Origin of the sequence: Myxococcus sp. MxC21-1 (assembly GCF_032612255.1) — a bacterium.
Lineage (GTDB): Bacteria > Myxococcota > Myxococcia > Myxococcales > Myxococcaceae > Myxococcus > Myxococcus virescens.
This window is the reverse complement of the sequence record NZ_CP123278.1, coordinates 288358-344498: the sequence shown is the minus strand read 5'-3', so window position 1 is coordinate 344498 and position 56141 is coordinate 288358. Positions and strand designations below refer to the sequence as shown.

Below are 56141 nucleotides of genomic sequence, written 5' to 3'. Positions count from 1 at the left end.
AGGCGCGCCGCACCACCGCGCTGCCCAACATGGGCCTGGGCGTGTCCATGGGCGACACCCTGCGCTTCGGCAACAGCCGGCTGGGCTACCTGGCCAGCGCCAACTACGGTCACCGCGACGGCGTGCAGGAGGGCACCTTCGCCCGTGTCGACCGCGACGAGACGGGCGCGCTCAACGCCCGCGACGCGGCCCGCAGCACGCAGGGCTTCGAGACGGCCAGCCTCAGCGGCCTGGGCAGCGTCGGCTTCCAGTTGGACCGCGACAACGAGCTGACCTGGTTCGGCCTCTACACCCGCGGCACCGACACCCGCACGTTCACCGCGCGCGGCAGCAACATCGTCCGCGGTGAGAGCTACGAGAGCACGCGCCTGCAGTTCGTCAGCCGGCAGCTCTTCTTCAACCAGCTCCGAGGCTTCCACCGCCTGGGTCTGCTGGGAGACGCGGAGCTGGATTGGCAGGCCAACCTGTCCCGCGTGGACCGCGACGAGCCCGACACCCGCGACACCCTCTACAGCGACAACCTCTCCGCGCCGTCGGGCACGCCCACCTTCCCCAACCAGCCCAACAGCGGCGAGCGCTTCTTCGCCGAGCTGGGCGAGACGTCCACGGGCGGCAGCGTCAACGTCACCGTTCCCCTCTCCGCCGTCCGGCTGAAGGTGGGCGGGCTCACCCAGGTGTCCTTCCGTGACTTCGGTGCGCGCCGCTTCCGCTACCTGCTGGGCACCACGCCGGTGGACCGCACGCTCCCCCCCGAGCAGCTCTTCGCCCCGGAGAACCTGGGCACCGGCATCCGCGTGCGCGAGAACACCCGGCCGGACGATGCCTATGACGCGTACCTGGGCATCTTCGCCGGCTATGCGTCCGCGGACGTCCAGCCGACGGACGCCCTCCGCCTGGTGGGCGGCCTGCGCGTGGAGTCCTCCACCCAGCAGCTCACGCTGAAGGACCCGTTCACCGGCGCCTCCGGCGCGGAGAACCGCTCCGAGTACATGAACCTGCTGCCGGCCTTCAACGCCATCTACGCGCTGACGCCCACTGTGAACGTGCGCGCCGGCTACAGCTACACGCTGGCGCGGCCCACCTTCCGCGAGCTGGCACCGTTCATCTACTTCGACTTCGTGCGCCGCCGGAACGTGTCCGGCAACCCGGACCTGCTCCAGACGCGCATCCACAACATCGACGCGCGCGTCGAATGGTTCGCGGGTGAGAACGAGGTCCTGGCCGCCAGCGCCTTCTACAAGCGCTTCCAGGACCCCATCGAGCGCGTCATCCGCAACCCCGAGTCGGGGGACCTCAGCTTCGAGAACGCCGCGGGCGCCAACACCTACGGCCTGGAGCTGGAGGCGCGCGCGTCGCTGGCCCGCCTCACGGAGACGCTGAAGGCCGTGCGCGTGGGCGCCAACCTCACGCTCATCCAGTCCGACGTGGACCTGGGTGACCCCAACGTGGTGGGCGCGCAGACGAACCGGAACCGTCCCCTCCAGGGCCAGTCCCCGTACGTCATCAACCTCAACGTCGGCTACTCGCGCCCCGAAAGCGGCACCGAGCTGACCGTTCTCTACAACGTGTATGGCCGCCGCATCAGCGAAGTGGGCGTCCAGGGCCTGCCGGACATCTACGAAGTGCCCTTCCACCGCGTGGACATCTCGCTGACCCAGCAGCTCGGCTCGGCGCAGCTCAAGCTCACCGCGGCCAACCTCCTCAACTCGAGCGTCACCCTCCGCCAGGAGTCGGTGGACGTGCAGACGTACAAACCCGGCGTCGCCTTCAGCGCGTCGCTGGGCTGGTCCCTCTAACCCGCAGAAGGAAGCACACCCATGAAGCGCCTCTTTGCCTCCCTCCTGACGCTCTCCGCCCTCTCCCTGACGTCTGCCTGCGGCGACGACGACAACACGCCCAACAACCCCAACCCGCCGCCGACGGACACCACCGAGAGCGTGTCCGCCAACATCACCCAGGACACCACCTGGAAGGCGGGCGTCACGTACACGCTGAAGAACTACATCTTCGTGGAGAGCGGCACGCTCACCATCGAGCCGGGTACCCGCATCCTGGGCGACCAGGGCAGCGCGCTCATCATCACCCGCAACGCGAAGATTCACGCGGTGGGCACGGCGCAGGCCCCCATCGTCTTCACCAGCTCGCGGCCCGAGGGCAGCCGCGAGCCCGGTAACTGGGGCGGCGTGGTGCTGCTCGGCAAGGGCCGCATCAACGTGGCGGGCGGCGAGAACACGGTGGAGGGCTTCTTCGCCTCCGGCAACAACCCGCTGACCCAGTACGGTGGCGGCGCCAACCCGGACGACGCGCACGACTGCGGCAAGCTGAACTACGCGCGCATCGAGTTCGCTGGCTTCGAGCTGTCCGAGGACAACGAGCTCAACGGCCTCACCGTGGCCGGCTGCGGCTCGGACACCGACCTGGACTACATCCAGGTCCACATGGGCGCGGATGATGGCGTGGAGTTCTTCGGCGGCTCGGCCAACCTGAAGCACGCCGTCGTCACCCAGACGGACGATGACTCGCTGGACTACGACCTGGGCTACAACGGGAAGATTCAGTTCTTCATCGCGCAGCAGAACGCGGTGGTGGGCAACTTCGGCATCGAGGCCTCCGGCAACAAGAACGACAACGCGGCCACGCCGCGGTCCGCGCCGGAAATCTGGAACGCGACCTTCATTGGCTCCGGCCGTCCGGCGGGCACCAGCCCCGCGCAGTCGGGCATGGTGTTCAACACCGGCGCGGGCGGGAAGCTGAACAACGTCATCGTGGCCCACTTCGCCGACCTGGCGGTGGACGTGAGCGGCACGGCCTCCGCGGCCCTGTGGAACGCGGCCACGCCGGAGCTGTACCTGCGCAACACGTTCTTCTGGAACAACCGCGGCGACACCGTCTCCATCCCCGCGGCGCCGAACCCGACCGTGGACGCTGGCGGCAACATCACCAACCCGGACGTGTCCAACTTCAACGAGCCCGAGCGCGTGCTCGCCTCCGCGCTGAACAACCGCGTGGTGGATCCGCAGCTCACCGACGCGACCCATCTGACGGCGCCGAACTTCATGCCGGTGGCCGGCTCGCCCGCGCTCAACCCGGACTCCGCCGCCACGCCGCCGGCGGGCTTCGACACCTCCGCGCGCTTCGTCGGCGCGGTGGGCACCACCAACTGGCTGGCCGGCTGGACGGCCTTCCCGCAGGACTGACGTCCCCACGCAGAGCTGAGCCGGGCCCCTCCACCGAACGCGGGTGGGGAGCCCGGTCCCATGGCCCGGTCGAGTGCAGCGCGCGGAGGGGGCTCCGGCGACGGCACCCGGCCGGGCCGTGGCCTTTGCAGGGCCTGGAGCCTGCTGGCGGCCCTGGGCCCCTCACCCCGCGCGGCACGCGCCCACGGGGTTGTCATCCCCGGTGGCTCCCCCAACGTTTCCGGTGGCGGGCTCGACTCCTGCCTGCCCAGGAGGAGCCACCGCGATGCGTGACACGATTCAGCAGCCAGGAGCCCGCTTTCCCGCCATGTCTCCACGTGGCGGACGCCTCGGAAGCCAGCGATGGGGACGGCCCGACCGCGGCCTCCAGCGCACATCGGAGGAGCGCCTCCCGCAGCTCGTCTCCGCGCTCGCGGGCGGCGCCCTGCTCACGCTGGGCCTCCGGCGAGGCAAGCTGGGCGGCGTGGCCATGGCCCTGGCCGGTGGCGGCCTGCTCTTCCGCGGCACCCGGACCGAGCAGGAACCCTACGTCCACAAGCACGGCGTCATCGTCCGGAAGCTCCGCCGGCAACGTGGCCGGGACGCCACCGTCGAACTGACGGTGCTCCAGCGCTCCATCACCATCCAAGGCACGCCGGAGGCGCTGTATCGCCGCTGGTGCGACGCGGAGACGCTCAACCAGGTGATGGGACACTTCGCCGACGTCACGTCCTCCGGCGAGGGCCTGCAGCACTGGAAGGTGCCGGGCGTGCTCGGCGCGAAGCTCGAATGGGACGCGGAGGTGGTGGAGGAGAACCCGGGTGAGCTGCTGCGCTGGCAATCCGTGGGGGACACGGCCCTGCCCAACGAAGGCTGGGTGCGCTTCCGCCCCGCGCCGCGGGACTGGGGCACGGAAGTGACGCTCCGCTTCGTCTTCGACCCGCCGGGCGGCGTCGTGGGCGAGAAGGCCGTGCAGCTGCTCGGCGCCGTGCCCGCCGCGCTCGCGCTCAAGGCCCTCAAACGATTCAAGAGCCTCGTCGAGACCGGCGAGATTCCCACCACCCGGCCCAACCCCGCCGCTCGCGAGGGCGGCTACTCCTTCTGAGGAACCTGTCCATGCGCGCACTCTGCTGGAACGGCATCAACGACCTGGGCGTGGAGACGGTGGGGGACCCTCGCATCGTCAACCCGCACGACGTCATCCTCCAGGTGAGGATGTCCACCACCTGCGGCTCCGACCTCCACTTCATCGACGGCTACATCCCGACGATGCGCAAGGGAGACGTCATCGGCCACGAGTTCATGGGCACCGTCGTGGAGAAGGGCCCCGCGGTGAAGAAGGTCCAGGTGGGTGACCGCGTCGTCGTCCCGTCCTTCATTGGCTGCGGCAGCTGCTGGTACTGCCAGCACGACCTCTGGTCCCTCTGCGACAACACCAATCCCAAGGGCGAATTGCAGGAGCCGCTGTTCGGCTATCAGACGGCAGGCATCTACGGCTACACCCACGCCTTCGGCGGCTACGCGGGCGCGCATGCACAGTTCGTCCGCGTCCCTCACGCGGACAACGACTGCTTCCGGGTGCCCGAAGGCGTGACGGATGAACAGGCGCTGTTCCTCTCCGACGCCGTGCCCACCGGCTACATGGGCGCGGACTTCTGCGACATCCAACCCGGCCAGACGGTGGCCGTGTGGGGCTGCGGCGGCGTGGGGCTGATGGCACAGAAGGCCGCGTTCCTCCTCGGCGCCGAGCGGGTGATTGGCATCGACCGCTTCCCCGAAAGACTGAAGCTGGCGCGGGAGAAGGTGGGCGCGGAGACCATCAGCTACGAAGAGGTGGACAGCGTCCTCGACGTGCTGAAGGAGCTCACCGGCGGCCGAGGCCCCGACGCCTGCATCGACGCGGTGGGCATGGAGGCCCACGGTACGGGCGTGGGCGCCGCGTATGACCGCGCGAAACAGGCGATGCGGCTCCAAACGGACCGGGGGCAGGCGCTGCGGCAGGCCATCCTCGCGTGCCGCAAGGGCGGCATCCTGTCCGTGGTGGGCGTCTACGGCTTCATGGACGCGTTCCCCCTGGGCGCCATCATGAACAAGGGCCTCACGGTCCGCGCCGCCCAGCAGCACGGACAGAAGTACCTGCCGCGCCTGCTGGAGCACGTGGTGAAGGGCGAGCTGGACCCGTCCTTCCTCGCCACCCACCGGTTCTCCCTGGAGGACGCGCCGAAGGGGTACGAGCTCTTCAAGAAGAAGCAGGACGGCTGCGTCCGGGCGGTGTTCCTGCCCAACTGACGCGCCAGTCCTCGCGAGGCCGTCCGGTGGCCGCGACACACCGGGCGGCTTCGTTTATCCGCGGCCCGCTCAGGCCTCGGACAACATGCCGTTGCCGGTGTGGTGCGCCGCGGCGGCGAGCGCCTCCGGCGAGGACCCATCCGCGAACAGGGACGCACCCGCGGCGGCGCGGGCCTTGGGAGGGCGGCCCCGGCGGCGGGGCGCGTTCTCATCGTTGCCCTGCGCCGCGCTCGCGGAGTCCACCGCCCCGCCGTCAGCCCGGGCGCCCTTGCGCGCCGCGCGCGGCAGATGGATGCCGTCCAGCCGCGCGCTCAGCTCCACGTTCTCCTCGGAGAAGACCCGCGCGTACGCCAGCGCCCGCTGGCCCTTCTGGAGCAACGCCTCCTGGCTTTCGTGCAGCGCCTGCCGCGCGGACTCCAGCGCCGCCTGCGCGCGCGCCACGGCCTCCGCCTGCGCCCGCACCTGTTCGGCCGCGGCGTCCAGCACCTCGCCGTTCATGTCCGGGAAGCGGACCTCCGCCAGCTCCGTGGTGAACAGCTCGAGCAGCGCACGCAGCGCCGGGGAAATGGGGTCGTTCTCGTTCGAGTCGAACATGCGCGGGCCTCCTGGCTCCTTGCGGGAAGGTGGCCCCTATCTGCCCAGATGTTCAGTGTCAGATCAAGAGGGTAGGCTAAAACAGCACCCCTGCGGATCAATCCACGCGCACCAGCGCCGCCTGCTGCAAGCCGTCGTCCGCGCTCACATCCACGGACAGGTAGTGCCGGCCCACCCCGTCGAATGTCTCCGGAATGGCGCCGCCGCCGCCGGAGATGAAGGCGGGGATGCCCGCGTTGGCGAACGAATAGTAGGAGTGGATGTGCCCATAGAGCGTGAGGTCCACGCCCGCGCGCGCCATCTTCCCCACCAGGCCCGCGGCTTCGCCCCGGTTGGCGAAGCCGCCGCCGCGCAGGCCCACCGGGTCCTGCGGCGGCACGTGCATGGCCACCACGTGCGTGCCGTCCCGCGAGGCCGCCAGCCACCCCTCCAATTGCTCCTCCACGCCGGGGTCCAACGTGCCGTTGCTGGAGTCCACCACCGAGAAGCGCACCCCTTGAAGACGAAGCTCTGGCTGCCGCGCCCCACCAGCGCGTGGTACTCGGCCGCGTCGCGGGTGAACGTCTCGTGGTTGCCCAGGGTGGCGTACAGCGGGATGCGCGAGCCCGCCTCCAGCCGCTCCTGGAACTCCGTCAACTCATCGCGCGTGCCTGACTCCGTGAGGTCGCCCGCGAAGAGGATGAAGCGCGCCGCGTCGTCCCGCCGCATGCGCGCGTAGATATCCCCGACGCGCGGCAGGGCCTCCTGCACGTCCGCCAGCGCGAGGAAGCGGAAGGGCTCGCGCGACTCGGAATCCGGCGGCGCCACGGACAGCCGCGCCGTCGTCCCCGCGCGCAGCGCCACGCGCCACACCTTCACGGTGGGCAGCGCCTGCGGGAGCGCCTCCTGCGCCAGCGGCGCGCCCTTCCTCCTCGGCCACCAGCACCGCGTCCGGCATCGCGTTGCGCACCGTCACCAGCCAGTCGGACGGCGCCTGGGCGCCCACGTCGATGCGGGCGGTGAAGGCCGGCGCGTTGCCCCACAGCACCAGCGTACCCGGCGCCAATTCGCGCACCGTCGCCAGCCCGTCCGCCACCGACAGCGTCACCCCGCCCTGCTGCGCCTGGCCCACCTTGGAATCCGCAATCGCGCGGTTCTCCGCGGGCCGCATGCCGCACCCCGCCACCACCAGCGCCGCCATCACTCCCACACGCATCACCGCTCACCTCCCAGGGCACGAATCAACGACAGCCGGCCCACGAGCGCGCCGCCCCCTGCACCTCGGCGGCGACACCCCAGTCATCCGTCAGCAGCGCCCGGCCCCTCAGGCCAAAGGCGCCCACGATTCCGCCGCCGCGAGAGCGGATGCCGCCCGCGAACGAGTCCTTGCGGTGGTCGTAATAGAGCATCGCCTCGCCCCGGAACGGCCCGCCCCGGCCCAGCCACACGCCGTAGCCGAAGGTGAAGAGCAGCTGCTCGTGCAGGTTCCCGTCGCTCACCGCGCCGGGGTACGTATAGGCCTCCGCCGACGTGCCCACGCTGACCTCCGCGAAGGAGCCCGCCATGGCCGGGCTGATGCGCGACATGGCCAGCCGGCCCCGAAGCGCCACCTCTCCGCTGATGAGCGCGAAGCCCTCGGTGGGGTAGCGGTGGAACTGGCCAAAGGCCTCCACGTCCAGCGCGCTGCCATCCGTGCCCGACAGCGCGCGCTCCGGCGCGCCCAACAGCCGCCACGCCCCGCCCAGGCGCACCTGGGTGTTGCCCTCGGAAGGGTCCACCCGCACGGAGCCCAGCAGGCGCAGCGAGTCGAAGCGGGCCTGCGCTCCCACCGTGAGGAAGTGGCGGTAGTCGAACGCAGCGTCATTCACATACTGATAGCCCACCTCCAACTCCAGCGGAGGAAGCAGGGGCGGCGCGACGCCCGCGTCGAACGCCGGCGCCGTCACCGCATACAGGTTGGCCAGCGCGGAGATGCCCAGCACGCTGAAGCCCGCCAGCGTCACCGCGTACAGCGGGGCAATGGTGCGCCGCGAGGCGCCCGTGAGGGCAATGGGCACCCCGCCCAGCGCGATGAGCCCCAGGCCCGCGCCCTCCAACGCGAAGAGCCGCTTCGCCGTGTGACGGTCCCCCGCGACCAGGGGCCCCAGCCCATGGAAGAGCAACCCCGGCACCACCGCCACCGCCACCGCGAGCGGCTTGAAATCGGGGCGCTCCAGGGGCGGCGGGGGCACCTGCGCCAACGACTGCTGGGAAAGCCCCACCTGCGCCTGGAGGGGCGCATCCACCGGGACCTCCGGGCGCCCGTCCCCAGCGCGGGCCGTGCCCGGCGTCGAGAACAGCAGCACTCCACTCAGACACACGGCGCCCCACCGCGAGCGAAGGGGGAGCTCGGACACCATCGGCGACGCCTCTTTCTCAGCGAGGGGCCGGCCGCCCCCGCCCGCCGGCAAGCGCAGGCAGGTCCGCTAGATAACCGCGCCAGGGCGGCCCACGGCAGGCGCCCCGCGTGAAGAAATGTGAAGCCTCACACCTTGGTAACCCTGAAAAACTTCGCACAGAGCGCAATCCGGAACCGGGACTTTCCCAGGAAGGAAGGTATGCTCCTACCCCGTGGCGGAAAACAGCCCTCAGCAATTCGGCAAATACGTCCTCCTCTCGAAGATCGCCGCGGGGGGGATGGCCGTCACCTACCGCGCGCGGATGACGGGGGCGGCGGGCGTCACCAAGCCCTGCGTCATCAAGCAGATCCTCCCGCACTTCGTCGACGATGCGGACTTCGTCGAGATGTTCGTCGGCGAGGCGCGCGTGGTGGCCAGCATGAGCCACAGCAACATCGCGCAGATTTTCGACTTCGGTGAGGTGGACGGGCAGTACTTCATCGCCATGGAGCTGGTGCAGGGCCAGCCCTTGTCCAAGGTGCTGCGCCGCGCCCAGCGGATGGGCATGGCATCCTTCCCGGAGCCGCTGGCGCTCCATGTGGCCAGCAAGCTGTGTGACGGCCTGGACTACGCGCACCGGCACGTGGGCGAGGACGGGCAGGCGCTGGGCCTGGTGCACCGCGACGTGTCCCCGGACAACGTCCTCATCTCCTATGAGGGCGAGGTCAAGGTCATCGACTTCGGCATCGCCAAGGTGACGAGCGCGGTGGAGGCGAAGACGTCTCCCGGCACCCTCAAGGGCAAGTACCCGTACTTCTCCCCGGAGCAGGCCCAGGGCCGGCAGGACCTGGACGCGCGCACCGACGTGTACGCCGCGGGGGTCGTCCTCTACGAGATGGTGTGCGGCAAGCGTCCCTATGAAGGGGAGTTCGTCACCGTCCTGCCCCGCATCCTCATGGGCGACCGCCTGCCGCCGTCCGCGCTCAACCCCACCGTCAGCGAGGACGTGGAGACGGTCATCTCCCACGCCATGGCGCTGGACCGTGAGGCGCGCTACCCGACGGCGAAGGACTTGAGCGAGTCGCTGGTGGAGCTGCTCTACCGCGACAACCCGCGCTTCACCCCCACCCTGCTGTCGCAGCTCATGGCGCACCTCTTCCCGGAGGAACTGGCCGCCGAGGGCCGCCGGGTGGAGGTGTCCCCCGCCTTCCAGGAGCAGCTCGCCGCCTGGCAGACGGGCGTCACCGAAACGGCGTCCCAGGGACGCGCGCGGCCCCCGTCCAGCAACGCCTCGCGGGGCTCCAGCCCCGGCGTGCGCAGCCGCCCGGGCAGTGACGGAGGCCGCCCTGGCAGCGACAGCGGACGGCCCGGCAGCGAAGGAGGCCGTCGCCCCGCTGCGAGCACCCCGGGAGCACGCCGCCCCACGAGCAGCGGCGTGCGGCGGGTGACCCAGTCCCAGCTCCCCCGCTCCGAGGGTGGCGTCCGCAGGACATACACCTCCGAGCGCCCCGGGCCCCCGTGCCGGCGTTGGACGAAGAGCCCAGCACTGACGCGGGTGATGCGCCCGCCCCCACCCAGGCCGCGCCGCACGACACGCCCATCGAAGTGCCCGCCGCCAAGGGCAAGGCGCCCACCACCGAGGCGCATCCGGTGGGCACCTGGACGGGCAAGGGCTACCGCACCTCCGTGGACGACGCCCGGGACACGCTGGCGCGCGAAGAAGCCGCGCGCGTGGCGAAGGGGAAGGAGAAGGCGCGCGTCGTGACGATGTCCGTCATCTACGCCACCGCCGCGCTGTTCCTCGTCGGTGTGTTCTACAAGCTCGTCATCGCGCGCGAGTCCACGTTCGACGACGTGTACGCATCCACCACCACCCTGTGGCTCGCCTCCAAGCCCGCGGGCGCCACGGTGCGGCTCAACGACCAGGTGATCAAGGGCGTCACGCCGCTGATGGTGGAGGTCAAGATTGGCGAGGCCAACACGCTGGCCCTCTCACTGCCCGGTCACCTGCCCTGGACGAAGCGCTTCACGCCCACGTCGAACCTGGTGGAGCCGCTGACGGCGGAGCTGAAGCCCATCGCCGCGCCCCCGCCGCCCGTCGAAGTGGCCGTGGCGGCGCCAGGGGACGCGAGCGCCGCGGTGGTGGCGGAAGGCGCCGCCACACCGGAGGACGGGGGCCCCAGCGCGCCGGTGGACGCGGGCGCCCGCACGGAGGTGGCGGTCGCACAGGACGGGCCCGTGGAGGAGGACACGCCGCAGCGGACGATGCACGAGGTGGACTACCCCACCCGCGTGCTGGTGCTGCGCCCCCAGTACAACGCCGTCCCCCTGCCCGAATACAACACCGCCAGCATCGAGCTGAACCCCGGCACGACGTACTCGGTGTGGACGCAGGGCAGCGCGTCCCTGGCCGAAGGCCGGGGCACCGCCTCCGGCACGCTGGCCTACTTCATCGAAGGCGACGGGCCGGTGGACAGCAGCTTCGGCCTGCTCGGCACGTCAACGCGCACCATCAAGGGCGCTCGGAAGCTCCACGTCTTCGCGCTGGATGACGGCGGACTGGACGACAACAGCGGCGCCATCCGCGTCAACGTCCGCCAGTCCGCCTACGTGCCGCCGCGCTCGTTCACCTTCGACGCGAAGGAAAACGCGGTGCCGCTGAAGCCCGAGCACCAGATGGTGCTGCGAGGCCTCAACCCGGATTCCACCTACCTGCTCACCGTGAGAGACGACTTCGCGGAGCTGCGCTCCGGTCCCAACGGCCGCATCCGCCAGGTGTTGTGCATGGAGCGCGGCCCGGCGCCCGAATCCGTGCGCGCCACCCACCGCATCCTCCAGACCGGCAAGCGCTACCAGCTGACGGGCACGGAGAACCTGCACTGCACCTTCCCCGACATGCAGGTGAACGACAACCGGGGCGCCTTCGAGGTGGACATCGTCGACGTGACGGCCATGTCCGGCAAGGAGCGCGCGGAGGCCCTGAAGGGCTCACGCCGCTCGGAGCGGTAGCAGGCACACAGGCGGCCCACCGCGCACCCGCTGGGGCGCCGACAGGCGAGGCGAGCACTCGCCGCGCCGCGGAGGATGCCGGGCTGGGCCGGAGGAACGGTGACTACCTTACGGTGGACCGGCGCCCCGTGGCTTCAGCGAAGGGCGCCAGCTTCCTGACGTAAGGGCTAGCGAGGGCCCGGCAGCGCGGAGGCCCGGCTCGACAAGGACGGGAAAGGCACGTGGGCGCGGGGCCGAGGGGCACCGGGCCCACGCGTCTTTCCTCGGGACGGACTCAGATGTCCAGGTTCTGCACGTCCAGGGCGTTGCGCTCGATGAACTCGCGCCGCGGCTCCACCGCCTCGCCCATCAGCAGCGAGAAGATTTCGTCGCTCTCCACCGCGTCCTCCACCCGGACCTGGAGCAGCGTGCGCGTGGCCGGGTTCATCGTCGTGTCCCAGAGCTGCTCCGGGTTCATCTCACCCAGACCCTTGTAGCGCTGCAGGCCCAGGCCGCGCTGCGCGTCCTTGCGAACGGCGGCGAGCACCTCCTGCACGGAGAAGACGGTGATTTCCCCCGCGTCCACGCGGACCTTGTACGGCGCCTTGCCCAGCGCCACGAAGGCGTCGCGCAGTGACGACAGCTCCAGGTACTCCGGCGACGACAGGAAGGCGTGGTCGAGCACCGTCTCCCGCATGGCGCCATTCACGTCGGTGTGGAACACCAGCTTCTTGGTGTGGTGCTCGGGGTCCTGCACCAGTTCGTGGCGCACGCGGCCCAGCACGTCCGGCATGCGGCGCTCGAAGGTGTCGTAGGCGGCCTTCACCGCCGCCTCCAGGGCCGCCTCGTCCGTCAGCGTCTCCGCCGTCAGCCGCGCGCCCTGCACCAGCGCGTCCACCACGCGCGCGTCCCGGCGCTTGGCCTGCTTCTCCAGGCGCTCCTCGTACGTAATCACCTTCTCCAGCAGCGCCTTCAGCTCCGCGCCGCCCAGCTCGCCCTCGGGCGTCAGCACCCGCGCGTGCTCGGAGGCAATCTTGAGCAGGTACTCGTTCAGCGCGTGCTCGTCCTTGACGTACTGGTCCTTCTTGTTGCGCGTGACTTTGTAGAGCGGCGGCTGCGCGATGTAGAGGTAGCCCTTCTGCAAGAGCTCCGGCATCTGCCGGAAGAAGAAGGTGAGCAGCAGCGTGCGGATGTGGCTGCCGTCCACGTCGGCGTCCGTCATCAGGATGATGCGGTGGTAGCGCGCCTTCTCCGGGTCGTAGTCCTCCGCGCCGATGCCCGTGCCCAATGCCGTAATCAGCGTCACGATTTCGGCGCTGGTGAGCATCTTCTCGAAGCGGGCCTTCTCCACGTTGAGAATCTTGCCGCGCAGCGGAAGGATGGCCTGGTTGCGCCGGTCCCGGCCCTGCTTCGCGGAGCCACCTGCGGAGTCGCCCTCCACGATGTAGAGCTCGCTCTCGTTCGGGTCGCGGCTCTGACAGTCCGCCAGCTTTCCGGGGAGCCCGCCGCCGTCCAGCACGCCCTTGCGGCGCACCGTCTCACGCGCCTTGCGCGCGGCCAGACGCGCCCGGCAGGCGTCGCCAATCTTCGCCACGACCTTCTTGGCGACCCCGGGCGTCTCTTCCAGGAAGGAGCCGAGCTGGTCGTTCACCATCTGCTCGACCAGGCCCTTCACCTCGCTGTTGCCCAGCTTCGTCTTCGTCTGCCCCTCGAACTGGGGGTTGGTCAGCTTGACGGAGATGACGGCGGACAGGCCTTCACGCGCGTCCTCGCCGGTGGGCGTTTCCTTGAGGTCCTTCCAGAGGCTGCCCTTCTCCGCGTAGCTGTTGAGCGTGCGCGTCAGCGCCGCCTTGAAGCCGGACAGGTGGCTGCCACCCTCGTGGGTGTTGATGTTGTTCGCGAAGGTGTAGATGCGCTCGTCGTAGCCGTCATTCCACTGCATCGCGATGTCGAGCGTGACGCCCTCGCGCTCCGTGCTGAAGGCGATGGGCTTGTCGTGGAGCGTCTGCTTCGACTTGTTGAGATACTCCACGAACGAGGAGATGCCGCCGTCGAACTTGAAGTCGTGCTCCTTGTTCGTGCGCTCGTCGCGGATGACGATGTGCAGGCCGGCGTTGAGGAAGGCCAGCTCGCGCAGACGCTGGCTGAGCGTCTCGAAGTTGAACTCCACCAACTCCATCACCGTGGCGTCCGGCTTGAAGGCGATGTGCGTGCCGCGCTTGTCGGTGGTGCCCACCTCGCGCGGCGGGGTGTCCGGGATGCCCTGCGCGTAGGACTGCTCGTAGACAACGCCGTTGCGCTGGACGCGGACCTTGAACCACTCCGAGAGGAAGTTGACGCAGGTGACGCCCACGCCGTGGAGGCCGCCGGAGACCTTGTACGCGCCGTTGCCGAACTTGCTGCCGGCGTGCAGCTCCGTGAGGACGACCTCCAGGGTGTCCTTGCCGGGGAACTTGGGGTGCGGGCCCACGGGGATGCCGCGCCCGTTGTCCTGCACGCTCAGGGAGCCATCCACGTGGATGACGACCTCGATGTCGGTGCAGTGCCCGGCCAGCGACTCGTCCACCGCGTTGTCGACGACCTCGTACACGAGCTTGTGGAGCCCGTAGGCCATCGTGTCGCCGATGTACATGCCGGGGCGCTTCCGGACCGCCTCGCGGCCCTCGAGCTTGGTAATGCTGTCCGTCCCATACTCCACGGGCGGCGGAGCAACCGCCGAGCCGGTAGCGGGGGTCTTTTCCATGTGAAGCTGTCCTTGGGAAAAGGAGCCTTGCAACAGGTCCGTGCGTACCACTTCAAGGCACGTCGAACAAGGTTAACGAGGACTCGCAAGGCTGCGTAAACATTCGTGAAATCCGCCTGGCCGCCTGCCTGGGAGGCCGCCCCGGGAAACGGGGTGTTCAGGCGTCGAAACGGGGCGGCGGGAGGCGGTCCTCCAGCGCCGAAATCAACTCGTCGAAAACAGCCTTGCGGGCGAAGAGATGCCGGGTGACGAGCACTCGGCCTTCCTCCTTGAGGAACAGGGCGAGCACGCTCCCCTTCCGGCCAATCCGGCGCACGTGGTCAATCTGCCCCCAGTGCAGGTCCAGCTCCTTCTGGCTGAAGGGCCGGGCCACGCGCACGCCCCGCGCGTCCACCGTGACGCCCCAGCCCGTGCGGGGCCGCAGGCGGTGGAAGGACACCAGGAAGGTCAACATCAGCCCCGCGGAGACGCCGGCGCGGGCCATGGCCTGGACGCCACCTGCGTCGCGGGCATCCGCCAGGGCCCAGGCGGTGAGGACGGCCAGCACGCAGGCCCCCACGAAGAGGGCGATGCGGGTGGCGCGAGGGTCGAAGGCGTAGAAGCGCGGGCTGCTCATGGGTGCCCCTGCACCCTAATCCTCCCGGCGCGCCGGTGCGCGGTTTTGAGCGCTGCGTCTGTTCTCCGCCGGGCGGAGCGTGCCCTACGCTCCAGAGTCCCATGACGAATGCCGAGCTGTCCGCGCGCCTGCTGTCGAACGTCATCGCCTTCAAGCACCTTCAGCGGGAGCGCGGCACGCTGCGGCACCTGGGCCTGCCAGGCGTGGACGCCTTCTGTCTGCCGGGGCACCCGGAACACGCGCGGGCCCAGCAGGCCTTCTTCCACGGCCCGGGAGCGCTGCGCGACGCCCTGCCCACCCTGACGGACTTCTACCTGCGCCTGGACCTGCCCGGCTGGCGCGTGGTGCTGCTGCCCGGAGACACCGAGGGCCGGCGGGTGCTGGAGGACGCCGGCTTCACCCCCGACGCGGTCCGGATGGATGCCATGGGCCTGGTGCTGGGGGACGTGCCGGACGCCCCGCCGGACCTCCCCTGGAGGTCTCCGAGACGCAGGATGACATGGTCGCCATCAACAAGCGCACGTGGGGCCAGCTCGGGAGCCAGCTCGACGCCGGCTGCAGCCGCCTCGGCTGCCGGTGCACACGCTGGTCGCGAAGGAGGCGGGCGTTGCCCTGGCGTGTGGCATGGCCCGGGACGTAGGCGACACCGCGGGCATCTACATGGTGGCCACGGTGCCCGAGGCCCGGGGCCGGGGGCTGGCCGCGCAGGTGATGCGCGGGCTGCACCACCAGGCGCGGATCCGCGGGATGACGGCCGCGGTGCTCCAGGCCACGCCGGAGGCGAAGCCCTTGTATCAGCGCCTGGGCTACCGGGATCTGGGCGCGTGGGAGACCTGGGGCCGCATGAGCCCCTGAGTCAGCGCAGCGCCTCCAGCTCCTCCAGACTGGAGAGCACCTGGGCCGGCTGGCTGAGTCCCAACAACCGGTCCGCCAGCCCATGGGACGCCAGCCGCGCCAGATGCGCCAGCCGCACCAACTGGGGTTGCCCCGCTCCGCGTCCAGGATGGCCACCACGACGCGGAGCGGCTTGCCGTCGGGGGTATCGCCCGCGAGCGGCGTGGCCAGCGTCACCAGGGCCGCGGTGGGCACCGCGCCGGCAGGAAGGAATGTGGCACCGCCACCCCGCCGCCCACCGCGCACGAGGACTCCTCCCGGTGCCGCTTCAGGCCGCCCACCACCCGCGCGACGTCCGCGCCGGGTTGCGAGGAGGCCAGCCGCTCCGCCACCACGTCCAGCACGTCGTCCCAGCCCGCGCAGGACAGCTGCAACACCATGCGCTCTGGCGCCAGCAGCGGCGCCAGCGGTGGCACGGGCGCGTCGCGCCGCCCTTGGGCCACGGGGAACTCCGCGTCCAGGAAGTCGCGCACGCGCGCCAGTTGCAACCCGGACAGGCGCCGCTGGGCGATGTCCAGGAAGAGGGCCCCGCGCCCGGCACCTCTTCCAGGTAGGCGGCCACGGACGGACTCATCCGGTTGGCCACGTCCATCAGCACCGAGGACGGGACTCGCAGCTCGCGAGCAATGGCCGACAGGCGCTCGGGCGTGGGGGCGCGTCCACGCCGTTCTCCACCCGGCTGAGGTACGCGCTGGACACGCCGATTCGGCGTGCCAGTCCCGCAGCGACAGGCCCGCATCCGTGCGCAACAGTCGGAGGGTGGCTCCCAGGTGCATCAGCTCCTCGCGGGCAGAACCCGGGCCGCGCTGGCCCCGTCGTTGGAGGATTCAGAGGAGGGCTCCGCCGCCGTGGCGGGCGACGCGTCACACACCACCAGCAGCGAGCCCGGCGCGTCCCGGATGATGCGCTCGCGCTGCAGGCCGAAGACCTTGTCCTCCAGCCCCCACTGCGCGCCGATGCCGACAATCACCAGGTCATAGCCGTGGCGCGCCTCACCCAGGGCGGCCTCGTCCGGCGCGTCGCTGCGCACCTCCTTCATCGTCACGCCGCCCTCGTTCGCCGGAAACAGCGCCTCCACCTGCGACCGGGCCCCGCCGTTGCCGCCGAGGTCCGACGTCACGTGTAGCACCGTCACCTCGGCGCCCGCCTGCTGATTCAGCCGCCGGGCCAGGGCCAGGGCCGCGCGGTCATGCTGGCTGCCGACGAAGGGCACCAGCACGCGCTTGATGTCCGACAGGCCCCGGTCCACCAGCACCGCCACCGGGCCACAGGCCTCCTGCATCACCTCACGCACCGTGCCGCCCAGCATCGTCTGGCTGAAGAGTGGCTTGTGCCACCCCAGCAGGACCAGGTCCGCGCGCCGGGCCTTCGCCGTGCGGCAGATGTCCTGGGCCGGGTCGGCGGAGACGAACGACAACGGCCGGACGGAGAGTCCCAGGCTTTCGGCCCGCCACAACAGCGGCGTCAGCGCGCTGTCCTCCTCGGGGTCCCGCTGCTGCGCCGGGCGCAGGGAGGCGCGCTCCGGGGACACCAGGTGCAGCGCGTGAAGCCGCGCGCCCTCCTCACGCCCCGTCAGCGAGCGCGACAGGGTGGCCATGCCCGGCCCCGCCTGCCCGTGGGACACGCACATCAGCACGCTGTAGGGCGGAGGGCCCGGCTCCACCGGCAGCGGCACCACCACGCGCTCGCGGGCAATCTCCTCCAGCGGGTAGATCCACTTCAGCAGCGGCGTGGTGATGAACGTCGTCACCAGCGCCATCAGCACCATCATCGTGAACAGCTGGGGTGAGATGACGCCCAGGTCGAGGCCGATGTTGAGGACGATGAGCTCCATCAACCCGCGCGTGTTCATCAGGATGCCGATGGCGCTCGCCTCGCGCCACCGCAGGCCCGTCATCCGCGCCGCCACCGCGCTGCCGCCGAACTTGCCCAGGCAGGCCAGCACGATGATGACGCCGCACGTCAGCCAGTCCTCCGCAGTGTTCAGCAGGCCAATCTGCGTGCGCAGACCACTGAAGGCGAAGAAGACGGGCAACAGCAACACCACCGCCACATCCTCCAACCGCTCCGCAAGCGTCTCCGCCAGCCGGCCTTCCTTCGGAATCACCGCGCCGAAGAGGAAGGCACCGAAGAGCGCGTGGATGCCGATGAGCTCTGTCACGCCCGCGGACGCCAGCAGCAACACCAGCGTGCCCGCCACCACGTTCTGGGTGAGTCCCTCACGGCTGGCCACCCGCGCGCCCAGGCGCGCGAGGAAGGGCCTCACCACCATCAGCATGAAGGCGATGTAGCCCAGCGCCATCACCGTGGTGAGCGCCGCCTGCGCCAGGCTGGCCGCACGGACGATGGAGACGACGAAGGCCAGCAGGCACCACGCGGTGACGTCATCCACCGCCGCGCAGGCAATGGCCACCGTGCCCACCTTCGACTGGAGCAGGCCTCGCTCGGTGAGGATGCGCGCCAGCACCGGGAAGGCCGTGATGCTCATCGCCACGCCCATGAAGAGCACGAACGAGGAGAACGGCACCTCTGGCGACGACAGGCTCTTGTAGAGCCACAGCGCGCCCGCGCCCGCGCCCAGCGCGAAGGGGACGACGATGCTGGAGTGGCTGATGGCCACCGACGCATGCCCCCGGCCCTTGAGCAGCTGGGGGTCCAGCTCCAGGCCGATGAGGAACATGAACAGCACCAGGCCCACCTGGCTGAGCATCGTCAGCACCGGCATGGACGAGGCCGGGAACAGCCCGTTCATGATGTCCGGCGCCAGCCAGCCCAGCAGCGAGGGCCCCAGGACGATACCGGCCACCACCTCCGCGATGACCAACGGCTGTCCCAACCACCGCGCGCCGCGGCCGATGAGCCGCGACAAGCCGATGATGACGATGAGCTGCAAGATCAGCAGCGCGAGCGCGTTGGTGTGCATCCGGCCCTCCACGTAAAGTGTTAAGCTGGCACTTACCAACCTGATTTCGAGGCGTCAACCGGGGGGAACGCGGAGCGTCAAACAGGACCCGCCTGCCTGCTTCACGCCGACAGATGGCGGCTGACGGCGTCCAGCAGTGTGTCCACGTCCACGGGTTTGCGCAGGTGGCCGCAAGCGCCAATCTCATCCGCGACCTGGCGAGCATTCGCTGACGCGGAGAAGACGAGCACCGGGATGTCCCGCCAGGCGGACACCTGGCGCATGGCCCGCGCGAACCCGCCTCCGTCCATGACGGGCATCATCATGTCCAGCAGGACGAGCCCCGGCAGCTCCGTGGCCGCGCCCAGCACCTCCAGGGCGTGCTTGCCATTGCTGGCCCCCAGCACCGTGTAGCCCGCGTCACGAAGCACTTCCTCCAGGGCTTCGCGCAGGTCCGCGTCGTCATCCACCACCAGCAACGGCCGGCTCACTCACGCCTCTCCTTCTCCAACGGCAAATCCAGGGCGAAGCGCGCGCCCCTCCTTCGCGCGGCCCGGCCCAGGCCCGGCCCCCATGGGAGCGCGAGCTTACCGCCCGTCCGAAGCGTTCGAAGCCATGCTTCACCGGGTCCTCTGAATTTCCGTTCCCTCTGTCAGCCACCTGAACACGGCCCAGGTGGGCCACACGCCAGGACAGCCACCTCCGCCGGCGCGGAGCAGATGGCCACCGGCAACATCCGGGTGTGCGCGTCCGCGCGGATGCGGCGCGGCACTTCATGGCCGTCCGGCCGGGGCAGGTCGCCCTCCACCAGCACGCCGGGGCGCACCGCCACGCCTACTTCCAGGACAGCTCGTACTCGCTGTCGAGCAGCCCCACCGGCGACCTTGGACCCGGACCTCACGCGCGCCCACCGCCTCCAGCACGCCGTGCAGCACGCCCTCGTGGTAGGCGGCGGGCATGAAGTCACGCCGCATGATGAACCGGGCGCTCGTCTCCCCCGTCCACAGCGGGTAGCGCTCACCGTAGGTCACCGCGGCGAGGTAGGCCTCTCCCAGCGACTGCAACAGCAGCCGCGGCTTGCCGCTGGCCGTTCGCATCAACTCCCGTCCGAAGACGGACGCCACGAAGTCCACCGTGGCCTGCGTTCCCATGCGCCGCAGCACGCCCTCGAAGCCGTCCAACTGCGGGGCCAACAGCCGCGCCGCCGTGGATGACATCCGGAGGAACCGGGTGATGGGGTACATGTGGAGGAGGTTGATTTCCCAGATGCCGGCCACCCCCTTGCAGCGGGCCACGGCGCCTTCGCCTCCCAGGAAACCCACGACGTCCAGCGTGCCCTGGAAGAACATCCCACGCGCCATGTCGTCGTCGGTGGCCGCCAGACGCCGCAGCTCCAGCTCCCAGGCCGCGCCACCACCCGCGCTCGATTCGTAACCCGCGTACATGGTCATCTCCCCGAGGGGCTCTTCCAAGGCGCCCAGGGAACACTCCGCCACCTCACTTCGCGGATGCTTCCGGGCTCACAAGATTCCCCCCACTTCCGGGAAGCCAACAATCGCATATTTTTCCGGTACTGTCGAATCAAACCCGGTTCGCCCCGCGGGCCGAGAGGAGCATCCGCCAGCCAACGAACGGGGGCGGATGCCCCAGGTCGGGCTCAGCCCGTGATGAGGGACGCCTGGGCGGCGGCCACGGCGGCGCCGGGCTCCGAGCGATGACCGGCGCCGATGAGCGCTCGCTCCAGGGCGCCCACCGTGGATAGGACGTCCGCGGGCCCCACGCGGTTCATGTGGCCCACGCGGAAGTAGCGCGTCTTGAGGTCCGGGTGGAGGCCGCCGGCGACGACGACGCCCTGCCCCTTCACCCCGCTCACCAGCGCCGCGTCCACGCCGTCCGGGTAGTACACGGCGCTCAGCGTGTTGGCGGCCACGGCGTCGGAGGTGGGCAACAGACGCAGGCCCATGGCCTTCCACGCCGCGCGGAAGGCCCGCGCCATCCGCTGGTGCCGGGCGAAGCGCGCGTCCATGCCCTCGGCCAGAATCTGCCCCAGGCTCACGTCCAGCGCGGCCACCAGGTTCACTGGCGGGGTGGCGAAGTAGGCCGGCTTGCCCGCTTCGTACGCCTCCATGATGGGCAGCCACTCCGCGAAGTCCGCGTAGACGCTGGCCACCGGCGTCTTGCGCTTGCGCCGCCTCCATGGCCCGCGGGCCCACGGTGAGCAGCGCCAGGCCGGGAGGAACCCCCACCGCCTTCTGGCTGGCCGTGAGGTACACGTCCGCCTCCCACGCATCCTGGCGGAAGGTCTCCGCCGCGGTGGCGCACACACCGTCCACCACCGACAGCACGCCGTGCTTGCGCGCGGCCCGCACCAACGCCTCCGCGGGTGCGAGCACGCCTGTGGACGTGTCCACATGGGTGATGGACAGCACCTTGAAGCCACCCTTCGACAGGTGCGTCTCCACCGCGTCCAGGGAGGGCACGTCTCCCGGCGGGGCGCGCACGTGCGTCACCTGGGCGCCGTGGCGCTCGAGAATCTTCGCCATCCGGTCGCTGAAATAGCCGGTGTTCACCACCAGGGCCGCGTCCCCGGGCTCCACCAGGTTGGCCACCGCCAGCTCCATGGCCAGCGTGCCGGAGCCGGACACCACGAAGGGCTGCGCGGAGGGCGCCAGACTCACCTCCCGAAGCCGCTTCAGGGCCCGGCCGAAGACGGCGATGAAAGCGGGGTCCGTGTGGCTGAGGGTGGGGGCGCCCAGCGCCTGGAGCACCTCGGGCTCGAACTCCACCGGCCCTGGAATCATCAGCAAGTCTCTCACGGCGTCACCACTCCTCTCGCGCAGCCGCCGCGAGCGGAGGTGCCCGCGGCCCGGACCGACTGTGGCGGTCCCCGGCCGCGCTGTCCACGCACATGTGCTCCGGGCGAGTGTCCGGTGCGCGCTGTTCGGAAATGTCCCGACATTTCCGAACAGCACGCCACCGGACGCGCCCTGCCTCAGAGGCGGACGAGCAGCTCGCGGAGAATCGCGAAGCCCTGCCGGAAGTCCTCCAGCCGGGCCTGCTCATTGGGGGCGTGGTAGTACTGCATGTCCCCGAAGCCCGTAATCTGCACGTCGCAGCCCTGTCGTTGCAGGTCCCTCACGAGCGGCAGCGAGCCGGTGAGCGAGAAGGGCGTGGCCGACACACCGCGCACCACCTGCATGGCCTCCTTCAGGGCGCGCAGGCCCTCCGAGTCCAGCCGGCAGGCGATGCCCTCGGTCCCCTCCCCTGGAAGCGGAACGCCAGCTCACCGCGCTTGCCGCCCGCCGTGCGCGTGCGCGGGAAGTGCGCGGGGGCGTCGTCGCGCGCCAGCCGGGCGTCGAGCTCCGCCATGAAGTCCGTCACCGCCTTCTGAACCTCCGCCAGGTCGTAGAAGGGCGTGAGGCGGATGTCGCCGCGCAGGACGACGTCGGCGGGCACCTTCGTCTCCTTGGTGTTGGGCGCCTCCACCACGGTGGCCTTGAGACTGGAGGACGACAGGAAGCCCCAGCGCTTCTCGTCCTCCGTGGGCGGGAAGCGCTCGTGGAAGAAGCGCGCCAGCTCCAACGACGCGGCCATGCCCAGCTCCAGCGCGTTGACGCAGTTCTGCGGCATGCCGGAGTGGCCGCCCACGCCCGTCACCTTCAGCTCCCACAGCGACACGCCCGCCGTGCCCAGCGTGGGGCCGAAGTTGGCGCTGTCCAGCCAGTACACCGGCTGGCCGTCCAGCGGCTTGAGCATGCCCTGCTCGGCCACGTAGTTGAGGCCCAGGCCCGGCAGCTCCGAGGACTCCTCGTTGGAGATGAGCACCACCTTCAGCGTGCGGCTGGGGCGCACCTTGCGCTCGGCCAGCTGGGCCAGCAGGTCGGTGAGCACGGCGACGTGCCCCAGACAGTCGGTGACGCCGCGCCCGTAGAGCACGCCGCCGGGGCCCTCCCACAGCTCGAAGGGGCTGCGCTCCCAGCCCTCCGCCTTCTGGTCCGCGGGGACCACGTCGAAGTGCGCGCCGACGAAGCCGATGGCGCCTTCCCCTCGCCCGGCACGGTGAGCACCAGACAGGGGCGCGACGCCTGGCCCGGACCCGCCACGGACTCCGCCTGGATGAAGCCGCTCTCGATGTGCGGCGCCAGGGTGTCCAGCACCACCTGCGCGGCGAGCCGCTCCTCGGGCACCAGCCCCGCGCCAGGGTTGTTCTGCAATTTCGGAGTCAGGGCGATGAGCCGCCGGAGCACATCGAGGAAGCGGTCCTCACGCAGGGCAAGAGCTTTCATGAAACGGATTGGAGCCCAGGCGCGCGGTGGAAGTCACCGGAAACGAACAGCCGACGCTGCCGATACGGGGGGGCACTGGCGGGTCCATCGTGGGGCGGTGGACGAAGTGGCGCATTCAGCCCGGGTGACGCGGCGCTCCATGGCCAGCACTGGTGCGGCGCGAGGCCCGTCCGCATCTTGGAGGCACCATGCCAAAGACTTCTCCGCCGAAACCGCCGCGCGCGCTGTTCATCCGGGACTGGGCGCCCGCGTCCCCCGAACCGCAGCCCGAGGAGGAAGCGCAGGTGACCACGATGCAGGTGGGTGAGGAGACCGGCGACGGCGGCGAACTCCAACGCTGAGGACGCCCGTGACACGGACAGGCACGGTGGTGCTGCTGGGTGCGCGCGGCGACGCTCACGTTCAGGAGGTGGCGCGCCGGCTTCGCGCCGAGGACGTGGACACGGCGGTGGTGGACACGCGGGCCTTCCCCGAGGAGACGCGGCTGTCGCTCACGGAGTCGCTGGACGGCATCGTCGTGGACGGACGCGAGCTGGGACGACCAGCCGCCGTGTACCTGCGCGGTCTGCATGCGCACCCGCTGGCCTTCGGCGTGGATGCCCAGGAGGCCATGGACGCGGACTGGCGCACCACGCTCACCGCGTTCCGCGAGAAGAGCGCGCTGCTCCTGGGATTGCTGAGCCGTTGGGAGCGGCTGGGCGTGCCGCTCTACAACCCGCCCTCTTCGGACTGGAGCATGCACAAGCCCGCGCAGCTCGCCGCGCTCCGGGACGCGGGATTCCCCGTGCCCCGGACGCTGTGGACGAATGACGCGGAAGCGGTGCGCCGCTTCGCGAGGGAAGGACGCGTGGTCTACAAGCCCGTCGCAGGCGGCGCGGCGACGCGGGAGCTGCGTGAAGCAGACCTCACGGACGAACGCCTCGCGGCGCTCTCCGCCGCGCCCGTCACCTTCCAGGAGCTGCTTCCGGGTGAGAACCTGCGCGTGTACGTGTTGGACGGCGCCGTCATCGCGAGCCTGCGCATCGTCTCTTCATCGCTCGACTTCCGGCAGCACGAGGAGCGCATCGAGCAGGTGACGCTGCCTCCCGAGGTGGCTCACGGCTGCGTGAAGGCGTGCGAGGTGCTGGGCCTGCGCTGGACGGGGATGGACTTGAAGCGTGACGCGGACGGCGCGCCGCGCGTCCTGGAGCTGAACGGCTCGGCGATGTTCCTGGGCTTCGACGCGCGCGGCGGCACCGACGTGGCGGGGCACCTGACGCGCGCGCTGGCGCGGCACGCACGCGGCGGATAGCGCTCAGCGGCGGCCGAGGAACTGCGGGTCGGACCAATCCCAGAGCCGCTCCGGGTGTTCATCCACGTCGAGCGGCAAGCTGTTCCACCGGTACACCGCGCGCGAGCTGGCACCGTGGACATGGAGAACCAGGCTCAGCACGGCCAGCACCGCGAAGGTGGCCGTCAGGCCGCGCCGGGCCTCGGGGCCTTTCCACTGGAGCGCGCGCACCACGGGGACGAGGAAGAAGACGAGGTAGGGCACCATGTCCGTGAAGAAGCGCGGGCCATACGAGTGCCCTGCCCACCAGTGCGGGAAGGTGGAGATGGCGGCCCAGTGCAGCGCGACCACCGCGACCAGCACGGCATGAAGCCGGGTGAAGGTCCGAGCGCGCAGGTCCATCCACAAGCCCCAGGCACTCATGAGGAGCACGGGGGTGAACACGAGCAGCCCGCGCGCGGGGGACACGAGGTTGCCGGCCAGGGCCTCGGCCACGCGAGAGGCGGACAGCTCCAGGCGCTGCGGTTCGTAATAAGGCGCCAGCACGGAGCCGTAGTGGATGAGGTTCACCGTCACCCACGGGATGGCCACTGCGAGCGCGCCCGCGAAGAACTTCCAGGCGTGCCGCGGATAGGTCCACAGCACGTAGAGCGACAGCACCAGCACGGAGAGGCTGTTGGTGGGCCGCATGACGTAGGCGAGCGCCAGGGGAATGCCCGCCCAGGCCACGTGACGCGGAGCCTCGCGCGCGCGGACGAGGCCGAGGAGCACCAGGGTGAGGCACAGCAGCGAAGGGCCGTGCTGCCACAGGGCGCGGCTGGCGGTGGAGAGCAGCGGCGTGCAGAAGACGAAGACGGCGGCGAGCAGCAGCGCGCGCCGGCGGGACAGGTGCAGCGCGGTGCCCAGCATGAACATGACGACGCCAGCGAGCGCGGTCAGCGCGGAGGCGAAGAGGCGCTGCGGGCCGTTCCACGCATCCAGGTCCACGCCGCCGGTGGCGTCGTAGATGTGGCGCCAATGCGCCAGGGGCTTCGCCAGGGCCGGGTGCAGCTTGCCCACGGGCGTGGCGAGGCGCACGAAGCCATCCACCAGCACCACCATGGGCACGGCGGCCAGGGAAGGGCCCAGGGGGAAGTAGTTGTAGAGGTGGCCGTCACGCTCGTAGAGGCCGTGACGGTACGACTCGAAGGTGGGGGCGTATTCGTCCAGGTCGAGGTTCCCTTCACGCAACAGAGACAGCGTGGTGGGGAGCGTCAGCTTGGAGTCGAAGGGCGTGTAGACGGGGAACGCCGCCAGCGCAGCGAAGAAGCCCAGGAAGAGCAGCACCCGCCCCGCCCAGATGCGAGAGGTGGGGCGCGCGGGCGTGGAAGCCACAGGGGAGGAAACAGCGGATGAGCTCATCGCGGCGGACCAACCTCGCGCGCTCCGGCAGCGGCGCGTTGGAGGGCCGCCGTCTTAGTGCCTTGGGCACATGAAGGCCAGGGACAGTCCTCCCGTGGATGCACAACAGGGTCGTGCCAGGGCACCTGCTCGCCCCCCATACCCGCCCACAAGAGCGCCGCTCGACAGGGTTTGAAGCGAAAGGCACACTGGCACCTCAAGGACAGCCAGGGGGGCTATCCATGCCGGGGAGAGGCGTGAGGTCGACCGTCATCAACGCCTGCGCGGAGCGCATGCCGTACCTCCGGAATGGCCACCCGACACCGAACGAACGCGCGGCGCGCATGGCAAGCGACGACGCCCAGTCCTCCAGCGCGCACGCGAAGGACCGTGGCTGACCATGTGGGCATTTCGTCCGGACCCGAGCCCGCGCTGGGACCTCCTGGAGGAGGCGTTCGACGAGGCGCGCTACCAGTGGCAGCAGCGTGCGTTCTTCTTCCAGTCGGCGACGCTCCTGCCTGAGCAGGTCGCGGAGCTTCACGAGGAGCGGCTACGCGCCTTCGTCGACATGCTGGCGCACGGCTCCTCGCGGGTGGCCGAGCGGCTGCTGCGTCCCAATCTCCAGGAAGATGACCGGGAACGCGTGGGTGTGGCGGCCCTGGCGCTGCTCGCGAGCGCAACGCCCCAGGGCCTGACGGTGGTGCTGAAGGAACTGCGGGAGGGCGCGCCAGAGCGACAAGGCTGGGTGGCCGAGGCCCTGTCGCTCAGTGAACGGCCCGGTCTGGCCCGCGCGCTCGTCTCGCTGCTCGGCCCCAGGGAGCCGCCTGAAGTCCAGGCGGCGGCGCTGGAGTCCCTGCTCCTCCAAGGGCAACCTCCCGGACGTGACTTGCTGACGAGGGCGCTGACGCATCCAGAGCCCGTGGTCCGGCTGACGGCACTGCGAGCGGCGCGGCGCTGGCCGCGAGACGCGGAGACGGGGCTTGTGCGGCAAGGACTGGCATCGGGTGCGCCCGAGCTCCGCGCGGCGGCTCTGGAGGCTGGACTGGTCCAGGCGCAGCGCCTGGCCCGGCAGTCCTGCCAGGCGGCGGCGGAGGCTCCGGATGCGATGGGCCGTACCGCGCGGCTGCTGCTCGCGCTGGGAGGAGCGGACGAGGACCTCTCCCGGCTGGTGAAGCTCCTGGACGCACCGGCACTGAGACCCGATGTCCTGTGGGCGCTGGGCTTCTCCGGACGGCCCGCGGCCGCCGATGCCTGCATCCCGTGGCTGGAGGACCCGCTGCTGGGAGGCCGGGCCGCGGAGGCGTTCAGCGCCATCACCGGGCTGGCGCTGAAAGATGACCTGCTCCGGGAGCGCGACGAGGAGGACGACTTGCTGCCCCCTTGGAGGAGGACCTCCACGCACCCCTGACGCCCGGTCCCGACGATGCGCTCCCGCTTGCCTGCGCCGCCGCGGTGGAGCGCTGGTGGAGCGAGGCGCGCAAGCACCTCCAGCCGGAGTCACGCGTCCTCGGCGGCCGGCCCTTCACCGCCACGAGCCTCGTGGAGGCACTGGAGACGCTGCCCATGCGGCGTCGGCCTCCGCTGGCGCTGGAGTTGGCCATCCGCACCGGAGGCCAATACGCGGTAGTGCCCCACGGATGGTTGCATGTGCAACGCCGGCAGGCAGCGGAGGCTCGAAGCTGGAGCCGTGGGGCCTCCTTGCGGCCCTTCGCCACCTGGATGAGCCGCTGAGAAACGGACGGGAGGTTGGAGATGAGCAATACCGTTGGCGTGAACAAGATGTCCGTGGTGACAAAGGCCAGCAATGGCACCACGGTGGCCTTCCCCGACGTGTGCAAGACGCCCAGTCCGGCGGGGCCCGTCCCCATTCCCTATCCCAACGTCGCGCGCTCGGCGGACACGGCGCAGGGCAGCAGCACCGTGTCCGTGGAGGGCAATCCCGCGTGCCTGAAGGACTCGAACTTCAGCACGAGCACCGGAGACGAGGCCGGCACGGCCGGTGGTGGCGTGGCTTCTGGGAAGACGAAGGGCAAGGCGGAGTTCGTCAACTACTCCTTCGACGTGAAGTTCGAAGGGAAGAACGTGGCACGCGCCTTCGACTTGATGCTGCACAACGACAAGAACACGCCGCCGTTTCCGCTCATCCAGCCTCCCGTGGTGGCGATGGGGAAGGAAGCGGGTGAGCCGTACTGCCTCATCTGCAAGGAGAAGGTGGAGTAGCCGGACACGGCACGGAGAAGCGCCATGGGGAAGAGCACCGACGAACACGTCATCAATCCAGACGGCACCTGCCCTCACGTGGTGGTGAAGGAGGACACCGAGGGTGGCGCGTGCCTGACGGGACACGATGCCAGCCTCGATCCCAGCACCTGCTCCTACCGTTGGCAGGCCCTCACGGAGTCAAAGCGGAACCGGACGGCGCTCTACGACAAGACACCCACGGCGGGAGCCCGACAGAAGCCCGCCCCCATGGGACTGCTGGCCACGTCTGCGTACCTGAGCAACCGGGGGAACCTCTACCCGGGACAGTACGGCGCCGTCATCCGCTTGCCGGAGCCGGGCGACTGGCACCTGGACGGCCCCACCCGGGACAACATGGAGGATGCCGCGGGCAGGCCCATCCCCCGCGGACAGAACTTCTCGAAGCATACGTGGCCGTACTGGCACAACTCGCATCACTTGATTCCCAAGGGGCTCTTCAACGAGACCATCGCGGAAGTCGAAGATGCCGATTGCCAGTCATTGATCCGATTGGCGCTCCTGCGCGCTGGATACAACATCAACCACCACATCAACGTCATCATCCTGCCGCAGGACCTGGAGGTGGCCCGCGTCCTGGGCCTCCCCCGGCACCTCATCCTGGAGGATGGCTCCTGGATGGTTGAAGGTAGCCCCAAGTTCGACCACCTGGGCTACAACTGGAACGTCCAGGACAGGCTGGAGCCCATCATCAATCGCTACGCGAAAGCCTGCGACGCGGAACTCCGCAAGAACTGCGACACGTCGAAGTTCAAGCTCTCCAAAGAGGAACTCGAAGAACTCTCCAACACGTGCTTCCGAAGTGTCACTGAATTTGGAACAACCCATCCAGGCGAGCCGATTTCGGACATGCCGCGAATCCCTGCCTTCTAAAGATTGACCATGGACTACTTCAGTCTCACCCGAGGTCCCACCGTTGATCGCAGTCTCTGCATGCTCGAACGCGAGCCCAAGGGCCTGAGAATGTTCAGCCATCGATTGGGGGAGGGCTACCCCATGGGCGACAAGTATCCGCCGGATGCGGAGTGGCAGATGAGCAGCAAATATGGCGGAGGCAAACTGGCCTCGCTCATCGCCTCTCACTATGTCGTCGTGGAACGGGCTCTGAAGGAGGTCTTCGAGCGCACCGGAGTTCCCATGGAGTGCCTCAACTTCACCCTGTTCGACCACAAAGGGCAGGTGGCCAGCCGGGACTACTTCATCATCAACCCACTGGGCACCTTCGACTGCCTGCATCTAGAAAAGAGTGAAATCAAATACTCCAAGGAGATGCCTGGGGAAATCATTGGCATCCGGAAGCACGTGCTCGATAGCAACAAGCTCCGCTCAGCCCCAGACTTCTTCCGCATCAAGGAGGACCCCTACGTCTACGTCCTGAGCCACAAGCTGGTGGACGAACTGCAGCAACTCAACCCCACCAACGTCTACCTCACCAAGCTGGAACAGGCCTGAGCGACTCCGACGAGCGCCCTCCTCGCCATGGTGCGAACGCCCCTGCCCCTCATCGAGAAGAACAGCCTCATCCAGCTTCAGATGGTCCTGCCGCGAGTCCTCGCCCGGCAAGTCACCCAGGCGCAGATGATGAGCGTCTGCACCCTCTACCGGCGCATGGGCATTGCCCAGCTCTTCCTCTCCGGCCTACCAGACGGCTTCTTCGAGGAGCTCTCCCGCTCGGCGCGCGCCTTCCTCTTCTTCCTCCAGGGCACTGACGACTCAGCCAAGACGACGAGCCGCTCCGAGCCCTACTTCGATGCCATCGCCTCTAACGACATCGAGGCGGAGCGTGAGATTGCCCAGCACTCCCGCGCCACCTGGAACTCGGGCGAGGAGTACGAGGACGACTTCCTCTACGTCCGCATCCTGATGGAACGTTTCACCCTGGCGGCGTCCACCGCCCGGCTCGAGGTGGCCATGAGCCGCTACGAGGGCCTCCCGACAGCAGGCGGCGACGCGCGGCTCCCGCTCTGCCAGGCGCTCGTCGCCGCGGACGCCCAGCGCTTCGAGGAGAACCTGGGCCGCCTGCTGGACGCCCGCGCCCGCGAGCTGCGCAAACGAATCGAAGCCGAGCGCCTCTCCCCTGACGACGCCACCACCACGGCCCACCTCTCCGTGGAGGTGCTCGCGCTGCTGCGGCTGGCCGAGCGCGCGCGCCTGCCCACCGAGCTGCACTACCCGCTGGCCCCCTCCGTGGCCCGCCGGCTCGACCGGGCCCGGCTCCCGCATCCAGGGTCATGGCAACAGCGCGTCATCTCCATCCAGGGCTCGACAGACGTCCCAGGGAGGAGTCCGTGAAGCTCGCTGTCACGGGGCTCGGGCTCGTCACCTCCGTGGGGAATGGCGTCGTGGGAACTTGCACCGCCCTGCGCGCGGGACTCTCCCAGCCCAGGCCCCTTCCGGCCTTCACCGTCGAGGACGAACCGGGCGAAGCCATTCCCGTCACCGGCTTTCCCGCCGCGCCCTTCGCGGATGGGTTCTTCCAGACGGGCGCCTGGGTACGGCTGGCGTCAGGTGCTTTCGACGACCTCCGCGACACCGCCGCGATGCCTCCTCCCACGGACACTCCGTTCTGGCACCGCACCGGGCTCCTCGTCCTGGCGCCGCTCATCGATGAAGCACGGTTCGGCTGGTCTCTTCAGACACTGCCCGGCGCGCTCGAGACGTTCTATCTGCGCCCCCTCGTGTCCCTCATGGACGTTCCCCTCCGGGGAGAGAAGACACGAGCGCTCGCGCTGGGGCACTGCGGCCTGGCGGCGGCGCTCCAACAAGCGGACGCCATGCTGACCTCCAGGGACGTGGACCGGGTGCTCGTGCTGGCCGCGGACTCCTACGTGGACCCGGAGAGCCTCGCGTGGCTCGCCTACCACCGCCGGCTCAAGTCTCCCCGGCGGCAGGTGGGCCTCATGCCGGGTGAAGCCGGGGCCGCCATCCTGCTGGAGCGTCCCGTGACGGCCCGCGCGCGGGGCAGCGCCTCGGCCGTGCAGGTGGAGGCCGTGGCGTTGAGCGGGCCCCCGGAGGCAGGCGCGACGCTCGCTCAGCTTGGACGCGCGCTCGCGGAGTCGATTCAGCGCGTCCTCCCCGCTCCCTCACCGCGCTTCCAGGGTGACCTCTACCTCGACCTCAACGGAGAGGCCTGGAGGGCGCAGGCCTGGGGCCATGCCCAGGTGCTGCTCGCCGACGCATTGGACATTCCACACTGCCGCGTCCTGCACATCGCGAGTTCGCTGGGAGAGACGGGCACGGCCTCCGCGCCGGTGTCGCTCGCGGCGGCGGCCTGGGGATTCTTCAGGGGCCACGCGACCGGCGCGCACACTTTACTAAGCTCGCTCTCGGAGGCGGGGCAGCCCGCCGCCGTCCTCCTGACACGCGGTGAAGGCGAGTTCACGGACTGAAACCGCGCGTCGCTCCGGCCCCAGGCGTCACTTCGACTGGGACGTCGCCCCTTCCATCGCAGCGGGAGCCGCCGACGCCTCAGGAACCCCTGGGGCCGCCGGAGCCGCGGCGGGCGCTTCGGAGCGTGGCTCCACGCCCTCCACCTTGCCCACCTGCTCCAAATCCTGCCGGTTGTTCAGGGAGAAGCGCACCAGCGCACGAAGGATGCGGTTGCGCTTCACGTTGCCAATCACCTCGCGCAGGTCCTCGTACACCGTCGGGTCGCTGATGAGCCCGCCCACGGTGCCGTCTCCCTTCGCCACGGTCGCCGTAATCTTCTTCAGGTCCGCCGCCGCGCTGCCCAGGTCCGCGAACATGCCGCTCGCGTCGCCGTACACCAGCTGGTGCACCGCCCCGTTGGGACTCTTCTTCGCATCCTCGATGAGTCCCGCCAGCTGCCCGGCCGCCGCACCCAGCTCCGTCAGCGCCTTGGCGCCGTCCTGGCCGTAGACGAGCGCGTGGGCCGTGCCGTCTCCCGTGCGCACCTCGCGCAGAATCCCTTCCAGCTCGCCCACCGCGCCATCCACCCGCGCCGCCGCGCTGGACGCGTTGGCCAGCAGGCCCCGCACCTCGCGCCCGGCCTGCTTGTCGTAGATGAGCGCGTGCAGCACGCCCTCGCCCTTCTCCACCTCTTCCAGCAGCGCCCGCAGCGCCGCCATACCGCGCGTCACGTCACTGGCCATCTCCGGGTTGGCGTACGTCTCCACCGCCGCCCGCAGCGACTTGCTGATGGCCACCGAGTTCTCCATCACCTGCGACGCCCCGTTGAGCAGCGCGGACAAGTCACCGCTCGTGGACGACTTGAGCACCCCACCCGCCTCCACCGGCGGTGACGTGGGACTGCCCAGGGAGATGTCCACCGCCTTGTCACCCAGCACGCCCATGCTGGACAACTGCGCCACCGAGTCCTGACGCACGCGGTCCGTGTAGCGCGATGACACCTGGAACTGGACCTCCAGCCGCGGGTCATTCGGGTCGGGCGAGAAGACGATGTCCGTCACCCGCCCCACGTTGAGACCGCCGAGCCAGACGGGCGACTCATCACTGAGGCCCTGCACGTTGGCGAAGTAGGCGCGATACATCGTCTTGCGCTCGAACAGGCGCGACTGCTGGCCGATGACCATCACCACCACGCTGGCGACCGCCAGACCGACAGCGACGAACAGCCCCGTGCGCAGCGCCAGGCGGCGCTCGGTTCCAGCGGGAGAGAACAGGCTCATGGCGCGCCTCCGGGGAACAGCTCCACGCGGCGCGCGTCGAGGAAGGCACGCACCTCCGGGACGGTGGAGTGGAGCATCTCCCGCGGATTGCCCACCTGCACGATTCTCCGATTGGCCAGCATGGCGATGCGGTCTCCCACGGTGAACGCGCTCACCATGTCGTGGGTCACGACGATGGAAGTGCAACCGAGCCGAGTCTTCATCGAGTTGATCAACACGTTGATGGACTGCGTGGTGACGGGGTCCAGGCCCGTGGTGGGCTCATCCCAGAGGATGACCTCCGGCTCCGTGGCGATGGCCCGCGCCAACCCCACGCGCTTGCGCATGCCGCCCGACAAGTCGGAGGGCATCAGCCGCTCCGTGTTGGGCAGGTCCACCAGCGCCAGCTTCTCCGCCACGCGGGCACGGACCTCGTCCGCCGGCATGTCCGGGAAGTGCTCGCGCAACGGGTACGCCACGTTCTCCCCGACGTTCAGCGAGTCGAAGAGCGCCGCGCCCTGGAACACCATGGCCACGTGCCGGCGCACCGGAATGAACTGCTCCTCCGTGAAGCGCGTCAGGTCGTGCCCCTGGAAGAGGATGCGTCCGGTGTCTGGCGACAGCAGTCCGATGAGGCACTTGAGCAGCACGCTCTTGCCCGTGCCCGAGCCGCCCATCACCACCAGCGTCTCACCGGCGCGTACGTCCAGGTCCATGTCGTCATAGACGCGCTTGGCGCCGAACGCCTTCGTCAGGTGCTCGAAATAGATGAGCTGCTCACCCGGCCGGGGCGGCTGGAACGCGAACTCGGAAGGGGTCTGGGACGAGGAGCGCATGGCACGTCACAGGCTCAGCGTGAGCTGGGTGATGAAGAAGTCCGCCAGGCACACGGAGACGGACGTGGTCGCCACCGTCTGGGTGGTGGCGCGGCCCACGCCCTCCGTGCCGCCCTCCACGGTGAGCCCGCGGAAGCAACCCACCAGGCCGATGATGAGTCCGAACACCGCGCCCTTGAACACGCCCGAGGCGAAGTCCGGCATCAGCACCGCGTCCAGCGCGCCCTGGAAGAAGAGGTTGAGCGTAATCGCGTACTGGAAGTTCACCACCAGCGCGCCCGCCACCAGGCCCACGACGTCCGCGAACACGGTGAGCACCGGCAGCACAATCAGGCACGCCAGCACGCGGGGCACCACCAGCTTGCGCAGCGGGTCCGCGCCCAGCGCGCGGATGGCGTCCACCTGCTCCGTCACCGTCATGGCGCCCAGCTCCGCGGCGATGCCGCTGCCGATGCGCGCGCCCACGGTGAGCGCGGTGAGCACCGGCGCCAGCTCGCGGAACAGCGTGAGGATGACCACGCGGCCCACGGTGTACTGCACGCCGAAGCGCGACAGGAAGTAGCCGAACTGCAACGAGATGACGAGCCCCGCGAACATCGCGGTGAGCAGGGCGATGGGCAGCGAGCGCACGCCCAGCGACTCCGTGTGGTACACGAGCCCGCGCCAGTCATAGGGCGGACGCACCGCGCGGCTGAACACCTGCCCCGTCATCCGCGACAGGGCGCCCAGTGACTCCAGGCGCTCCTTCGCCCGGTCCATGAGGCTCGGGGGCCCGGAAGCCGCCGCCGCGTCCACCTCGGGCTGCCGGGTCGTCATCCCTTGCGCTCCGATTCGAAGCCGGCCAGCAGCGCGTCGAAGTCCGCCATGCGCCCGTCCGCGAGCTCCGGCGGCGACACGTAGGTGAAGTCGAACACGCAGTTGTCCTTCTTCAGCACCACCAGCTCCAGTTGCACGGGCACGCCGTCCATCTTCGCCAGGTGGCGGCTGCGCAGGGCCTCGCGCCCATCCATGGGGATGCGCTGTTCAGCGATTTCCTGTCGTTCCGTGAAGCCCGCCAACAGGTGCCGGGTGAGCACCTGGAGCGACGGGTCATCATGCCCCTGGCACGTGGCGTTGACGGAGAGCGCGCGACCGGTGCCCTCCTCGGCGAACGCGAGGTCGTTGTCCTCCAGCCGCACCTGCTCCCAATACGCGGGGAGCTTGCCAATGCGGTAGCGCACGGCGGGCTTGGTGAGGACGGAATCCTCGAACGTCGTCCTGTGACAGCCCGCCAGGGGCATGACCACCAGCAGGCACAGCAACGTCATCCGCGGCATGGCACCGTTCTTCGTGGCTCTCTTCCGGCCCTGCGACCAAGTCATGCGTCACAAGTCGCGCACCTGCAAGGAATTCCATGTCGTGCGGTGGGGGCCAAACGTCCACTGTCACACCTCTGAATCCATCCTGGCACGTCACATTCCCGCCACCCGAGGTGCGCCGGCCGTCCGCCATGGCACCAACCGGTCTGCGCGAGCGTCCATCCGCGGGCAGTCCCCGGCCACGCCGCGCGGCCCCAACTTTGTCCCGACGCACGCAAGCCGTCCGGCTCGGACAGCAGTGCCCCACGCTCGACACACGGACAAGGAGGACCCTCATGGACGGCGGACTCGCGATATTCGGCCTCGGCCTCTTCCTGCTGGGAATCGCCAACCTGTACACACGGCACAGCTACTGGCTGGCTGTCTCCGTGCTGCTCCTGTCGGTGGTGTCCATGGGGATGGCCTTCAGCGAGTCGAAGCGGCTGCGCGACGTGTCGCTGGGCATCGGCGTCGTGCTGCTGCTGCTCACCATCGTCGCGCTCGCCGTGGGCACGTCGTGGTGGCTGCCACTGGCCACCTTCCTCTTCGCCGTGGCGTACGGCGTGCTCTGGGCGGAGTACCGCTTCCCCTTCTTCAAGCACGTGGCGCCGGGCGACGTGCCGCACCACACGGAGCGGCGCTTCCACGTCCACTGGCCCTGGCACCGTCGGCGCGTGACGCCGTGACTTCAGCTGGCAGGGGGCGGCTCGGCGTCCGCGCGCACCGCCACCTGCCCGCCGTGCACGTCGAGCCAGAGCGTGTCGTCCGCCGCCGCGCCCCGCACCAGCGAACCGTCCGTGGTGGTGAGCACCACCTGCGCGCCGCTCTGGGCCGGTAGCCCATGAGGTAGGCGTTGCGCTCGGGGTCCAGCTCGCTCGACACGTCGTCCAGCAGCAGCAGCGGCAGGAAGCCCATCGCGGCCTCCAGGTTCTCGATTTCGGCGATCTTCCAGCCGAGCACCAGCGCCCGCTGCTGTCCCTGGCTCGCGTAGGCCCGCGCGCTGCGGCCTCCCAGCGTCACCGAGACGTCGTCCGAGTGCGGCCCCACCGAGGTGAAGCCCCGCTCCATGTCCGCCGCAGGCGCGCGGAGAGGCTCTCCCGCAGCATGGCTGCCAGCGCCGTTTCGTCCGCGGCGGCGAAGTCGCCCTCCAGATGCGCGGGTCGGTAGTTGTACACGGCCGGGTCCACCGTGCGGCCAATGGAAGCGAAGGTCGCCTGCGCCCTGGGCGCCAGCTCCGCCATCAGCGCGCGCCGCCGCGAATAGATGCGCGCGCCAGCCTTCGCCAGCGTCTCGTCGTAGGCCTCCAGGTACACCGCGTCCACGGTGTGCCCTTCGCGCAGCAGGCGGTTGCGGTTCTTCAAGGCCCGCGCGTACTCGCGGCTCTCGCGCAGGAAGGCGGGGAAGCGGTTGAACACCGCCCGGTCCAGGAAGCCGCGCCGTGAGTCCGGACCGCCCTTCACCACCTCCAGGTCATCCGGCGTGAAGGCCACCACGGACACGCCGCCGAAGTAGTCCTCCAGGCTGGAGGCCTTCTTCCCATCCACGAAGGCCTGCCGCGTGCCGCCGCCCACCTCCACGGCGATTTCACGCTCGGCGCCCTTGAGCAGGAAGCGCCCCGTCACCCGCGCGCCCTGCGAGCCCCAGCGAACCAGCTCCGACAGGCGCCCCGCGCGCAGCGGCTTGAGCGTGGCCAGGAAGTAGAGGGCCTCCAGCAGGTTCGTCTTGCCCTGCCCGTTCTGCCCCACCGCGATGGTGGCGTGGGCACTGGGCGTGAGCTGGACCTGGGGGAGGTTCCGGAAGTCGTGGACGTGAAGCGCGAGGAGGCGCACGGCCCCCTCCGTATAACCTCTCCGCTCCCCGGCGGGGGACCTATCTCGCGGGCTGGAGCGGCAGCTCCACCACGAAGGTGGCGCCCTCGCCGGGCTGGCTGTCCACCTGGATGGTGCCGCCCAGGGCCTCCACCAGCGTGCGCGTCACATAGAGCCCCAGGCCCATGCCGCCGTAGTTCCGCTCGGACACGGCGCGCTCGAACTTCTGGAAGATGCGCGCGTGGGCTTCCGAGTCGATGCCAATGCCCCGGTCCCTTACCCACAGCCGGGCGCCCATGCCCCCTGACGCCACGTCGATGTGCACGGGTGCGCCCGCGCCGTACTTGAGCGCGTTGGACAGCAGGTTGGAGACCACCTGCTCCAGCCGCAGCCGGTCCCACACCCCTTCGAGCCCTTCCGCCCGCGTGATGTGCAGCTCGCAGCCGGCGCGCGCGGCCTCCAGCTCGAAACGCGTGGCCACCTCGCGCACGAGCGAGGGCAGGTCCACCGGCTCGAACTGGAGCTTCAACCGGCCGGTGCTGATGCGCGACACGTCGAGCAGCCCGTCCACGAGCTCGGCCAGACGCGTCACCTGCCGGCGCATGGCCTCCACCTCGCGCCCGTGACGCTGGGCCAACGCGGACTCCGGGTCCGCGTGGATGGCGCGCACGAAGGACTGGAGCCGCAGCCCCAGCGACGTCAGCGGCGTCTTGAGCTCGTGGCTGGCCACGGACAGGAACTCGTCACGGGCACGCACGGCCTCCTGGAGGTGCTGCTCCACCGTCTTCAGGCGGGTGATGTCCAGGAAGGGAATCACCACCACGGACGGGTGGCCATGCATGGCGGGCAGCGTCTCCGACGAGATGCTGAGGGCGTACTGGCCCGCGGGCGTGTGCCAGTGGACCTCCAGCCCGTCCAGCCGCTCGCCCCGGGCCGCGCGGTTGGAGGGCATTTCATCCACGCTCAGCCGGCGGCCCTCCAGGTCCGTGACGTGGAAGTGGTCGCCAAACGCGGTGGCGGGCACGTCCTTGGGGATGTGCAGGCCGTAGAGCCGGTCCGCCGCGGCGTTGGAGAAGTTGAGGTCGCCACTGGCCGGGTCCGCCATCACCACCGGCATGGGCATCAGGTCGAGCACGGCCTCCAGCCACTTCTGCTGGCTCTCCACGGCCTGGCGCGCGAACACCTGTTCGGTGACGTCGAAGGCCAGCGTCACCAGGCCGTCCACGAGGCCGCGCTCGTCGCGCAGGGGCTCGAAGATGATGTTCCAGAACCGGGTCTCGACGCGGCCGGCGCCCTCGTAGTCAATGGTGACGGGGTACTCCCGCGCGGTGGCGCGCTCGCCCGTCTCCAGCACGCCCCGGTGGAGGCTCAGCAGCTCCCGGGACAAATCCGGAATGGCCTCCTCCTGGGTGCGCCCGGTCAGCTCGCGTCCGCCCATGAGCTTCTGGAGCAGCGGGTTGGCGAACTCGTAGCGCAGCTCGTAGCCGCGCAGCACGCTGATGGCCACCGGCGCCTGCGTGAAGACCTGGAGCAGGTTGCGCCGCTCCACCTGCGCCGCCTCACGGGCCGCCAGCTCCGCCGTCATGTCCTTGTAGGCCACGGCGAGGTGCGTGACGCCGCCGCTGGAGGAGACCAGGGGGAAGCCGGTGCAGGAGATGGCGATGCGCCGCGCCTCGGCGGGCGCGCGGACGTGCGCCAACTCCTTCACGTCGTACCAGAACACCGGCGTCTGGACGCGCTCGCCCGACACGACCCGCTGGAGCAACTTCGCGTAGCCCAGCTGCGCGAGCAGCTCGTCCTTGAAGAGGCTGTACTCGGGTGGCGGCGCCGCGCCGAACATCGCCAGGAAGGCGGGGTTGGAGAGCAGGCAGTGGCCGTCCGAGGTGAAGACGGCGTAGGGCACCGGCGAATGGGTGAACAGCCCTTCGAGCAGCGCGAGCGAATCCGGCACCTCGGAGAGCTGTTCGCGCAAGGAGCGGGGCTCCGTCACCACGGGCCTGCTGCGCGTGTCCTGACTCCAGTGCTGGCCCGTTCGCGTCGCCACGGGGCCAGGGCCTAGCAGAGCCACCCCGGGCTGCCCAGTCCACCGTTGACCAGCCGCCTGCCCACCGCGCCCCCTGGCACGCACATGGTGCTGGTGCACCGGCGAGCCCATGCCAGGATGCGCGCCCCATGGCGGACCACCTCAAGACCTTCTTCGACGCGCGGCTCGTCGAACGCCTCGGCGCGTCACTCCACGCCGCGGCGCCTACCTTCCCTCGCGCTGCGTTCATCCGAGAGGCCGCGAAGGGCCTGGATGGCCACGAGTTGATGGACCGGGCGCGACATATCGCTGGCGCGCTGCACCGTGCGCTGCCCCAAGACTACCCAGAGGCGGTGGAGGTGCTGCTGCGCTCGCTCGGCCCCCGGACGGAGGCCACGGAGGGCGGAGCCATGGCCTCCTTCTTCTACCTGCCGCACACGATTTTCGTGGCGGAGCGCGGCCTGGAGCACTTCGAGCCGTCCATGCGCGCCCAGCACGCGCTCACCCAGCGCTTCACCGCGGAGTTCTCCATCCGGCCCTACCTGGAGCGGCACACCGCGAAGACGCTGGCCCGCCTGCGCGAGTGGACAGAGGACCCGAGCGAGCATGTCCGGCGGCTCGTGTCAGAGGGCACGCGCACGCGCCTGCCGTGGGCCTCACGGCTGCGCGAGTTCCAGAAGGACCCCACACCCGTGCTCGCGCTGCTGGAGCGGCTGAAGGACGACCCGGCGCTGTACGTGCGCCGCTCGGTGGCCAACAACCTGAACGACATCGGAAAGGACCACCCCGCGCTGCTGGTGCAGGTGGCGACGGCGTGGATGAAGAACGCCACGCCGGAGCGGGAGTGGCTGGTGCGCCATGCGCTGCGCTCGTCCATCAAGCGCGGAGAGCCCGCGGCGCTGGCGGTGGTGGGCGCTCGGCCGCCGTCAGGCATCGAGGCCCGCGTGACGCAGCTGCCCCGCCGCGCGGCCCTGGGCGACACGGTGGAGGTCCACTTCGAGGTGACCAACCGCTCGAAGCAGCAGCAGACGCTGGTGGTGGACCTCGCGGTGCATTTCCAGAAGGCGAACGGCGAGGCGCGGCCCAAGGTGTTCAAGGTGCGCGAGCTGCTGCTTGGCCCCGGACAAGCGGAGACGGTGAGCAAGCGCGTCTCCTTCGCGCAGCTCTCCACACGCAAGCACTACGCCGGGCCACACCGCTTCGAGGCCCTGGTGAACGGACAGGGATTGCCGCTGGGTGTCGTCGAGGTCAGCGGGTAGGAAGTTCCCGGCAAGCGATCCCCTCCAGCCCGAGGCGCCTCACCGCATCCACGAACCGGTCGGTCCCGATAATCATCGTCGCGAAGTTCACGAGCCGGAACGCGTCCACGTCCGCCGGGAGCGAAGCTGCAGCGAGGATGGGGGCATCGGGCCGAGCAAAGGCATTCCGCCCGCAGGTTGGACACGGCGGCGATGCGTCGGATGGGATGCAATCCGGATGCAGCAGACCGCGTGGCTCCAGTTGGAGGTCCAGTAACTCCGGTGACTCCTTCTTGCGGAATCGCAGTTCCGTTTGTCCGCCCAGCAGACCGCGTACGCCTTCAGCTTGCAGGCGCTCCAGCGCATCGCGGCGTACGAGCAATAGCGAAGTCCCCTGCCATGTGAATGGACCGAATTCGCCGGACGCAGTGCCAACCAATGGCCCGAAGGCCGCGCCAGGGGGGAGTTCCGCATCCGGAGGAGCCAAGGGGCGTACCAGTTCCCGAAGACGGGAGAACTCCGTGAACGGCTCCGGCCGGGCCTTCTCGAACGCGGCACGCTCCGGCAGCTGCGACAGGTCCACGAGGGGATAGTGGTTCCCCCAGGAACTCCAGGTCGTGCCACAGGCAGAGCACTTCACGCCGGGCAGACTCCACTTGTGCGCGGCGTTGAAGCTTCCACTGAAGGCGGCCGTTGCCGCTTCGTCTTCGCGCAACCAGAAGAATCGGGTCATGGGTCCCTACGCGCCAGGACGGGAATAATAGGGCTGAATCGGACCACCGATGAGCTCGAAGCGATGAATCAACTCCCCCGCATGCTTGAAAATCTCCTCTGCGCTCGCGTTCCGGTTCCGGTCCCGGAACTCACGCCATGCTTTGTTCCACGCGCCACCATTGCCAAGGGGCCCATGAATCCGCCGGTGCACGTCACGAGGAATGGGCATGGTGTAGCTGTGGATTTTCACGCCTTGCCCTTCGAACCATCGAGCCAGGTCTTCTGCCTGCGGGAAGATGTGGTGCTTTTCCCAGCGACCGGGCGTTAGACGGTGCGACGGAGAAATGACCTGCGAGGAACCACCATTCCAGTTGGGGAAGACCATGACAGCCCCGCGTGGAAGCTGCTGCCCACCTCCCCAATTTCGCCGAGGTCCACTGCCCGGCGCTGCCGCGGCCACAGGCGGACGTGCGGGAGGAAAGCGCGCCAACTCCACTTCACCGAACAGGTCCTCGCAGCGGTAGAAGCCACATGAGTCCCCCTCGCAAAGGAGGCTGACGCAACGGTCCTCATGCGAAGCGGAACACGCCTCCGTCGCCGCGTGCGCTGCTCGCTGAATGGGAGTCTTTGCGGTGGTGGAGCACCCCAACCAGAACGCAACAAGCAGTGAAAGACCCAAACCAGGATGGATGCGCATCTCAAGCGAACCCTATCCTGTTTGGAACGGCACGTTACGCCACGAGGCCCTCGGCTTCTCACCTTCCGTGCCCCCTCCACCTCATTCTTCACCACGACGCGATGGGCCGCATGGGCACACAGCCTCACCGAGGCCCGAAAATCTTCACCAGCTTGTTGTAGACGCCCATCACCAGCAGGGGTGACACCCACTGGCCAATGAAGCGGCTGGGGCGCGAGCGTCCCGCCGCCTCCAAGATGAAGGAAGCGCCCATCGAGGCGAGGCTCGCCACCAGGAACACGTGCGAGGGCACCTTCGCCGTCTGCTGTTCAATCAAGCGCGTCAGTGACGCCTCGGCGTGCTCCGCTCGCACCACCGGGGGCACGTCCATGTACTCATGCTCCGAAGCCCGGCTCGCCGGGTTGACGTCCATCTCCATGCTCCCTCCCAGGGCGGGCAGACAGGCCCGCCGCATGCACTGCTCTTCCGCCGAGCCGCGCCATGCAGCCCAGCGGAGAGGTCCCCATCATGGTGTGACCGATGGAGGCAAACGGCGAGATGGCGAGCGAGTTCATGCACACAGATGCCAACCCGTCAGGCGAACTGCAGCTCCCTGAAGAAGGGGCAGGCCCCCTGCTCCAGCGCGACTACTGGGCGGTCATCCGCGACTGCCGGGTCTCCCCCAAGGAGCTCATGCGCTGGGTGGCCGTGCGCTTCGCCGAGTTCGCCCCGTCCGAACTCTGCGTCTTCGAGCGCGGACACCCGGAACGCGGGGGCCAGCCGCTGGAACTGGGCGACGAGCTGACGGTGAAGATTCAGGGCGCGGGCACCTTCGCCGTGCGCGTCATCCACCAGGACGCCCAGAGCTTCACGCTCGGCACGCTCCACGGGCACCCGGAGGCGGGGCGCATCACCTTCGGCGCTTACCGGAACGCGCGCGACGATGTCATCTTCCACATCCGCAGCCGGGCGCGCTCCGGCTCGACGTTCCACTACCTCGGCTTCGTCACCGCCGGAGACGCCATGCAGACCAACACCTGGACCGAGTTCGTCCTGCGCGCCGCGCTGACGGCCGGTAACGGGGTGCATGGCGTCATCCACGCGGACACCACCGAGTTGGAGGACGAACCGCCCGGCGGCGACACCGCCCACGGGCCCACCTTCCTGGCGCGGGGAGACGGAAGACAATGATTGAGTGGCGCTGGTTCTCCGGCTGGACGGAAGAGGAAATGGTGCCCCGGCTGGCGCGGGCTCGCACGCTGGCGCGCAACTTCCCGGAGGTCTCCGGAGAGATGACGCTGCAGGGCGGGTGGAGCCAGGTCCACTCGGAGAGCGTGCTCGGCCGCGAGTCGCCAGGGCGCCCTGTCCCGGGCGGACTCTTCGAGCGCGCCCAGCAGGTGCTGGAGACCTTCGACTTCTCCGACCCGCGCATCGTCGCCTGGCACTTCTCCGACGAGGAGCCGATGCAGGGCCGCACGGTGCTGCTGGAGCTGCGCGCGCTGGGGCAGCAGCTGCGCTACCTGTGCGGCGTGCGGGTGGGAGGCACGCGCGAGGAGCACGACGAGGGGTGCAGCGTCTTCGGCTTCAGCTTCGAGACGCTCCATGGACACATCGAGGCCGGGCGCGAGTGGTTCCTGCTCAAGAAGGAGCACGAGAGCGGCGAGGTGCGCTTCCACATCGAGGCGGCCTGGCGTCCCGGCCAGTTCCCCAACTGGTGGAGCCGGCTGGGCTTCGCGATGGTGGCTCCGCGCTATCAGCGCGCGTGGCACCGGCTGACACACGTGCGGGTGCGCGAGCTGGCGTTGAAGCACCCGGAGCTCGTCGGTCAGCTCGCGAGCCACGGCCGGCTGGCGCACGCCGGCCATGCGCTGGGGACGGCCCCGGTGCAGTTCTTCGCGCAGCGGGCGCCAGGGCGGCGAGAAACGCAGTTGGAGGAGGAGATAGAGGCCATGAATCGAGCACACGGGTTGAGGGCCCTGGGATTGGGCGTGCTGGCGGGAATGCGGAGCATGAGCGCGCCGGCGCTGGCGAGCCGCTGGCTGACGAAGACACAGCCCGACAGCGAGGACCGGCTCGCCAGAACCCTGGCGCATCCGTGGACGCCGCGCGTGCTGGGCCTGCTCGCCGTGGGTGAGCTTGTCGCGGACAAGCTGCCGATGGCGCCCCCGCGTGTCGCCGCCGTGCCGTTGACGGGCCGGATGTTGTCGGGCGCCCTGGCCGCGGCCTCGGTGACGACGGAGCGCCAACGCGGTGGGCGGCTCGCGGCGGCGGCCCTGGGCGCCCTGGCGGCGCTGGCATCGAGTTGGGCCTTCTATTCGTTGCGGCGCACCGCCACGAAGAAGCTGGGCGTTCCGGACATGGCCGTGGCCCTGACAGAGGACGCGCTCCTCGCGGGCCTGGCCTCGCGGCTGCTGCCTGTCAGTGCGCATCAGGCCGGACACGCCACGCTGTCGCCCGCGTGACTGTCTCGGCCCCACACGCGGTGGCGGGCATCTCCGCCACGCCGCCGCGCGGCCACAGACACCCCTGAAAGCAAGCCCCACACGGCCAATGCCGGCCTCCGCCGTTGGCCCCCGCGCCGCGGCCTTAGCGCCCGCGCCACGCCGCCGCGCGGGCCGCATGCACCAGCGCGGGAAGGTCCTTCACGGCCGCCCCCGCGTCGGCCTCGATTTCCACCGTGGGAACCCGCGCCCGCTCGGGAGAAAACAGGCGCGCGGGCGTCTGTCCCTGGCCGCGAAGGAGGATGAACAGCCGCAGCGCATCCCGCAGCCGCTCCACGTCCTCGCCCTGCTCGCCTCGAGCCCGCTGCGCCGCGTTCCACAGCCGCGCCCACGCGGTCTCCTCATCCCACGTGCCCACGGGACGCTCGCGAGACAGCGCCGCCAGCTGCGCGGCCAGCTCGAAGAGCCCGGCGCGCCCTTCGCCAAAAACCTCGCAGGCTGGAAGCCGCACCTCCCCGGCCCCCTCCACGCCCACGCCGCGCGGCCCTACGGACCCGCCCGTCCGCGGCTGCGGGCCGGCGCCTCGGGCGCGAACAGCCCCGGCTCGCCCATCCGAGGCTCCGCGCCCCGCTCGAAACGCCCCTCGCGCGCCGCCAGCCACACCAACAGCGCCGGCACCTCGGCGTCCGCGGGCACCACCGGGGCCAGCCGTTCCTCCAACGAGGCGCGCAGCCGCGCCCAAGCCACGCCCCGCCAGAAGGCCGCGTGCAGCAGCAGCTCCGGTCCGCTGCGAGGCACCCGCTGCGGCGCGCGCGAGACGCGGGCCTGCAGGAAGCCCTTCACCTGTCCCCGCGTATCGAAGTGCTCCAGCCGCTGCCACAGCGCCGCCAGCGCGGTCTCCGCCAGCGGCAAGGCCCGCTGAAGCGCCTCCGCCTCCTCCACCGTGAAGGGCAGCACCCCTTCCGGCGCGGGCCGCTTGAAGACGTGCTCGAACACCTCCGCGGCGGCGCACGCGGCGCGCAGCTCCGGCAGGTTGCGCGGCAACAGCTCCACCGCCCGTGCCCAGATGTGCCGCCCCAGGAGCGGCCCCGCCTCCAGCACCGTCTCTTCCAACTTCAGCAGCGCCTCGCCCAGCGTCGCGGGCCGGCCCTCCGCGGGCAGCCGCTTGAAGGCCACGCGCCGCACGTCCTCCCGCAGGCGCTCCACCTCGCGCATCAGCTTCATGGGCGCGGCGTTCGCCGGCCACCCTTCCGCGGCGGCGCGGCGCTTCAGCGCGGCCAGGGTGGCGTCCACCTCCGGCTGCGTGCGCGCCACCTCCAGCAGCAGCTCGAACTCCGAGCGCACCCGCTGCTTCCAGAAGAAGGACGCCAGCATGCCGCGCAGGGCGCGATAGCGAAGACGCGTGGCCTCCAGGAGGTCCGCGCGGTCCTCCAGCCGGGCGCGCAGGTTGTCCGGGTGCGTGGCCATGCCCTCACCATAGGAAGGCACCGGCCGGGTGTCAGGCCCCCAGGGGGCCTATCGCGTCACGAGTGAACGGTGCGGGCCCTCTCGAGGGAGCCCACCCGACTCACACGCGCATGGGCATGACGACGGCGGTGAAGCTCCGGTCGCCGGGGGCGTGGAGCACGCCCGGGCTGTGCTCGTCACCCAGCTCGAAGGAGACCTCGTCCGTCTCCGTCACGGCGAGCACATCCATCAGGTAGCGCGCGTTGAAGCCGATGGTGATGCCGTTGCCGCGGTAGGCCAGCTCCAGCACGTCCTTGGCCTCGCCCAGGTCCGGGTTGCTCGCGGTGATGATGAGCTGGTTCTCCTCCAGGCCGATGCGGACCGCGTTGCTCTTGTCCGCCGACAGCAGGGCGATGCGCTTGAGGCTCTCCAGCAGGCGCACCTTGGGCACCAGGACGACCTTCTCCCCTTCCTTGGGGATGACGCGCTGGTACTCCGGGAACTGGCCGTCGATGAGCCGCATCACCATGGTGAGGCCCGGCTTCTTGAACAGCGCCGAGTTCTCCGCGAAGCCCAGGTAGCACTCCGCGTCCGGCGCCTCATCCAGCAGGCGCTTGAGCTCCATCAGGCCCTTGCGGGGGATGATGACGCCGCTCTTGAGCTTGAAGTCGCCCGGCAGCTCGCGCTCCACCAGCGCCAGCCGGTGGCCGTCGGTCGCCACCATGCGGACCTTGCCGGTGGACTGGGGCTCGAAGAAGACGCCGTTGAGGATGTAGCGCGTCTCGTCGCTGGAGATGGCGAACTGCGTCTTCTTGATCATCTCCAGCAGCGTGTTGCCCCCCACCTGCACCAGGGGCGCGTTCTCTTCCTTCGGCAGCTTGGGGTACTCCTCGGCCGCCATGCCCACGATCTTGAAGTGGGCCGAGCCGCTGGAGATGTCCACGTAGTTGTTGGCCAGCTTCTTCAGCGTGACCTGCGCGTCCGGGAGGTTCTGGACGATGTCGAAGACGTACTTGGCGCTCAGCGTGACGGCGCCCGTCTTGATGACCTCGGCCGGGTGCTCGGACACGACGCCGATGTCCAGGTCGAACGCGGTGACGGTGATGCCGCCCTTGTTCGCGGTGACGAGCACGTTCGCCAGGATGGGCATCGTCGTCTTGCGCTCCACGATGCCCTGGGCGCGGTAGAGGGCCTTCTTCAGCTCGTCGGCGGCGATGCGGAATTCCATCGGAGGGCGTCCTTACGGGTCTCGGCCGCGAAGGCCGATCTACGAGGCCGGATGTAGCCCCTGCACTCCCCTCCGTCAACGAACCCTGAGCGACGCGGGAGCATCAATGTCCACCTGCAACTGACCGCCAGTCACCAATTCGCGAGACAGACTGGCCCCCGGCAGCGAGCCGGAGCACACTGGCGCCTCTTTCCTCCCCTGGAGCCCCTCATGAACAGCCGCTCGCTGGTGCTCGCCGCCCTTGTCCTAGGCTTCGTCTCCGGATGTAGCAAGCCGCCCGCCGCGACGTCCTCGCCACCGGCGAGCGAGAATGGCCTCCCCTCCAGCGAGAACGGAACGCCCACCATGACCCCACCGCCCAGCCATGACTCCCAGCCCAAGCCGGGTGAGAGCGCCGTCTACATCGTCAAGGACAGTGGCGTGCGCTGCTTCGCCCCGCCCTGCCCCACCTACAACGCCTTCCCGGTGGACAAGCCGGACGCGGAGCCCATCCCCGTGCACGAGCTGGAGCTGTCGGCGGTGACGAAGGGCTCGGACGAGCAGACGGAGGCGTTGATCCGAAAGACGCTGGACGGCACCGGGCTCAAGATTCAGGGCACCTTGGAGACGCGGCCCAACGCGGGCCCCGCGGGCGCGGCCACCGTCCTGCGCGCCAGCAAGGTCGAAAACTGAAACCACCCTTCCGGGCGGGCCTCAGATGTGGAGGCCCACCTGGATGCCGGGCCAGTGCTGGAGGCGTTGATCCGGCTCCGGATGGGTCTCCCGGACGGACAGCCGGGTGATGGAGTCGAAGTCCGACTCGCCCCAGGAGAACCACGCGTTGTAGGTGGGCCCGGCGAACACGGCCAGGCGGGGCATGAGCTGGAAGCCCAGCATCAAGCGGGCCTGCCCCAGCACATTGCCGCCGTCACCCTCCAGCGGGTTGCGCACCGGCTGGACGGCGCCGCCCGTCACGTCCAGGTCCACCCAGAGCCGCTGGGACAGCGTCATGTGCCCGCCCACGCCCGCCGCGAAGCTGAAGCGCGCGTCGCGGCCCGGCTCCAGGCCCGCCATCAGCGTGAAGTAGACGGCCCCGCCGCCCAGCTTCACCCCCATGTTGGCGACCTGGATGTCGCTCAGCCAGAACTCCATGTGGGTGGAGCCCCGGCGCAGCCCTCGCGAGGAGGACTCGGAGACCTCGTCCCCCGGCTGCAGGGCGAAGGCCCCCCGCTCGCTCATCAGCGAAAGGCGGGGTGCGTACCGGGACTCAGCGGTGGCTGTCCCCGCCCACAGCCCGAATGCGAGGAGCGCAAAGGATTTCATCACTCATGCTTTTCCAGCGTGAGGGAGGCCTGCGTCAAGTTCCCGGGCAATGACAGAGGTGCCGAGGAGGCGTCGGGATTTCCAGCCAGTGCCTCCGCGGCGGCCAGCACCACCGCCACGTCGAAGGGCGCATCGGACGAAACGAAGAAGAAACGCTCGAACCCCGGGGCATCGTCCAGCTCGTAGGCGCGCGGCAACACCTGCGTTCCCGACGGCACCAGGGCCATGGACCGGGAGCCCTCTTCCGGCGCGTGGAGGGTGACGGCGCCGTTGCCATCCAGGGAGACGATGACGCCATGCGAGCGGCCCGAGGCGATGTACGCCACCTGCACCACGTCACCCGCGGCGGCGGCGGCCCCGTCGGCGAGCCGCTCCGGGCGGGCGGCGGACTGCCGGTGGATGACGAGCTGCGGCGCCAGCCCCTTGATGCGCGTGACCTCCCGGGTGTCCCCCGGGGCCGTGCCGTGCCCGGTTTCCGAGGAAGGCAGGGCCACCATGACCAGCGCCACCGCGGCGAGCGCCGGCACCAGGCCCCACGCGGGCGACAGGCGGAAGGCCGGGCGGGGCGCGTCCTGCCGGGCCGCGCGCGCTTCCACTTCGCGGACCACCCGGGCGGGCGGCAGCGCCTCCAGCGTGGCGCGCGTGTCGGACTCCAGCGCCGCGAGCCGGGACAAGCCGTCGGGCTCCTCGGCCAGCCGGGCGCGGGCGGCGGCCAGCTCCGCGGGCGGCAGCTCGCCCAGGGCGATTCGTTCCAGCAACCAATCCGGGGTGCGGTGGTGGGCGGATGTCATGCGGCCTCCAGCTCCAGCTCTTGCAGCACTGCCGTCAGCGCCCGCAGGCGCTTGCGCACGCCGGACACGGACAGCCCCACTTCGCGGGCCGTCTCCTCCAGCGTCATCCCATCCACCAGGTGCAGCACCGCGATGTCCTGACTGGACGCGGGCACCCGGCCGAAGAGGCGGTCCAGCAGGCCGCGCGCGGCGGTGCGGGACTCGGTGTCGTCGGCGGAGGCAATCTGCAGCACCAGTTCGTCCTCCCGGTCCTCCGGACGCCGCTTCGCGCCGCGCAGCCTGTTGAGGCACACCGTGGTGGCAATCCGGTGCAACAGGCTCGACGGCGCCGCGTCCTTCAGCGCGCCCTGGTAGCGCAGCAACTGCACGAACACGTCGTGCATGGCGTCCACGGCCTTCTCCTCGTCACGCAAGAGGAAGCGGCAGCGCCGGAGCACCTGGGGGCCATAGCGCCGGTAGTAGGCCTCCACATCGATTGACACCGCTCGCTCGCCTCCCTCGGTTGCCGCGGACAGGGAAACACCGCGGCCTCGGAGAACTGTCACTCGGACTTTTCAGTCCCGAGTTTCCTGGGGACTCTTCGGGAATCAGCGCGGCGTCCTTGTACCCAGGTACAATGCCGCCCTTCGATCCGGTAAAAGCTACAAGCAAGCAGACACGCGAGCGCGTGAAAGAAGGGCCGGGCACTGTCAGGTTGGCGATGAAATCGGGGCCAGTTCGCTGTAACTGAGAAACACAACCCCGGTACGTTGCCCCCTCGCCCTCCCCTCCACGGCGCCCGTGCTCACCTCCAACGACTCCGCCCTGTCGGGCCTGCTGAACGCGTATCTCGCAGCGCAGCTCGCCGGGAACCGGCGCGAGGCGTTGCGGCTGCTCGTGGACGAGGGACTGCTCCGGGGCATCCCCCTCCAGACGCTGCACCTGGAGGTCATCCAGCCCGCCCAGTATGAAATCGGCCGGCTGTGGCAGGAGAACGTCATCTCCGTGGCGCAGGAGCACCTGGCGACCGCCGTCTCCCAGCTCGCGCTCGCGCACCTGTACCGGCACCTGCCCAGGGACCCATTCAACGGCAAGGTCGTCCTCGTCTCCTGCGTCCAGGGCGAGCTGCATGAAGTGGGCGCGCGCATGTCCAGTGACTTCCTGGAGATGACCGGCTTCGACGTGCGCTTCCTGGGCGCCAACGTTCCACCGGAGCACCTGGCCCGCATGACGAACGAGCTTCGTCCGGACCTGGTCGCCCTCTCCGTGACGATGACGTACCACCTGCCCGCGCTCCGCGAAGCCGTGGCGCACGTGCGCAAGACACTCCCGGATGTCCCCATCGCCGTGGGCGGCATGGCCTTCAACTGGGCCCCCGGACTGGAGGAGGAGCTGGGCGTGAACTTCTTCGGCAAGGACGCGCGGCAGTTCGTCGCGTCCGCCTGTCGGGCCCTGGGAGTCTGAAAGCACCATGGAGAGCGTGAGCAAGAGCGTGGAAGCACGGGCGGACCGGCTGGCCACCGCCTCTCAGGAGGCGCTCTATCAGGACCCCTTCTGGGCCGCCCGCTACGGGCTGGAGCGCGCGCAGCGCTTCGGTGACGAGGACGCGCGCTTCCACATCCGCTACCTGGTGCAGGCCCTGGACGAGCACCTCCCCTCTGTCCTGGAGGGCTACGCCCGCTGGCTGCGCACCCTGCTGGTGTCGCGCGGCATGTGCTCGCGTCATCTGGACCGGCACTTCGCCGGGCTGGCCGCCGCGCTGGAAGCGGAAGGCTGGGGCCCCGGGAGCGAACCCCACGACTACGTGGGCGCCGCGCGACAGGCCCTTCGCTACCAGGAGGGCCCAGCCCGCCTGCTGGAGGAGGAGGCGCCCGAGCTCGCGCGCGCCGCCACGGCGCGCCTCACGCTCTACATCATCCCCGAGGACCAGCCCCGCCTGGAGGAAGAGCTCCAGTTGCAGCTGTCCTACGTGGCCGACGCGCTCGCCGCCGGGAAGCCCGACCTGCTGGGCGACCATGTGCGCTGGTACGCCGGCTTCTGGCCACGGCGCGGATTTGGCCTCCTGGCATTTCCCAGTGTGCTGGGCATGTTGAAGTCCGTGCTGGGCTCACGTCACCCCGAAGCACGGACACTCCTCTCCGAAGCGGGGGTGTCCTGGGAGGAGACTCGTTCATGAGGCTTCCCGCCTCCGCCGAGCCGCCGTTCTTCGACGACCTCAGCCGCGAGGTCGCCCTGGCCTGCGACGCGGGCGGCACCCTCACCTGGGTGGACGCCCGCGCCCGGAACGCCCTCGCCGCCGAACCCGGACAACCGCTGCGTGGGCTGGCAGCCCAGGGCACCGAAGAGAAGGTGGACCGGCTGCTGGTCCAGGCGCGCGAAGAGAAGGTGGAGGGCTGGGAGCTCATCCTCTGCCGGGACCAGGTGCCCGCGACGTTCGCCTTCCGCGCCCGGCCCCATGACGGAGGCGTGCTGCTGGTGGGCAGCCTGGTGCCGGAGGACTACGGCAGCGCGCTTGAGCGGGTGAGCACCACCCTGAGCGAGCTGTCCGCGCTCCACCGCGAGACGGAGCGCCAGCAGCGCGAGCTCAAGCGCCGCGCGGACGAACTGGCCCGCCTCAACAACGAGCTGGAGGAGTCGAACCGCGGCGTGCGCAGCCTCCACGCCGCGCTGGATGAGAAGGCCGAAAGCCTCCAGCTGGCCGCGGAAATCAAGAGCCGCGTGGTGGCCAACGTCAGCCACGAGTTCCGCACTCCGCTGCACTCCATCCTCGGCCTGTCGAAGGTGCTGCTCAACCCCATCAACGGCCCCTTGAGCGGCGAGCAGGAGAAGCAGGTCCAGTTCATCCGCAACTCGGCGGAGGCCCTCTTCGAGCTGGTGAATGACCTGCTGGACCTCTCCAAGATGGAGGCCGGCAAGGCGGCGCTGCGCCACAGCCGCTTCGTGGTGCACGACGCGCTCAGCGCGCTGCGCGGCATGATGAAACCGCTCTTGCCGCCTGGCGTGCCCGTGGAGCTGCGGTTGGTGGAGCCAGACGCGTCGCTGGAGTTGGAGACGGACGAATCCCGGCTGAGCCAGGTGCTGCGCAACCTGGTGTCCAACGCGCTGAAGTTCACCGAGTCCGGCCACGTCACGGTGTCAGCGGCGCCCGGCCCCCGGGACACGGTGGTCTTCACCGTGCAGGACACGGGCATTGGCATCGCGCCGGAGCACCACGAGCGCATCTTCGAGGAGTTCTCACAGGTGGAGAGCCACCTGCAGCGCAAGGCGAAGGGCACCGGCCTGGGCCTGCCGCTGGCGCGCCGGCTGACGGAGCTCCTGGGCGGCACGCTCACCGTGAAGAGCGCGCTGGGACAGGGCGCCACGTTCACCGTCACCCTCCCGCGCGTCCACCTGGAGGTCACGGAGATGACCGGCCTGACGGAGCGCAGCGAGCACCTGGACCCCAGCCGGGCCCCGGTGCTGGTGCTGGAGGACGACCGGCAGACGCTCTTCCTCTACGAGAAGTACCTGGCGCGCTCCGGCTTCCAGGTGCTGCCGGTGCGCAGCACGGATGAGGCCCGGCGCGTGCTGGAGCGCGTGCGCCCCGCCGCCATGGTGCTGGACGTCATGCTGGAGGGCGAGACGAGCTGGGGCTTCCTGGCGGACATGAAGAACAACGAGGCCACCCGCGACATCCCCATCCTGGTGGTGACGGTGACGGACCGCGAGCAGAAGGCCCGCGCGCTGGGCGCCGACGAGTTCTGGCTCAAGCCGGTGGACGAGGTGCGGCTGCAACGCAAGCTGCAAGCCATGGCCCGCACCGGTCCGGTGGAGCGCATCCTCATCATCGACGACGATGATGTGCACCGCTACCTGCTCAAGCAGCTCCTCAAGGACATGCCCTACGCCCTGCTGGAGGCGTCTGGCGGCAAGGAAGGCGTCCAACTGGCGCGGGAGAAGTCCCCGCACCTCATCTTCCTGGACTTCGTGCTGCCGGACATCACCGCCTTCGACGTGCTGGACGAGCTGAAGGCGGACCCGCGCACGCGTGAGGTCCCCGTCATCCTCCACACCTCGCACGAGCTGAAGGAGGCCGAGCGCTCGCGGCTGGCGAAGGAGACGGCCGCCATCCTCGCCAAGCACACGCTGAGCCGCGAGGTGGCCATCACCCGCATCCGGGACGCACTGTCCAAGGCCGGCCTGGGCTCCCAAGCGCTGCCGCAGGAGGCAAGCCGCCGTGGTTGAGCCCCGTCTGGCCACCGTCCTCAACGTCAACGACGACGACGCCAGCCGCTACCTCGTCAGCCGGCTGCTCTCGCTGGCGGGCTACAACGTGCTGGAGGCGGCCACCGGCATGGGCGCGTTGCTGATGGCGCAGCAACACCGCCCGGACGTCGTCATCCTCGACGTGAAGCTGCCGGACATCAGCGGCTACGAGGTCTGCGAGCGGCTGCGCGCCAATCCCCAGACCGCGGCCATGGCGGTGCTGCACACCTCCGCCACCTTCGTCACCTCCGACAAGAAGGTGCGCGGCCTGGACGGCGGCGCGGACGCCTACCTCACCCAGCCCTTCGAAGGCGCGGAGCTCATCGCCACGGTGAAGTCGCTGTTGCGCCTGCGCCACGCGGAGCAGGTGGCGCGCAACCGCGCCAACGAGCTGGCGGAGATGGACCGCCGCAAGGACGAGTTCCTGGCCATGCTGGGGCATGAGCTGCGCAACCCGCTGGCCGCCATCATGACGGCCATTGGCATCCTGGAGCGCAGGCCCACCAGCGATGACAAGGAAGCGCGGATGCGCGGCATCATCCAGCGCCAGACGAACCACCTGGCGCGGCTGGTGGATGACCTGCTCGACGTCAGCCGCATCACCCGCGACAAGGTGGAGCTGCGCCCCGGCAACGTGGACCTGGTGCCCCTGCTGAGGCAGGTGCTCCAAATCGCGCAGCCCATGGCGGATTCGCGTGGGCTGGGCCTGGACGTCTCGCTGCCTTCCGGTCCGCTCTGGCTGCGGGCGGATGCCACGCGGTTGGAGCAGGTCTTCACCAACCTGCTCGACAACGCCATCAAGTACACCGACGCGGGGGGCGTCCACCTGCATGTGGAACTGGAAGGCGTGGGCGGCTCGGCCCAGGCGGTGGTGCGGGTGAAGGACTCTGGCATCGGCATCCCGCCGGAGGTGCTGCCGCACATCTTCGAGCTGTTCGCGCAGGCGGACACCTCGCTGGAGCGCTCGCGCGGCGGCCTGGGTATTGGCCTGACGCTGGTGCGCAAGCTGATCCAGCTCCACGGCGGCGAGGTGACGGCGCGAAGCAACGGCCCCGGCCACGGCAGCGAGTTCGTGGTGAAGCTGCCCCTGGACCCCACGATGGGCGAGTCCGCGCCCACGCGCGACGCGGTGGACCTCCGCCGCGGCCGGCGCGTCCTGGTGGTGGAGGACAACTCGGACGCGCGTCAGGCCATGCGCGACCTGCTGGAGCTGTGGGGCCACCAGGTGGCGGTGGCGCCGGACGGCCTCCAGGGCGTGGCGCTCGCGGTGGCGCAGCCGCCCGAGCTGGCGCTGGTGGACATCGGCCTGCCAGGGCTGGACGGCTACCGGGTGGCGCAGACGCTGCGCGCCCAGGTGGGCAATGACATCCGGCTGGTGGCCATGACGGGCTACGGCAGCCCCGAGGGACAGGACCAGGCACTGCGCGCCGGGTTCGACCGGCATCTGGTCAAGCCCGTGAAGCCTGACGAGCTGAACCGACTCCTCTCCGAGCTGTGAGGGATTGAAGCGGCGCAGGCTCAGCGGCGGTTCAGCGCGTTGGCCACCAGCCCCAACAGCTTCACCTTCGCGGGCTCCAGCGGACGCACGGTGCGCAGCAGGCGCCGGACCTCGGGGCGCTCCTGCGGCGAGGTGGGCGGCTCACCGGGACGCGCGCCCCCGTTGACGGCGTTCGCGGAGAGCCCCAGGAGCTCATCCGCTGAGACGTGGAGCTCGTGGCATAGCTTCAGCAGCGTCTGCACGCTGGGCAGCATCCCGCCGCGCTCCAAGCGCCCGTAGACCTCGGTGGCCACATCGATACGCTCAGCCACGTCCGCCTGGGTGAGCTCCAGGCGGGTGCGAGCAACGCGCGCGGCAGCTCCGATTGTGGTTGCGAGTTTCTTGTCCATGCCTTACCGACCCGGAACGTTTGGCCGCTGGCATAGGACGTATGGGGGCAGACAGACAGAACTTGCCGGGTCAGTCTCCAATTGTTCACCCATAGGGTTGCTGTGCACGCGGTGGACTTCGCGAGTCCATCCACGACGCGCGGCCGATGCCTTTTCTCGACGGAAAACGTCGAGTGCGAGGCCTCCACATGCCTTCCGGACCCATGCAGTCACCTGGGTGGCAGGAGAACCTGACACGTTGTGCGGCGACTTTCCTACGGTTCCGTCGAGTCCTGCACGCTGTCCCGCCCTCTAGGGTTGGTTCATGTTTTCAACGTGCGCAGAAGCGCTTCACCACGCTTCATATCTATCTGGAAATACAGGACTTGATGAATCGCAGGAGACCTCACCGGGTGTGCGAACCCCCGGCAGGACTGACACCGGGGGTATTTCCAGACTCAGGTGAACGAGCGCGGTGACGATGCGGCGGATACGCTGAAGGCCGATGGCGGTCGGCCGGAATTTGCTGGTGAAACTGTGCGTGGCGATGGGCGTGGTGGCGCTGCCGCTGCTCGTCGTCATCCTGGGGTTCGTCTTGCCGCAGCTGCGGGAGCAGCTTCGCGCGGACCGCATCCTGGGACTGAAGCAGGCGGTGGAGACGGCCTACGGCGTGTTGGAGGTCTACGAGGCCCGTGAGCGGTCGGGCGCGCTGACGCGACAGGAGGCCCAGGCGCAGGCCGCGGCGCTGCTGGAGCAGCTGCGCTACTCACAGGTGGAGTACTTCTGGGTCAACGACCTGGACACGCGGCTCGTCATGCATCCGCACCTGCCGGACATGCTGGGCAAGGACCTGAAGGGCTACCGCGACGTGCGCGGCAAGCCGGTGTTCGTGGACATCGTCACGTTGGCGCGGGCCCAGGGCCAGGGCGCGGTGTCCTACGAAGCCACGCGGCCGGGCTCGCCGGAGGCCATTCCGAAGGAGAGCTACGTGAAGCTCTTCGCGCCCTGGGGTTGGGTGCTGGGCACGGGCGTGTACGTGGAGGACATCGAGCGCGAGGTGGCGGCGGTGCGCCAGCGCATCCTCCTGGCGGTGGGCGGCGCGCTGGCGCTCGCGCTGATGGCCGGCGCATCTCTGTCGCGCCGGGTGGTGCGGCCGGTGCGGGAGCTGGCGCAGGCGGCGCACCGGGTGGCGCGCGGTGATTTGGAGACCCGGGTGGAGGTGCGCTCCTCGGACGAGGTGGGCCAGTTGGCGGCGGCCTTCAACACCATGGTGACGGGACTGCGCGAGGTGGTGGCGGCGCTGGTGGATGCGGCGGGCGCCACGGCGGCGGACGCGGAGCGCATCCGAGCCTCCGCGGAGGCGTTGTCCGTGACGACGCGGGAGCAGTCGGACTCACTCCAGCGCGCCGCGCAGACGGTGCAGGGCATGAGCGCGCGGGTGTCGCAGGGAGCGGAGGCGGCGCGCACGGCGGCGAAGACGGCGGCGGACAACGGTCAGGTGGCGCGCGAGGGTGGCGCGGCGGTGGGACAGGCGCTGCGGAAGATGGCGGAAATCGTGGAGGTGGTGGAGGCTCGGCGCGGACGGTGGAGCGGTTGCAGGCCTCTGGCCGGGTGACGGCGGAGATGTTGCGGCTCATCCAGCAGGTAGCGGAGGAGACGCAGTTGTTGGCGGTGAACACCGCGATTGAAGCGGCGCGCGCGGGCCAGCACGGCAAGGGCTTCGCGGTGGTGGCCGGCGAGGTGCGCAAGCTGGCGAACCGGACGCGGGATGCGGCGGGGCAGGTGCAGACGCTGCTGAGCCGGAGCGAGGCGGACACGCGGGCGGCGGC

The 56141-nt window shown here is 69.8% G+C and carries 52 protein-coding genes and 5 pseudogenes (2 of these 57 only partly in view); 27 read left to right on the top strand and 30 right to left on the bottom strand.

Going from position 1 to position 56141, the window contains the following annotated elements; translation table 11 throughout:
* From QEG98_RS01585 to QEG98_RS01570, 4 genes are all read left to right on the top strand, one after another.
* Positions 1-1796: the 3' portion of a TonB-dependent receptor domain-containing protein gene (locus QEG98_RS01585; protein ID WP_410478102.1), read on the top strand. The gene continues 934 nt to the left of window position 1, outside the view; only the last 1796 of its 2730 coding nucleotides appear in the window; its start codon lies beyond the left edge, outside the window; the stop codon is at positions 1794-1796.
* Between the two features lie 21 nt (positions 1797-1817).
* On the top strand, positions 1818-3197 hold the full coding sequence (locus QEG98_RS01580) for a hypothetical protein (RefSeq protein WP_316565485.1): 1380 nt from the start codon (positions 1818-1820) through the stop codon (positions 3195-3197).
* 265 nt (positions 3198-3462) lie between these two features.
* Positions 3463-4281 (top strand): SRPBCC family protein, encoded by an 819-nt coding sequence (locus QEG98_RS01575; protein ID WP_316565484.1) that lies wholly within the window; start codon positions 3463-3465, stop codon positions 4279-4281.
* Positions 4282-4292: 11 nt separating this feature from the next.
* Positions 4293-5465 carry a zinc-dependent alcohol dehydrogenase gene (locus QEG98_RS01570; protein WP_090490914.1) on the top strand — a complete coding sequence of 391 codons (1173 nt, stop codon included), beginning with the start codon at positions 4293-4295 and terminating at the stop codon, positions 5463-5465.
* Between the two features lie 69 nt (positions 5466-5534).
* On the opposite strand, the gene QEG98_RS01565 is transcribed toward QEG98_RS01570, so the two are convergent.
* From QEG98_RS01565 to QEG98_RS01555, 3 genes and pseudogenes are all read right to left on the bottom strand, one after another.
* Positions 5535-6059 carry a hypothetical protein gene (locus QEG98_RS01565; RefSeq protein WP_090490915.1) on the bottom strand — a complete coding sequence of 175 codons (525 nt, stop codon included), beginning with the start codon at positions 6057-6059 and terminating at the stop codon, positions 5535-5537.
* Positions 6060-6156: 97 nt separating this feature from the next.
* Positions 6157-7257 (bottom strand): annotated as a pseudogene (locus QEG98_RS01560) (metallophosphoesterase family protein).
* A 22-nt stretch (positions 7258-7279) separates the two neighbouring features.
* Complete coding sequence (locus QEG98_RS01555; protein ID WP_316565483.1) at positions 7280-8437, bottom strand: hypothetical protein; 1158 nt, start codon at positions 8435-8437, stop codon at positions 7280-7282.
* A 211-nt stretch (positions 8438-8648) separates the two neighbouring features.
* Here QEG98_RS01555 and QEG98_RS01550 point away from each other — a divergent pair.
* A pseudogene (locus QEG98_RS01550) lies at positions 8649-11425 on the top strand (protein kinase domain-containing protein).
* Positions 11426-11699: 274 nt separating this feature from the next.
* Here the strand turns inward: QEG98_RS01550 and gyrB are convergent.
* Together gyrB and QEG98_RS01540 are read right to left on the bottom strand one after the other, a co-directional pair.
* Positions 11700-14147 carry a DNA topoisomerase (ATP-hydrolyzing) subunit B gene (gene gyrB / locus QEG98_RS01545; RefSeq protein WP_316565482.1) on the bottom strand — a complete coding sequence of 816 codons (2448 nt, stop codon included), beginning with the start codon at positions 14145-14147 and terminating at the stop codon, positions 11700-11702.
* Between the two features lie 157 nt (positions 14148-14304).
* Positions 14305-14763: a hypothetical protein gene (locus QEG98_RS01540; protein WP_090490920.1), complete on the bottom strand. Its 459-nt coding sequence runs from the start codon at positions 14761-14763 to the stop codon at positions 14305-14307.
* 576 nt (positions 14764-15339) lie between these two features.
* Between QEG98_RS01540 and QEG98_RS01535 the strand changes: the two genes are divergently transcribed.
* Entirely contained in the window at positions 15340-15618 is a 279-nt protein-coding gene (locus QEG98_RS01535) for a GNAT family N-acetyltransferase (protein WP_316565481.1), read from the top strand.
* A 212-nt stretch (positions 15619-15830) separates the two neighbouring features.
* On the opposite strand, the gene QEG98_RS01530 is transcribed toward QEG98_RS01535, so the two are convergent.
* From QEG98_RS01530 to QEG98_RS01495, 8 genes and pseudogenes are all read right to left on the bottom strand, one after another.
* Positions 15831-16130: a PTS sugar transporter subunit IIA gene (locus QEG98_RS01530; RefSeq protein ID WP_316565480.1), complete on the bottom strand. Its 300-nt coding sequence runs from the start codon at positions 16128-16130 to the stop codon at positions 15831-15833.
* A 302-nt stretch (positions 16131-16432) separates the two neighbouring features.
* Complete coding sequence (locus QEG98_RS01525) at positions 16433-18580, bottom strand: cation:proton antiporter (RefSeq protein ID WP_316565479.1); 2148 nt, start codon at positions 18578-18580, stop codon at positions 16433-16435.
* Between the two features lie 101 nt (positions 18581-18681).
* Complete coding sequence (locus QEG98_RS01520; RefSeq protein WP_316565478.1) at positions 18682-19050, bottom strand: response regulator; 369 nt, start codon at positions 19048-19050, stop codon at positions 18682-18684.
* Positions 19051-19211: 161 nt separating this feature from the next.
* On the bottom strand, positions 19212-19391 hold the full coding sequence (locus QEG98_RS01515; RefSeq protein ID WP_316565477.1) for a hypothetical protein: 180 nt from the start codon (positions 19389-19391) through the stop codon (positions 19212-19214).
* A gap of 2 nt (positions 19392-19393) precedes the next feature.
* Positions 19394-20004, bottom strand: a pseudogene (locus QEG98_RS01510) (DUF2378 family protein).
* 212 nt (positions 20005-20216) lie between these two features.
* Positions 20217-21375 (bottom strand): annotated as a pseudogene (locus QEG98_RS01505) (pyridoxal-phosphate-dependent aminotransferase family protein).
* Positions 21376-21551: 176 nt separating this feature from the next.
* Positions 21552-21758, bottom strand: coding sequence for a hypothetical protein (locus QEG98_RS01500; protein ID WP_316565476.1), 207 nt, complete (start codon positions 21756-21758; stop codon positions 21552-21554).
* An 8-nt stretch (positions 21759-21766) separates the two neighbouring features.
* Complete coding sequence (locus tag QEG98_RS01495; RefSeq protein ID WP_316565475.1) at positions 21767-22567, bottom strand: M20/M25/M40 family metallo-hydrolase; 801 nt, start codon at positions 22565-22567, stop codon at positions 21767-21769.
* Between the two features lie 466 nt (positions 22568-23033).
* Between QEG98_RS01495 and QEG98_RS01490 the strand changes: the two genes are divergently transcribed.
* Complete coding sequence (locus tag QEG98_RS01490; protein WP_316565474.1) at positions 23034-23186, top strand: hypothetical protein; 153 nt, start codon at positions 23034-23036, stop codon at positions 23184-23186.
* Between the two features lie 8 nt (positions 23187-23194).
* Positions 23195-24136: a hypothetical protein gene (locus QEG98_RS01485; RefSeq protein ID WP_316565473.1), complete on the top strand. Its 942-nt coding sequence runs from the start codon at positions 23195-23197 to the stop codon at positions 24134-24136.
* 3 nt (positions 24137-24139) lie between these two features.
* Here the strand turns inward: QEG98_RS01485 and QEG98_RS01480 are convergent, their stop codons facing one another.
* Positions 24140-25516 (bottom strand): hypothetical protein, encoded by a 1377-nt coding sequence (locus tag QEG98_RS01480; protein WP_316565472.1) that lies wholly within the window; start codon positions 25514-25516, stop codon positions 24140-24142.
* Between the two features lie 236 nt (positions 25517-25752).
* Between QEG98_RS01480 and QEG98_RS01475 the strand changes: the two genes are divergently transcribed.
* From QEG98_RS01475 to QEG98_RS01440, 8 genes are read left to right on the top strand one after another with little or no spacing between them, the layout of a single operon-like run.
* Positions 25753-25893, top strand: a complete 141-nt coding sequence (locus tag QEG98_RS01475; RefSeq protein ID WP_316565471.1) for a hypothetical protein — start codon at positions 25753-25755, stop codon at positions 25891-25893.
* Positions 25894-25895: 2 nt separating this feature from the next.
* Complete coding sequence (locus QEG98_RS01470; RefSeq protein WP_316565470.1) at positions 25896-26903, top strand: hypothetical protein; 1008 nt, start codon at positions 25896-25898, stop codon at positions 26901-26903.
* The gene (locus QEG98_RS01465) at positions 26876-27226 is read left to right on the top strand and encodes a hypothetical protein (RefSeq protein ID WP_316565469.1); all 351 of its coding nucleotides are present in this window, start codon (positions 26876-26878) and stop codon (positions 27224-27226) included. The genes QEG98_RS01470 and QEG98_RS01465 overlap by 28 nt, the downstream gene beginning before the upstream one ends.
* 21 nt (positions 27227-27247) lie before the next feature.
* Positions 27248-27715, top strand: a complete 468-nt coding sequence (locus tag QEG98_RS01460) for a DUF4150 domain-containing protein (protein WP_316565468.1) — start codon at positions 27248-27250, stop codon at positions 27713-27715.
* Positions 27716-27739: 24 nt separating this feature from the next.
* The gene (locus tag QEG98_RS01455) at positions 27740-28627 is read left to right on the top strand and encodes an AHH domain-containing protein (RefSeq protein WP_316565467.1); all 888 of its coding nucleotides are present in this window, start codon (positions 27740-27742) and stop codon (positions 28625-28627) included.
* Between the two features lie 9 nt (positions 28628-28636).
* Positions 28637-29206: an imm11 family protein gene (locus QEG98_RS01450; protein ID WP_316565466.1), complete on the top strand. Its 570-nt coding sequence runs from the start codon at positions 28637-28639 to the stop codon at positions 29204-29206.
* 27 nt (positions 29207-29233) lie between these two features.
* Positions 29234-30046, top strand: coding sequence for a hypothetical protein (locus tag QEG98_RS01445; protein ID WP_316565465.1), 813 nt, complete (start codon positions 29234-29236; stop codon positions 30044-30046).
* On the top strand, positions 30043-31143 hold the full coding sequence (locus QEG98_RS01440) for a hypothetical protein (RefSeq protein WP_316565464.1): 1101 nt from the start codon (positions 30043-30045) through the stop codon (positions 31141-31143). The genes QEG98_RS01445 and QEG98_RS01440 overlap by 4 nt, the downstream gene beginning before the upstream one ends.
* Before the next feature lie 27 nt (positions 31144-31170).
* On the opposite strand, the gene QEG98_RS01435 is transcribed toward QEG98_RS01440, so the two are convergent.
* From QEG98_RS01435 to QEG98_RS01420, 4 genes are read right to left on the bottom strand one after another with little or no spacing between them, the layout of a single operon-like run.
* The gene (locus tag QEG98_RS01435; protein ID WP_316565463.1) at positions 31171-32403 is read right to left on the bottom strand and encodes an MlaD family protein; all 1233 of its coding nucleotides are present in this window, start codon (positions 32401-32403) and stop codon (positions 31171-31173) included.
* Positions 32400-33218, bottom strand: coding sequence for an ABC transporter ATP-binding protein (locus QEG98_RS01430; RefSeq protein WP_316565462.1), 819 nt, complete (start codon positions 33216-33218; stop codon positions 32400-32402). The genes QEG98_RS01435 and QEG98_RS01430 overlap by 4 nt, the downstream gene beginning before the upstream one ends.
* Before the next feature lie 6 nt (positions 33219-33224).
* Entirely contained in the window at positions 33225-34034 is an 810-nt protein-coding gene (locus tag QEG98_RS01425) for an MlaE family ABC transporter permease (protein WP_090490932.1), read from the bottom strand.
* Entirely contained in the window at positions 34031-34534 is a 504-nt protein-coding gene (locus QEG98_RS01420) for a hypothetical protein (protein WP_316565461.1), read from the bottom strand. The genes QEG98_RS01425 and QEG98_RS01420 overlap by 4 nt, the downstream gene beginning before the upstream one ends.
* A 317-nt stretch (positions 34535-34851) precedes the next feature.
* Between QEG98_RS01420 and QEG98_RS01415 the strand changes: the two genes are divergently transcribed.
* On the top strand, positions 34852-35241 hold the full coding sequence (locus tag QEG98_RS01415; RefSeq protein ID WP_090490934.1) for a hypothetical protein: 390 nt from the start codon (positions 34852-34854) through the stop codon (positions 35239-35241).
* Between the two features lie 2 nt (positions 35242-35243).
* On the opposite strand, the pseudogene recF reads toward QEG98_RS01415, so the two are convergent.
* Both recF and QEG98_RS01405 read right to left on the bottom strand, forming a co-directional pair.
* Positions 35244-36384, bottom strand: a pseudogene (gene recF / locus QEG98_RS01410) (DNA replication/repair protein RecF).
* Positions 36385-36424: 40 nt separating this feature from the next.
* Positions 36425-38407, bottom strand: coding sequence for an ATP-binding protein (locus QEG98_RS01405; protein WP_316565460.1), 1983 nt, complete (start codon positions 38405-38407; stop codon positions 36425-36427).
* A 128-nt stretch (positions 38408-38535) separates the two neighbouring features.
* Between QEG98_RS01405 and QEG98_RS01400 the strand changes: the two genes are divergently transcribed.
* Positions 38536-39645, top strand: coding sequence for a DNA alkylation repair protein (locus tag QEG98_RS01400; RefSeq protein ID WP_316565459.1), 1110 nt, complete (start codon positions 38536-38538; stop codon positions 39643-39645).
* Here QEG98_RS01400 and QEG98_RS01395 read toward each other — a convergent pair.
* From QEG98_RS01395 to QEG98_RS01385, 3 genes are all read right to left on the bottom strand, one after another.
* Positions 39635-40357, bottom strand: coding sequence for a double-CXXCG motif protein (locus QEG98_RS01395; protein ID WP_090490938.1), 723 nt, complete (start codon positions 40355-40357; stop codon positions 39635-39637). The two genes, QEG98_RS01400 and QEG98_RS01395, sit on opposite strands and share 11 nt — an antisense overlap.
* A gap of 6 nt (positions 40358-40363) precedes the next feature.
* A complete protein-coding gene (locus tag QEG98_RS01390) occupies positions 40364-41035 on the bottom strand; it encodes a TIGR02269 family lipoprotein (protein ID WP_316565458.1) in 672 nt (223 codons plus the stop codon).
* A 124-nt stretch (positions 41036-41159) separates the two neighbouring features.
* The gene (locus QEG98_RS01385; protein ID WP_316565457.1) at positions 41160-41453 is read right to left on the bottom strand and encodes a hypothetical protein; all 294 of its coding nucleotides are present in this window, start codon (positions 41451-41453) and stop codon (positions 41160-41162) included.
* Positions 41454-41572: 119 nt separating this feature from the next.
* Here QEG98_RS01385 and QEG98_RS01380 point away from each other — a divergent pair, with 119 nt between their 5' ends.
* On the top strand, positions 41573-42205 hold the full coding sequence (locus tag QEG98_RS01380) for a DUF1990 family protein (protein ID WP_316565456.1): 633 nt from the start codon (positions 41573-41575) through the stop codon (positions 42203-42205).
* A complete protein-coding gene (locus tag QEG98_RS01375; RefSeq protein WP_316565455.1) occupies positions 42202-43476 on the top strand; it encodes a DUF1990 family protein in 1275 nt (424 codons plus the stop codon). The genes QEG98_RS01380 and QEG98_RS01375 overlap by 4 nt, the downstream gene beginning before the upstream one ends.
* A gap of 124 nt (positions 43477-43600) precedes the next feature.
* On the opposite strand, the gene QEG98_RS41560 is transcribed toward QEG98_RS01375, so the two are convergent.
* From QEG98_RS41560 to dnaN, 3 genes are all read right to left on the bottom strand, one after another.
* A complete protein-coding gene (locus tag QEG98_RS41560) occupies positions 43601-43966 on the bottom strand; it encodes a hypothetical protein (protein ID WP_410477928.1) in 366 nt (121 codons plus the stop codon).
* A gap of 35 nt (positions 43967-44001) precedes the next feature.
* On the bottom strand, positions 44002-44922 hold the full coding sequence (locus tag QEG98_RS01370; RefSeq protein WP_410477927.1) for a hypothetical protein: 921 nt from the start codon (positions 44920-44922) through the stop codon (positions 44002-44004).
* Between the two features lie 100 nt (positions 44923-45022).
* On the bottom strand, positions 45023-46129 hold the full coding sequence (gene dnaN, locus QEG98_RS01365; protein ID WP_171440462.1) for a DNA polymerase III subunit beta: 1107 nt from the start codon (positions 46127-46129) through the stop codon (positions 45023-45025).
* Between the two features lie 210 nt (positions 46130-46339).
* Between dnaN and QEG98_RS01360 the strand changes: the two genes are divergently transcribed.
* Positions 46340-46801, top strand: a complete 462-nt coding sequence (locus QEG98_RS01360; RefSeq protein ID WP_090490945.1) for a DUF6748 domain-containing protein — start codon at positions 46340-46342, stop codon at positions 46799-46801.
* A gap of 21 nt (positions 46802-46822) precedes the next feature.
* Here QEG98_RS01360 and QEG98_RS01355 read toward each other — a convergent pair whose 3' ends face one another.
* The 3 genes from QEG98_RS01355 to QEG98_RS01345 form a co-directional block, all read right to left on the bottom strand.
* The gene (locus QEG98_RS01355) at positions 46823-47347 is read right to left on the bottom strand and encodes a peptidase (protein ID WP_316565454.1); all 525 of its coding nucleotides are present in this window, start codon (positions 47345-47347) and stop codon (positions 46823-46825) included.
* Positions 47348-47430: 83 nt separating this feature from the next.
* The gene (locus tag QEG98_RS01350) at positions 47431-48222 is read right to left on the bottom strand and encodes an ActD-like protein (RefSeq protein ID WP_316565453.1); all 792 of its coding nucleotides are present in this window, start codon (positions 48220-48222) and stop codon (positions 47431-47433) included.
* Positions 48219-48704, bottom strand: coding sequence for an RNA polymerase sigma factor (locus QEG98_RS01345; RefSeq protein ID WP_026113921.1), 486 nt, complete (start codon positions 48702-48704; stop codon positions 48219-48221). The genes QEG98_RS01350 and QEG98_RS01345 overlap by 4 nt, the downstream gene beginning before the upstream one ends.
* Before the next feature lie 298 nt (positions 48705-49002).
* On the opposite strand from QEG98_RS01345, the gene QEG98_RS01340 reads away from it, so the two are divergent.
* From QEG98_RS01340 to QEG98_RS01325, 4 genes are read left to right on the top strand one after another with little or no spacing between them, the layout of a single operon-like run.
* Positions 49003-49665 (top strand): B12-binding domain-containing protein, encoded by a 663-nt coding sequence (locus QEG98_RS01340; protein ID WP_316565452.1) that lies wholly within the window; start codon positions 49003-49005, stop codon positions 49663-49665.
* A gap of 7 nt (positions 49666-49672) precedes the next feature.
* Positions 49673-50377, top strand: coding sequence for a hypothetical protein (locus QEG98_RS01335; RefSeq protein WP_090490950.1), 705 nt, complete (start codon positions 49673-49675; stop codon positions 50375-50377).
* Positions 50374-52425, top strand: coding sequence for a hybrid sensor histidine kinase/response regulator (locus QEG98_RS01330; RefSeq protein WP_316565451.1), 2052 nt, complete (start codon positions 50374-50376; stop codon positions 52423-52425). Before QEG98_RS01335 ends, QEG98_RS01330 begins: the two co-directional genes overlap by 4 nt.
* Positions 52418-53944: a response regulator gene (locus QEG98_RS01325; RefSeq protein WP_316565450.1), complete on the top strand. Its 1527-nt coding sequence runs from the start codon at positions 52418-52420 to the stop codon at positions 53942-53944. The genes QEG98_RS01330 and QEG98_RS01325 overlap by 8 nt, the downstream gene beginning before the upstream one ends.
* 20 nt (positions 53945-53964) lie before the next feature.
* Here the strand turns inward: QEG98_RS01325 and QEG98_RS01320 are convergent, their stop codons facing one another.
* The gene (locus tag QEG98_RS01320) at positions 53965-54333 is read right to left on the bottom strand and encodes a helix-turn-helix transcriptional regulator (protein ID WP_090490953.1); all 369 of its coding nucleotides are present in this window, start codon (positions 54331-54333) and stop codon (positions 53965-53967) included.
* 508 nt (positions 54334-54841) lie between these two features.
* Between QEG98_RS01320 and QEG98_RS01315 the strand changes: the two genes are divergently transcribed.
* Entirely contained in the window at positions 54842-55927 is a 1086-nt protein-coding gene (locus tag QEG98_RS01315; protein WP_316565449.1) for a cache domain-containing protein, read from the top strand.
* Positions 55897-56141, top strand: the start of a protein-coding gene (locus QEG98_RS01310; RefSeq protein WP_316565448.1) for a methyl-accepting chemotaxis protein. It continues 307 nt past the right edge of the window; the window shows 245 of its 552 coding nt (coding positions 1-245); it begins with the start codon at positions 55897-55899; its stop codon lies beyond the right edge, outside the window. The genes QEG98_RS01315 and QEG98_RS01310 overlap by 31 nt, the downstream gene beginning before the upstream one ends.

Excerpts from the sequence above, each read along its gene's own strand:
- QEG98_RS01380 (WP_316565456.1), top strand. The coding sequence starts at position 41,573 with ATGGCGAGCGAGTTCATGCACACAGATGCCAACCCGTCAGGCGAACTG.
- QEG98_RS01425 (WP_090490932.1), bottom strand. The coding sequence starts at position 34,034 with ATGACGACCCGGCAGCCCGAGGTGGACGCGGCGGCGGCTTCCGGGCCC.
- QEG98_RS01395 (WP_090490938.1), bottom strand. The coding sequence starts at position 40,357 with ATGACCCGATTCTTCTGGTTGCGCGAAGACGAAGCGGCAACGGCCGCC.
- QEG98_RS01540 (WP_090490920.1), bottom strand. The coding sequence starts at position 14,763 with ATGAGCAGCCCGCGCTTCTACGCCTTCGACCCTCGCGCCACCCGCATC.
- QEG98_RS01330 (WP_316565451.1), top strand. The coding sequence starts at position 50,374 with ATGAGGCTTCCCGCCTCCGCCGAGCCGCCGTTCTTCGACGACCTCAGC.
- QEG98_RS01415 (WP_090490934.1), top strand. The coding sequence starts at position 34,852 with ATGGACGGCGGACTCGCGATATTCGGCCTCGGCCTCTTCCTGCTGGGA.
- QEG98_RS01480 (WP_316565472.1), bottom strand. The coding sequence starts at position 25,516 with ATGAGCTCATCCGCTGTTTCCTCCCCTGTGGCTTCCACGCCCGCGCGC.
- QEG98_RS01460 (WP_316565468.1), top strand. The coding sequence starts at position 27,248 with ATGAGCAATACCGTTGGCGTGAACAAGATGTCCGTGGTGACAAAGGCC.
- QEG98_RS01450 (WP_316565466.1), top strand. The coding sequence starts at position 28,637 with ATGGACTACTTCAGTCTCACCCGAGGTCCCACCGTTGATCGCAGTCTC.
- QEG98_RS01500 (WP_316565476.1), bottom strand. The coding sequence starts at position 21,758 with ATGCAGGTGGTGCGCGGTGTGTCGGCCACGCCCTTCTCGCTCACCGGC.
- QEG98_RS01430 (WP_316565462.1), bottom strand. The coding sequence starts at position 33,218 with ATGCGCTCCTCGTCCCAGACCCCTTCCGAGTTCGCGTTCCAGCCGCCC.
- QEG98_RS01455 (WP_316565467.1), top strand. The coding sequence starts at position 27,740 with ATGGGGAAGAGCACCGACGAACACGTCATCAATCCAGACGGCACCTGC.
- QEG98_RS01370 (WP_410477927.1), bottom strand. The coding sequence starts at position 44,922 with ATGGCCACGCACCCGGACAACCTGCGCGCCCGGCTGGAGGACCGCGCG.
- QEG98_RS01350 (WP_316565453.1), bottom strand. The coding sequence starts at position 48,222 with ATGACATCCGCCCACCACCGCACCCCGGATTGGTTGCTGGAACGAATC.
- QEG98_RS01375 (WP_316565455.1), top strand. The coding sequence starts at position 42,202 with ATGATTGAGTGGCGCTGGTTCTCCGGCTGGACGGAAGAGGAAATGGTG.
- QEG98_RS01320 (WP_090490953.1), bottom strand. The coding sequence starts at position 54,333 with ATGGACAAGAAACTCGCAACCACAATCGGAGCTGCCGCGCGCGTTGCT.
- QEG98_RS01360 (WP_090490945.1), top strand. The coding sequence starts at position 46,340 with ATGAACAGCCGCTCGCTGGTGCTCGCCGCCCTTGTCCTAGGCTTCGTC.
- QEG98_RS01555 (WP_316565483.1), bottom strand. The coding sequence starts at position 8,437 with ATGGTGTCCGAGCTCCCCCTTCGCTCGCGGTGGGGCGCCGTGTGTCTG.
- QEG98_RS01355 (WP_316565454.1), bottom strand. The coding sequence starts at position 47,347 with ATGAGCGAGCGGGGGGCCTTCGCCCTGCAGCCGGGGGACGAGGTCTCC.
- QEG98_RS01435 (WP_316565463.1), bottom strand. The coding sequence starts at position 32,403 with ATGAGCCTGTTCTCTCCCGCTGGAACCGAGCGCCGCCTGGCGCTGCGC.
- QEG98_RS01525 (WP_316565479.1), bottom strand. The coding sequence starts at position 18,580 with ATGCACACCAACGCGCTCGCGCTGCTGATCTTGCAGCTCATCGTCATC.
- QEG98_RS01570 (WP_090490914.1), top strand. The coding sequence starts at position 4,293 with ATGCGCGCACTCTGCTGGAACGGCATCAACGACCTGGGCGTGGAGACG.
- QEG98_RS01575 (WP_316565484.1), top strand. The coding sequence starts at position 3,463 with ATGCGTGACACGATTCAGCAGCCAGGAGCCCGCTTTCCCGCCATGTCT.
- QEG98_RS01445 (WP_316565465.1), top strand. The coding sequence starts at position 29,234 with ATGGTGCGAACGCCCCTGCCCCTCATCGAGAAGAACAGCCTCATCCAG.
- QEG98_RS01490 (WP_316565474.1), top strand. The coding sequence starts at position 23,034 with ATGCCAAAGACTTCTCCGCCGAAACCGCCGCGCGCGCTGTTCATCCGG.
- dnaN (WP_171440462.1), bottom strand. The coding sequence starts at position 46,129 with ATGGAATTCCGCATCGCCGCCGACGAGCTGAAGAAGGCCCTCTACCGC.
- gyrB (WP_316565482.1), bottom strand. The coding sequence starts at position 14,147 with ATGGAAAAGACCCCCGCTACCGGCTCGGCGGTTGCTCCGCCGCCCGTG.
- QEG98_RS01565 (WP_090490915.1), bottom strand. The coding sequence starts at position 6,059 with ATGTTCGACTCGAACGAGAACGACCCCATTTCCCCGGCGCTGCGTGCG.
- QEG98_RS01390 (WP_316565458.1), bottom strand. The coding sequence starts at position 41,035 with ATGCGCATCCATCCTGGTTTGGGTCTTTCACTGCTTGTTGCGTTCTGG.
- QEG98_RS01420 (WP_316565461.1), bottom strand. The coding sequence starts at position 34,534 with ATGCCGCGGATGACGTTGCTGTGCCTGCTGGTGGTCATGCCCCTGGCG.
- QEG98_RS01400 (WP_316565459.1), top strand. The coding sequence starts at position 38,536 with ATGGCGGACCACCTCAAGACCTTCTTCGACGCGCGGCTCGTCGAACGC.
- QEG98_RS01470 (WP_316565470.1), top strand. The coding sequence starts at position 25,896 with ATGTGGGCATTTCGTCCGGACCCGAGCCCGCGCTGGGACCTCCTGGAG.
- QEG98_RS01335 (WP_090490950.1), top strand. The coding sequence starts at position 49,673 with ATGGAGAGCGTGAGCAAGAGCGTGGAAGCACGGGCGGACCGGCTGGCC.
- QEG98_RS01580 (WP_316565485.1), top strand. The coding sequence starts at position 1,818 with ATGAAGCGCCTCTTTGCCTCCCTCCTGACGCTCTCCGCCCTCTCCCTG.
- QEG98_RS01385 (WP_316565457.1), bottom strand. The coding sequence starts at position 41,453 with ATGGAGATGGACGTCAACCCGGCGAGCCGGGCTTCGGAGCATGAGTAC.